56 protein-coding genes, 1 other RNA gene and 1 pseudogene (1 of these 58 running past the window's edge) are annotated in these 57,671 nt (G+C 41.3%); 23 read left to right on the top strand and 35 right to left on the bottom strand.

The genetic code is table 11. From position 1 onward, the window contains the following. The 3 genes from ACTRWE_RS08090 to queG all read left to right on the top strand — a co-directional run. Positions 1 to 314, top strand: the final stretch of a protein-coding gene (locus tag ACTRWE_RS08090) for a glycerophosphodiester phosphodiesterase (RefSeq protein ID WP_462879798.1). The gene continues 391 nt to the left of window position 1, outside the view; the window shows 314 of its 705 coding nt (coding positions 392–705); its start codon lies off the left edge, out of view; the stop codon is at positions 312 to 314. Between the two features lie 58 nt (positions 315 to 372). Then, positions 373 to 1,593, top strand: a complete 1,221-nt coding sequence (locus ACTRWE_RS08085) for a methyl-accepting chemotaxis protein (RefSeq protein WP_033104345.1) — start codon at positions 373 to 375, stop codon at positions 1,591 to 1,593. A gap of 70 nt (positions 1,594 to 1,663) precedes the next feature. After that, entirely contained in the window at positions 1,664 to 2,797 is a 1,134-nt protein-coding gene (gene queG / locus ACTRWE_RS08080; protein WP_462879797.1) for a tRNA epoxyqueuosine(34) reductase QueG, read from the top strand. 138 nt (positions 2,798 to 2,935) lie between these two features. Here the strand turns inward: queG and ACTRWE_RS08075 are convergent, their stop codons facing one another. The 3 genes from ACTRWE_RS08075 to ACTRWE_RS08065 all read right to left on the bottom strand — a co-directional run bounded on the left by ACTRWE_RS08075 (position 2,936) and on the right by ACTRWE_RS08065 (position 6,690). Continuing rightward, positions 2,936 to 4,063: a response regulator gene (locus ACTRWE_RS08075; protein WP_462879796.1), complete on the bottom strand. Its 1,128-nt coding sequence runs from the start codon at positions 4,061 to 4,063 to the stop codon at positions 2,936 to 2,938. 36 nt (positions 4,064 to 4,099) lie between these two features. After that, positions 4,100 to 6,091, bottom strand: a complete 1,992-nt coding sequence (locus tag ACTRWE_RS08070) for an ATP-binding protein (RefSeq protein WP_013464076.1) — start codon at positions 6,089 to 6,091, stop codon at positions 4,100 to 4,102. Positions 6,092 to 6,201: 110 nt separating this feature from the next. After that, on the bottom strand, positions 6,202 to 6,690 hold the full coding sequence (locus tag ACTRWE_RS08065; RefSeq protein WP_013464075.1) for a GNAT family N-acetyltransferase: 489 nt from the start codon (positions 6,688 to 6,690) through the stop codon (positions 6,202 to 6,204). A gap of 88 nt (positions 6,691 to 6,778) precedes the next feature. Between ACTRWE_RS08065 and ACTRWE_RS08060 the strand changes: the two genes are divergently transcribed. From ACTRWE_RS08060 to ACTRWE_RS08035, 6 genes are all read left to right on the top strand, one after another. Further along, positions 6,779 to 7,348 (top strand): glutathione peroxidase, encoded by a 570-nt coding sequence (locus tag ACTRWE_RS08060; RefSeq protein ID WP_462879795.1) that lies wholly within the window; start codon positions 6,779 to 6,781, stop codon positions 7,346 to 7,348. A gap of 76 nt (positions 7,349 to 7,424) precedes the next feature. Continuing rightward, a complete protein-coding gene (locus ACTRWE_RS08055; protein WP_462879794.1) occupies positions 7,425 to 7,706 on the top strand; it encodes a peptidylprolyl isomerase in 282 nt (93 codons plus the stop codon). A 69-nt stretch (positions 7,707 to 7,775) separates the two neighbouring features. Then, a complete protein-coding gene (locus ACTRWE_RS08050; RefSeq protein WP_462879793.1) occupies positions 7,776 to 8,054 on the top strand; it encodes a glutathione S-transferase family protein in 279 nt (92 codons plus the stop codon). Between the two features lie 629 nt (positions 8,055 to 8,683). After that, the gene (locus ACTRWE_RS08045; protein WP_462879792.1) at positions 8,684 to 9,034 is read left to right on the top strand and encodes a DUF2750 domain-containing protein; all 351 of its coding nucleotides are present in this window, start codon (positions 8,684 to 8,686) and stop codon (positions 9,032 to 9,034) included. An 89-nt stretch (positions 9,035 to 9,123) separates the two neighbouring features. Further along, complete coding sequence (locus ACTRWE_RS08040; protein WP_462879791.1) at positions 9,124 to 9,804, top strand: site-specific integrase; 681 nt, start codon at positions 9,124 to 9,126, stop codon at positions 9,802 to 9,804. A 114-nt stretch (positions 9,805 to 9,918) separates the two neighbouring features. Next, positions 9,919 to 12,492: a M1 family metallopeptidase gene (locus tag ACTRWE_RS08035; RefSeq protein WP_462879790.1), complete on the top strand. Its 2,574-nt coding sequence runs from the start codon at positions 9,919 to 9,921 to the stop codon at positions 12,490 to 12,492. 78 nt (positions 12,493 to 12,570) lie between these two features. Here the strand turns inward: ACTRWE_RS08035 and ACTRWE_RS08030 are convergent, their stop codons facing one another. After that, positions 12,571 to 12,936: a hypothetical protein gene (locus ACTRWE_RS08030; protein ID WP_013464067.1), complete on the bottom strand. Its 366-nt coding sequence runs from the start codon at positions 12,934 to 12,936 to the stop codon at positions 12,571 to 12,573. Positions 12,937 to 13,269: 333 nt separating this feature from the next. After that, entirely contained in the window at positions 13,270 to 14,139 is an 870-nt protein-coding gene (locus tag ACTRWE_RS08025; protein WP_013464066.1) for a TolB-like translocation protein, read from the bottom strand. A gap of 115 nt (positions 14,140 to 14,254) precedes the next feature. Between ACTRWE_RS08025 and ACTRWE_RS08020 the strand changes: the two genes are divergently transcribed. Genes ACTRWE_RS08020 through yjjG form a run of 3 tightly spaced genes read left to right on the top strand, consistent with a single transcriptional unit; the run spans position 14,255 to position 16,440 of the window. After that, positions 14,255 to 15,154: a phosphoribulokinase gene (locus tag ACTRWE_RS08020; protein WP_008114793.1), complete on the top strand. Its 900-nt coding sequence runs from the start codon at positions 14,255 to 14,257 to the stop codon at positions 15,152 to 15,154. 60 nt (positions 15,155 to 15,214) lie between these two features. Beyond that, a complete protein-coding gene (gene yjjX, locus ACTRWE_RS08015) occupies positions 15,215 to 15,754 on the top strand; it encodes an inosine/xanthosine triphosphatase (protein ID WP_036956005.1) in 540 nt (179 codons plus the stop codon). A gap of 11 nt (positions 15,755 to 15,765) precedes the next feature. Continuing rightward, positions 15,766 to 16,440: a pyrimidine 5'-nucleotidase gene (gene yjjG / locus ACTRWE_RS08010; RefSeq protein WP_013464063.1), complete on the top strand. Its 675-nt coding sequence runs from the start codon at positions 15,766 to 15,768 to the stop codon at positions 16,438 to 16,440. A gap of 103 nt (positions 16,441 to 16,543) precedes the next feature. On the opposite strand, the gene lpxC is transcribed toward yjjG, so the two are convergent. The 16 genes from lpxC to mraZ form a co-directional block, all read right to left on the bottom strand. Next, entirely contained in the window at positions 16,544 to 17,455 is a 912-nt protein-coding gene (gene lpxC / locus ACTRWE_RS08005; protein WP_013464062.1) for a UDP-3-O-acyl-N-acetylglucosamine deacetylase, read from the bottom strand. A 106-nt stretch (positions 17,456 to 17,561) separates the two neighbouring features. After that, positions 17,562 to 18,818 (bottom strand): cell division protein FtsZ, encoded by a 1,257-nt coding sequence (gene ftsZ / locus ACTRWE_RS08000; protein WP_138563351.1) that lies wholly within the window; start codon positions 18,816 to 18,818, stop codon positions 17,562 to 17,564. Positions 18,819 to 18,839: 21 nt separating this feature from the next. Continuing rightward, positions 18,840 to 20,072 (bottom strand): cell division protein FtsA, encoded by a 1,233-nt coding sequence (gene ftsA, locus ACTRWE_RS07995; RefSeq protein ID WP_013464060.1) that lies wholly within the window; start codon positions 20,070 to 20,072, stop codon positions 18,840 to 18,842. 13 nt (positions 20,073 to 20,085) lie between these two features. Continuing rightward, entirely contained in the window at positions 20,086 to 20,847 is a 762-nt protein-coding gene (locus ACTRWE_RS07990) for a cell division protein FtsQ/DivIB (protein ID WP_138563349.1), read from the bottom strand. A gap of 1 nt (position 20,848) precedes the next feature. Beyond that, positions 20,849 to 21,769, bottom strand: a complete 921-nt coding sequence (locus ACTRWE_RS07985) for a D-alanine--D-alanine ligase (protein WP_138687287.1) — start codon at positions 21,767 to 21,769, stop codon at positions 20,849 to 20,851. Continuing rightward, complete coding sequence (gene murC, locus ACTRWE_RS07980; RefSeq protein WP_216712925.1) at positions 21,766 to 23,175, bottom strand: UDP-N-acetylmuramate--L-alanine ligase; 1,410 nt, start codon at positions 23,173 to 23,175, stop codon at positions 21,766 to 21,768. Before murC ends, ACTRWE_RS07985 begins: the two co-directional genes overlap by 4 nt. Before the next feature lie 42 nt (positions 23,176 to 23,217). After that, positions 23,218 to 24,294, bottom strand: coding sequence for an undecaprenyldiphospho-muramoylpentapeptide beta-N-acetylglucosaminyltransferase (gene murG / locus ACTRWE_RS07975; protein ID WP_138563345.1), 1,077 nt, complete (start codon positions 24,292 to 24,294; stop codon positions 23,218 to 23,220). After that, positions 24,291 to 25,466 (bottom strand): cell division protein FtsW, encoded by a 1,176-nt coding sequence (ftsW, locus tag ACTRWE_RS07970; protein ID WP_008465286.1) that lies wholly within the window; start codon positions 25,464 to 25,466, stop codon positions 24,291 to 24,293. The genes murG and ftsW overlap by 4 nt, the downstream gene beginning before the upstream one ends. Further along, positions 25,463 to 26,797, bottom strand: a complete 1,335-nt coding sequence (gene murD, locus ACTRWE_RS07965; protein ID WP_462879787.1) for a UDP-N-acetylmuramoyl-L-alanine--D-glutamate ligase — start codon at positions 26,795 to 26,797, stop codon at positions 25,463 to 25,465. Before murD ends, ftsW begins: the two co-directional genes overlap by 4 nt. Then, positions 26,798 to 27,880 (bottom strand): phospho-N-acetylmuramoyl-pentapeptide-transferase, encoded by a 1,083-nt coding sequence (mraY, locus tag ACTRWE_RS07960; RefSeq protein WP_008110692.1) that lies wholly within the window; start codon positions 27,878 to 27,880, stop codon positions 26,798 to 26,800. Then, on the bottom strand, positions 27,874 to 29,262 hold the full coding sequence (locus tag ACTRWE_RS07955) for a UDP-N-acetylmuramoyl-tripeptide--D-alanyl-D-alanine ligase (protein ID WP_008110694.1): 1,389 nt from the start codon (positions 29,260 to 29,262) through the stop codon (positions 27,874 to 27,876). Before ACTRWE_RS07955 ends, mraY begins: the two co-directional genes overlap by 7 nt. Then, on the bottom strand, positions 29,259 to 30,737 hold the full coding sequence (gene murE, locus ACTRWE_RS07950) for a UDP-N-acetylmuramoyl-L-alanyl-D-glutamate--2,6-diaminopimelate ligase (RefSeq protein ID WP_462879803.1): 1,479 nt from the start codon (positions 30,735 to 30,737) through the stop codon (positions 29,259 to 29,261). The genes ACTRWE_RS07955 and murE overlap by 4 nt, the downstream gene beginning before the upstream one ends. After that, on the bottom strand, positions 30,730 to 32,547 hold the full coding sequence (locus ACTRWE_RS07945) for a peptidoglycan glycosyltransferase FtsI (protein ID WP_013464053.1): 1,818 nt from the start codon (positions 32,545 to 32,547) through the stop codon (positions 30,730 to 30,732). Before ACTRWE_RS07945 ends, murE begins: the two co-directional genes overlap by 8 nt. Further along, on the bottom strand, positions 32,544 to 32,870 hold the full coding sequence (gene ftsL / locus ACTRWE_RS07940) for a cell division protein FtsL (protein WP_008110697.1): 327 nt from the start codon (positions 32,868 to 32,870) through the stop codon (positions 32,544 to 32,546). The genes ACTRWE_RS07945 and ftsL overlap by 4 nt, the downstream gene beginning before the upstream one ends. Then, positions 32,867 to 33,805: a 16S rRNA (cytosine(1402)-N(4))-methyltransferase RsmH gene (gene rsmH, locus ACTRWE_RS07935; protein ID WP_008110698.1), complete on the bottom strand. Its 939-nt coding sequence runs from the start codon at positions 33,803 to 33,805 to the stop codon at positions 32,867 to 32,869. The genes ftsL and rsmH overlap by 4 nt, the downstream gene beginning before the upstream one ends. Positions 33,806 to 33,833: 28 nt before the next feature. Then, the gene (mraZ, locus tag ACTRWE_RS07930) at positions 33,834 to 34,292 is read right to left on the bottom strand and encodes a division/cell wall cluster transcriptional repressor MraZ (protein WP_462879786.1); all 459 of its coding nucleotides are present in this window, start codon (positions 34,290 to 34,292) and stop codon (positions 33,834 to 33,836) included. Between the two features lie 574 nt (positions 34,293 to 34,866). On the opposite strand from mraZ, the gene ACTRWE_RS07925 reads away from it, so the two are divergent. The 3 genes from ACTRWE_RS07925 to ACTRWE_RS07915 are packed head-to-tail and all read left to right on the top strand — an operon-like array spanning position 34,867 to position 35,886. Next, on the top strand, positions 34,867 to 35,184 hold the full coding sequence (locus tag ACTRWE_RS07925) for a DUF883 domain-containing protein (protein WP_462879785.1): 318 nt from the start codon (positions 34,867 to 34,869) through the stop codon (positions 35,182 to 35,184). A gap of 5 nt (positions 35,185 to 35,189) precedes the next feature. Then, positions 35,190 to 35,630 carry a hypothetical protein gene (locus tag ACTRWE_RS07920; RefSeq protein WP_462879784.1) on the top strand — a complete coding sequence of 147 codons (441 nt, stop codon included), beginning with the start codon at positions 35,190 to 35,192 and terminating at the stop codon, positions 35,628 to 35,630. Positions 35,631 to 35,643: 13 nt separating this feature from the next. Then, positions 35,644 to 35,886, top strand: a complete 243-nt coding sequence (locus tag ACTRWE_RS07915) for a hypothetical protein (protein WP_008110702.1) — start codon at positions 35,644 to 35,646, stop codon at positions 35,884 to 35,886. Between the two features lie 22 nt (positions 35,887 to 35,908). On the opposite strand, the gene ACTRWE_RS07910 is transcribed toward ACTRWE_RS07915, so the two are convergent. Next, positions 35,909 to 36,754, bottom strand: coding sequence for a pirin family protein (locus ACTRWE_RS07910; protein WP_013464050.1), 846 nt, complete (start codon positions 36,752 to 36,754; stop codon positions 35,909 to 35,911). A gap of 254 nt (positions 36,755 to 37,008) precedes the next feature. Here ACTRWE_RS07910 and ACTRWE_RS07905 point away from each other — a divergent pair, with 254 nt between their 5' ends. Further along, the gene (locus ACTRWE_RS07905) at positions 37,009 to 40,035 is read left to right on the top strand and encodes a bifunctional diguanylate cyclase/phosphodiesterase (protein ID WP_462879783.1); all 3,027 of its coding nucleotides are present in this window, start codon (positions 37,009 to 37,011) and stop codon (positions 40,033 to 40,035) included. Between the two features lie 23 nt (positions 40,036 to 40,058). On the opposite strand, the gene ACTRWE_RS07900 is transcribed toward ACTRWE_RS07905, so the two are convergent. Further along, on the bottom strand, positions 40,059 to 41,006 hold the full coding sequence (locus ACTRWE_RS07900) for a YihY/virulence factor BrkB family protein (protein ID WP_008465271.1): 948 nt from the start codon (positions 41,004 to 41,006) through the stop codon (positions 40,059 to 40,061). Between the two features lie 389 nt (positions 41,007 to 41,395). On the opposite strand from ACTRWE_RS07900, the gene ACTRWE_RS07895 reads away from it, so the two are divergent. Continuing rightward, entirely contained in the window at positions 41,396 to 42,499 is a 1,104-nt protein-coding gene (locus tag ACTRWE_RS07895; protein ID WP_058154144.1) for a mechanosensitive ion channel family protein, read from the top strand. A gap of 249 nt (positions 42,500 to 42,748) precedes the next feature. Here the strand turns inward: ACTRWE_RS07895 and rnpB are convergent. Then, an RNA gene (gene rnpB, locus ACTRWE_RS07890) (RNase P RNA component class A) lies at positions 42,749 to 43,114 on the bottom strand. A gap of 42 nt (positions 43,115 to 43,156) precedes the next feature. After that, positions 43,157 to 44,014 carry a 16S rRNA (cytidine(1402)-2'-O)-methyltransferase gene (rsmI, locus tag ACTRWE_RS07885; protein ID WP_008468384.1) on the bottom strand — a complete coding sequence of 286 codons (858 nt, stop codon included), beginning with the start codon at positions 44,012 to 44,014 and terminating at the stop codon, positions 43,157 to 43,159. 60 nt (positions 44,015 to 44,074) lie between these two features. Between rsmI and ACTRWE_RS07880 the strand changes: the two genes are divergently transcribed. The 4 genes from ACTRWE_RS07880 (at position 44,075) to dolP (ending at position 47,640) form a co-directional block, all read left to right on the top strand. Beyond that, positions 44,075 to 45,955, top strand: coding sequence for a penicillin-binding protein activator (locus ACTRWE_RS07880; RefSeq protein WP_013464046.1), 1,881 nt, complete (start codon positions 44,075 to 44,077; stop codon positions 45,953 to 45,955). 9 nt (positions 45,956 to 45,964) lie between these two features. Next, a complete protein-coding gene (locus tag ACTRWE_RS07875) occupies positions 45,965 to 46,336 on the top strand; it encodes a YraN family protein (protein ID WP_058154142.1) in 372 nt (123 codons plus the stop codon). Positions 46,337 to 46,487: 151 nt separating this feature from the next. After that, positions 46,488 to 47,081, top strand: a complete 594-nt coding sequence (locus tag ACTRWE_RS07870; protein ID WP_013464044.1) for an SIS domain-containing protein — start codon at positions 46,488 to 46,490, stop codon at positions 47,079 to 47,081. Next, the gene (dolP, locus tag ACTRWE_RS07865; protein ID WP_013464043.1) at positions 47,074 to 47,640 is read left to right on the top strand and encodes a division/outer membrane stress-associated lipid-binding lipoprotein; all 567 of its coding nucleotides are present in this window, start codon (positions 47,074 to 47,076) and stop codon (positions 47,638 to 47,640) included. Before ACTRWE_RS07870 ends, dolP begins: the two co-directional genes overlap by 8 nt. Before the next feature lie 448 nt (positions 47,641 to 48,088). Here dolP and ACTRWE_RS07860 read toward each other — a convergent pair whose 3' ends face one another. The 8 genes from ACTRWE_RS07860 to rplM all read right to left on the bottom strand — a co-directional run bounded on the left by ACTRWE_RS07860 (position 48,089) and on the right by rplM (position 53,908). Further along, complete coding sequence (locus ACTRWE_RS07860; protein WP_215521949.1) at positions 48,089 to 48,526, bottom strand: ClpXP protease specificity-enhancing factor; 438 nt, start codon at positions 48,524 to 48,526, stop codon at positions 48,089 to 48,091. After that, positions 48,526 to 49,152 carry a stringent starvation protein SspA gene (gene sspA, locus ACTRWE_RS07855; protein ID WP_013464041.1) on the bottom strand — a complete coding sequence of 209 codons (627 nt, stop codon included), beginning with the start codon at positions 49,150 to 49,152 and terminating at the stop codon, positions 48,526 to 48,528. Before sspA ends, ACTRWE_RS07860 begins: the two co-directional genes overlap by 1 nt. A 79-nt stretch (positions 49,153 to 49,231) precedes the next feature. Further along, entirely contained in the window at positions 49,232 to 49,975 is a 744-nt protein-coding gene (locus ACTRWE_RS07850; RefSeq protein WP_069440085.1) for a cytochrome c1, read from the bottom strand. Then, complete coding sequence (locus tag ACTRWE_RS07845; RefSeq protein ID WP_008110864.1) at positions 49,972 to 51,237, bottom strand: cytochrome b; 1,266 nt, start codon at positions 51,235 to 51,237, stop codon at positions 49,972 to 49,974. Before ACTRWE_RS07845 ends, ACTRWE_RS07850 begins: the two co-directional genes overlap by 4 nt. Then, the gene (gene petA / locus ACTRWE_RS07840; RefSeq protein ID WP_008110867.1) at positions 51,237 to 51,827 is read right to left on the bottom strand and encodes a ubiquinol-cytochrome c reductase iron-sulfur subunit; all 591 of its coding nucleotides are present in this window, start codon (positions 51,825 to 51,827) and stop codon (positions 51,237 to 51,239) included. The genes ACTRWE_RS07845 and petA overlap by 1 nt, the downstream gene beginning before the upstream one ends. A gap of 565 nt (positions 51,828 to 52,392) precedes the next feature. Then, positions 52,393 to 52,740 carry a four helix bundle protein gene (locus ACTRWE_RS07835; protein ID WP_462879781.1) on the bottom strand — a complete coding sequence of 116 codons (348 nt, stop codon included), beginning with the start codon at positions 52,738 to 52,740 and terminating at the stop codon, positions 52,393 to 52,395. Between the two features lie 338 nt (positions 52,741 to 53,078). Further along, complete coding sequence (gene rpsI / locus ACTRWE_RS07830; protein ID WP_024600778.1) at positions 53,079 to 53,471, bottom strand: 30S ribosomal protein S9; 393 nt, start codon at positions 53,469 to 53,471, stop codon at positions 53,079 to 53,081. Between the two features lie 8 nt (positions 53,472 to 53,479). Then, positions 53,480 to 53,908 (bottom strand): 50S ribosomal protein L13, encoded by a 429-nt coding sequence (rplM, locus tag ACTRWE_RS07825; protein ID WP_002957960.1) that lies wholly within the window; start codon positions 53,906 to 53,908, stop codon positions 53,480 to 53,482. 428 nt (positions 53,909 to 54,336) lie between these two features. Here rplM and ACTRWE_RS07820 point away from each other — a divergent pair. Then, a pseudogene (locus ACTRWE_RS07820) lies at positions 54,337 to 54,682 on the top strand (four helix bundle protein). Positions 54,683 to 54,726: 44 nt separating this feature from the next. Here ACTRWE_RS07820 and mutM read toward each other — a convergent pair. Beyond that, positions 54,727 to 55,536: a bifunctional DNA-formamidopyrimidine glycosylase/DNA-(apurinic or apyrimidinic site) lyase gene (gene mutM / locus ACTRWE_RS07815; protein ID WP_462879780.1), complete on the bottom strand. Its 810-nt coding sequence runs from the start codon at positions 55,534 to 55,536 to the stop codon at positions 54,727 to 54,729. Between the two features lie 13 nt (positions 55,537 to 55,549). Continuing rightward, a complete protein-coding gene (locus ACTRWE_RS07810) occupies positions 55,550 to 56,050 on the bottom strand; it encodes a hypothetical protein (protein WP_290173084.1) in 501 nt (166 codons plus the stop codon). Positions 56,051 to 56,167: 117 nt separating this feature from the next. Between ACTRWE_RS07810 and ACTRWE_RS07805 the strand changes: the two genes are divergently transcribed. Further along, positions 56,168 to 57,091: a manganese-dependent inorganic pyrophosphatase gene (locus ACTRWE_RS07805; RefSeq protein ID WP_033104356.1), complete on the top strand. Its 924-nt coding sequence runs from the start codon at positions 56,168 to 56,170 to the stop codon at positions 57,089 to 57,091. Positions 57,092 to 57,671: the final 580 nt, after the last annotated feature.

Genomic DNA, 57,671 nt, shown 5'->3' with positions numbered 1-57,671 from the left:
CATTTAATCATCATCAACTACACTGGCTAAAGAGCCGTTTACCGTGGCTTAAAATTGGCACACTTACTGCATCAATTCCATTGCAGTATGCAAAGTTTGCACAAGACTTACAGGCCTACAGCATTCATATTGACAAAAACTTTATGAACAAACCGTTTGTAGACGATGCCAAAATGCGCGGTTTACAAGTATTTGCTTACACCGTAGATGAAGTCGAAGATATTAAACTGATGCTTGCCTGTGGTGTTGATGGTATTTTTACTAACGACCCTGAACGAACTAAGCATTATTTAGCGCAATTAAATGAACTATAACTAATTATTTAATTGCCATTTATGCTATAAAAACAATAATTTAGTAGGTCACTATTTAATGAGTAGCTACATGCGTATTTATAATTTTTTAGAACAAACACTGTTTTATACTTTAACCCGAAAAATAGTTGGGAATTTAAGTTTTGTTTTTTTATTTCAAGCCATTACTTTGTTTTGGTTGCACAGTAGCTTAACCGAAAACCAGCAAAGCACTGGCTTATTTTGGGCACTTGCGCTACTTATTATTGCAGGCTTTATTTTTACTATTTTTTATATGCGCTTTTTAATTGTGCGCCCGGTAAAAGCAATGCGCGATACGCTCATTAATATTAATCAACAAGATGCGAATTTAGCAGCCAAATTACCCCATTTCACGTTTGATGAATTTAGAGACTTAAGTGAGCAATACAATCAATTTACTACCCATTTAAATAGTTTATTAAGCACTACCTATACCAGCGCCCAAGAGAGTGTGCAGAGTAACAGCCAAGTAACGCAATCAATGCAGCACACAGAGCAGCTAAGCGAACAGCAAATTAATTTAAGCCACACCATTATTAATGCCAGTAACCAAATTACCCAAAGCCTGCAGGCTATAGTAAGCAACACTGATAGCGTACATCAGGTCAATAATGAACACCTTAATTTTGTAAAGCTCTCTGCTGGTGAGCTATCAAAACTAGTTGAGCAGGTAAGGCTTATTAATGAAATGCTGGGTAGTTTTTCTAAAACGATTGCGGGCTTGAAAGAGAACAGCGAAAACATTCGCAGTATTTTAAAAATGGTTGAAGAGTTTTCGGATCAAACTAACTTATTAGCACTAAATGCAGCCATAGAAGCGGCACGCGCTGGTGAAGCGGGGCGAGGTTTTGCCGTGGTTGCCGATGAAGTTCGTACCCTATCGGTTAAAGTAAGTGATGCAACCCGCCAAATTAGTGATTTTATTACCCAAATGAATGAGCTCGTTAATGAAACGAATAAAGAGTCAGAGCAATTAATAAACCACTCAAATAATGCGCAAACATCAATTAACACCACCTCTGATGGGTTTGGTAAAATGCTCAATGAGTTTGAACTTAATCAACAACAATTGCAGCAAATAGCCAATGCCGTACACTTGCTCGAAGATACCCAAAACCAAACGCATGAATCGGTTGAGCAAATTGTGGCGCTAGGCGAACAAGCCAAGCAACAAATAGATACAGCACTGCATGATTCTGAACAATCACAAAAGCTAAGCCAACAAACCCAACAACAGTTAAAACGCTTTGTAGATTAGGCAATAACAATTTCACCCAAGCCGCGATTATGCTAAATTAAGCGGCTTGTCATTTAACTGTGTGAAGTATGTGAGCGACGTAAAACCAAACTATGAACAGCTAGCCCAGCAAATAAAATTATGGGGCCAACAACTTGGCTTTAGTGAAGTGGGCATTACTGACATTGATTTAACTAAGCATGAAGCACAGCTTCAGCGTTGGCTTGATGCAGGGTATCATGGTTCAATGGATTACATGGCTACACATGGAATGAAACGCGCCCGCCCTAGCGAGCTAGTCCCTGGCACGCAACGAGTTATTTCAGTAAAAATGAATTACCTGCCGCCAGATTCAGGCTTTGCCAAAAACCTTAAAAATAACGAGAAAGCCTATATCAGCCGCTATGCGCTTGGCCGCGACTATCACAAATTAATGCGTAATCGGCTCAAGCAATTAGGTAAAAAAATTGAACAACAGGTAGGTGACTATGGCTTTAGGCCTTTTGTTGATTCAGCGCCAGTGCTTGAGCGTCAATTAGCTGAAAAAGCAGGGCTTGGCTGGCGAGGTAAACATTCTTTATTAATCAATAAAGAGGCTGGTTCTTGGTTTTTTTTAGGCGAGTTATTTGTAGATTTACCACTGCCTATTGATGATGAAAACACGTTCGAAGGTTGTGGTAAATGTATTGCCTGTATAACCCTTTGCCCTACCGGCGCTATTGTAGAACCTTATGTGGTAGATGCACGTAAATGCATATCGTATTTAACCATAGAGCATCAAGGGGCTATTCCAGAGCAATACCGAACCTTAATGGGTAACCGCATTTATGGTTGCGATGATTGCCAGTTAGTGTGCCCATGGAATCGCTATGGACAAATTACCGACGAGCAAGACTTCCATTCCCGTACACAATTAAAAAATAAAGACTTACTCGCGTTATTTGCCTGGGATGAAACTACCTTTTTAACAAATACCGAGGGCAGCCCTATTCGGCGTATTGGCCATGAGCGTTGGTTACGAAATATAGCGGTTGGCTTAGGCAACGCAGATTTTAGCCCAGCGATTATTCATGCACTTGAAGATAAACGCAAAACGGTCAGTGACATGGTGAATGAGCACATAGAATGGGCACTTACCCAGCAACATGATAAACAAAGACAAAAGCTGCGCAAAACAGCACGGCTAATACGGATTGTTGAAAAAGGCCTACCCAGAGACGCGTAAGCCTATTGCCTAAAAAACGCGACATAAAGTCACTGCTACAAGTTAATATATCTAATCGTAGTAAGGAATTTACCCCGCGCCTCGCAGCCCGTAGCCCGCACCTTTAGCCTTTAACCTTTAACCTTTAACCTTTAACCTTTAACCTTTTAACAATAAAGCAAGATCTTGCTCTATTTCTGCAAAGGCTTTTTTAACTTGATCTACTGACTCCTGACGTGCAACCGAGTTTTGTATGGTTTCGTCTACTTTTTTATAAATAAAAATTTCTTGGTCTTCATCCAATCCCATAGTTGGGATCCGCTCTTCGAGTTCTTCTTGTAAATGCTTAAATACTTTTTCATTATTAATACGACTGTCGTTCAACATCCCAATTAAACGATGAAACTTACTATGCACAGTACTGGCAACTTTATTTAACCGCTCCTGCTGCGATACCAGCATCTGCTTAGTGGTAATGGCTCGTAATTGTTGCTCGGTTACACTTACAATAAAGCAAATATGATCACGTATGCGTCCGTGCTTTTGCTCGTCATGCTCTGGCATATTTAAAATCAGTAAACTCACAAGCTCGTAGTTAACCAAAATGCGATGAGAAAACTCATGCAGTCGTCCTTTGCTTTTAAGCATTTCAAATAACTCAATTACAATTGGCGAACACACCCCATTGAGCGCAAAGTGCGACTTAGTATCGTTACATCTAAATTCAATATTACTTTGTAGGCCAAATGCCTGTAAGCATTCTACTAATGCTTTGCCAAGCTCTTGTATATCGTTAATAAAACCAATATTTTCAATGTAATTTACTATCTGACCCATTTCGCTGCTATTTGCCATGGCATTAAAGGCGGTAGAGGTCGCTTCTTTTACTTGCTTTTCAAGCTGTTGTTTTTCTATTAAGACTTGATTTAGTTTATTCAGTTTTTGCTTTAATTCGTCGTGCCCAAACGGTTTTACAATATAGTCTTCCGCGCCTACTGAATAACCTTCCATGCGCTCCTCAACCGTACCTCTTGCAGATACAAACATCACGATAATGTCATGGGTAATGGGGTTAGCTTTAAGCTCTTTACATACTTCATAACCATTCATTTCTGGCATACTTACATCAAGTAATATAACTTGAGGCATATACTCTTCAACCATACTTAAGCATTCAGGGCCGCTGGAAGCTAGCTTAAGTTCAAAATCAAGATCCTCTAATATTTCTTCAATTATTTCGAGGTTAAATGGTTCATCGTCGACTGCAAGAATTTTAGTTAAAACCATAATTTTTCATCCATATAAATTAAAAAAATTCGATTGTTAGCCGCTATTTTTCACTAATTGCTCATCAGCTAGGTATTCATCTAAGTTTATTTCTAAAGGAACTTGTATCGAAATTGTTGTTCCACCAAGGCTGTTATTGCATGCTTTAATACTGCCTTGATGCAATGAAACAAACTCACGACACAAGGTAAGACCCAACCCAGTTCCACCTGCACCACTATTCGTTTTACTGCTTTGCTCAAATTTATTAAAAACCGTTTCAAGTTCCTCTTCAGGTATTCCTATACCGCTATCTATCACTGCAATGTTTGCATTGTCATCGTCTCTTTGCATGACAACTTCAACAGTACTGTGCTCTTCACTAAATTTGAGTGCATTACTCAATACATTTCTCAAAACCTGATTTATTTGCTCTTCATCGCACTGTGCAACAATCGGCGCGTTATCAGAGCTAAAAACAATATTTATATCTTTTTCAATAGCAATACCGGCAACATCATCAATACTGGTTTTAACAATAGTCGCTAAATCATAAGCCCGTGGGTTGAATGGAAATTTACCAACATCTAATTTAGAAAGGTCGAGTAAATTATTAAGTAACGATAGTAGTCTTTGCCCACTTGATTCAATACGAGTTAAATACTTCAAAAGTTTATCTTTGCTAAAATCACCCTCTTGTAACTTGCTAATACCAAAACGTGAAAAGCTCAATATAGAGTGCATAGGGGTTCTTAGCTCATGCGACATATTTGCCAAAAACTCTGATTTACTTAGATTAGCCGCTTCGGCAATATTTTTCGCATGCTCAAGCTGTGAAGTACGTGCCCTTACTTGCTCTTCTAAAAGATCTTTGGCTTCCAACAGTAGATCTTCTTTTTGTTTTAAATGGCTAACATTTTTAAAAATAACCGCTAACGCTATTTCGCCATGGTGGTCTATTTCATTAAATGATCCAACTAGCGGAATTTTACTTCCGTCTTTATTTACAATGTGTAAGTCACAACTAAACTGACGATTACTGTTTAATGTAGAGATTTTATCTTTTATTGCCTGCACCGAGTCATCATCTAAAAAATGAAATAACGAGTGAGCAATGAGCTTTTTAAACTTTAAATTAAATAATTTTAAGCAGGCATCATTGGCCTCGACTATCTTGCCTTTGCGTTCAAATAATAAAATAGGATCGGGGGTATTTTTAAAAATGACCTGCAGTAGGCTGTCTTTTTCAATCAGCACATCAACTGTTTCTTGTAATCTTTCTACTAGCTCAGCATTGTGACGTTTTAGCAGCTCGGTTTGCCATAATTTATGTACAGCCTGTAGTAACACATTGTCATTTAAAGGCTTGATTAAAACATCTTCAACACCTTGGCGAATGGCTTCTAACATAGATTGTTCAGGGCGTGAGGTTACTAACAAGCAACGACTATGCGGTTGTATTTTTTTTAAACTCGAAAATATCTCTAAACCAGAACCCGGTTGTAAGCTAAAGTCACTGATTAAAATATCAATACTCCTGAGCTTGGCAATATTAATTGCTTCATCATGATTTGTTGCGGTGTATACCTCAATATGAGCGCCATAAAGGCTACTTTTGAGTGACTCTAATCGCTCATTAACATGATCAACGAGTAAAATTGTCGGTAGTTTAAAAATGTGATCTGGACCTATCTCTAATAAGGCCTCAATTAAAGACGTTATTTCTTTATTGGAAAAGAAGGGGTAGATAATGGTGGCATTGGGTATCAAGTCATTTAATTTGGAGAATGCGCTAAGCAACTCCCCTGATTCTGCTTTTGGCGCTAATAACAAAAATGATTGATAAGTCGCTTTTTCAACAACTATCGATACAACATCGGTTGGCACGCCTTGAGAAAATACCAGTAAGTCATAAATGTCTATGTCTGTATTTTCATCAAACATAGCAAAGTGGACTAATTCAACTTGGCAGCCAATTAGTTCTAATAACACTTTTAAGCGCATAGCAATCATGCTACTGCTATCAATAATAAGTATTTTTCTCGCCATTTAGACACACTTTAAAGAGTTAATTAAACACCTTTTCAGCATAGTCTAGAATTTTTGGTTTAGCGTAATCACCTACGTAAAAGTGAATTTTGCTGCCTTTTGTTATGGTACTAGGTTAAATGCTTACCAAAAATAGTCAGGCTGTACAGCTGATTGTCCATTCTTGCTACGTTAGGCAGCTCTCCCCATACTGCAAAATCAAAATGCTTAAATAATTTAATGCTCGGTTCGTTGTGACTAAAAATAAACCCAAGTAATACTTCTATATTAAGCTGCTTGGCTTGTTGTTGTGCAAATTGCATCAGCTTTTTACCCAACCCTTTTCCTTGGGCTGCTGCCGTAATGTAAATGCTTAACTCAACGGTGCCATCGTAAGCTGGGCGACCATAAAACGATTTATAACTAAGCCACGCTAATACTTGGTTGTTCTCACAGTAAACAAAAATAGGGCGTTGAGCAGTATGGCTATCAAACCAAGGTTGTTTATCAGCGACGGTCACCTCTTCGGTATCGGCGGTGACCATTCGACTAGGGATAGTTTCATTGTAAATAGCAACAATGGCAGTTAAATCATCAGGTTTTGCTAAACGTATAGTCATAGAAAATAAAGTAAAATTGATCAATTTAGCCTATAGTAGCGTATGATAAGTTACATAAATACTCTAAAAACGCACTTAAGGTAATAGCATGATAAAAAAAATAATACTTGGTTTAACCCTCGCGTTAAGTTGTGTTTCGCTAAATACATATGCCGCAGACTCGCCCGCCCCTTCATTAGATGCAAACACCTGCAATGACTTCACGAATGTTTCACTTAGAAAGTTGCGCTCAACTGAAACCATTAACTTATGTGATTTTAAGAACCAGCCTCTTTTAATTGTTAACACTGCGAGTAACTGCGGTTTTACGCCGCAATTTGAAGGTTTAGAAGCGCTTTATAATAAATACAAAGACGAAGGCTTGGTGGTATTAGGCTTTCCATCAGATGATTTTTTTCAAGAAGAGAATGATGAAAAAGATACCGCAAAAGTGTGTTATGTAAATTATGGTGTTACCTTCCCTATGCTGGCCACCAGCGCAGTACGTGGTAGTGACGCAAACCCTATTTTCAAGCATTTAAACGCCCAAACCAGTTCACCAAACTGGAACTTCTATAAATACGTGGTATCGGCCGATCGCAAAACGATTACCCGTTTTAACAGCCGCGTAGCACCGGATTCAGCAAAACTAGAAAGCGCAATCAAAAGTGCATTTTAACTTTGTGTTTTCAGTTTAACCTTACTAAGATGTTGCTATCAAATTTAAAAAACTAAACTTACAGGTAGGAGAACTTATGGCAGTTGCAAGTGCAAGGCACATACTCGTAGACAGTGAAGCACAATGTTTAGACCTTAAAGATAAAATTGAGCAAGGTGAAGACTTTGCAGAACTCGCTAAACTGCACTCTAATTGTCCATCAGGTCATGATGGTGGTGCATTAGGTGAGTTTGGCCCTGGTATGATGGTGCCTGAATTTGACAAGGTGGTATTTTCAGCGCCGCTAAATCAAGTACAAGGCCCTGTACAAACACAGTTTGGTTACCATTTATTAGAAGTAACCAGCCGCTCAGAGTAAGTAAATCGATTTATTAATAAAGCCGCATCAGCGGCTTTTTATTTATGTGGAGTTGGCAAAAGCCCCATTATGCAACTATTTGGCTCTATTCCTTCCCCTTATGTTCGCCGTATTAGAATCTGGGCACAACAAAACAATTGTGCGCTTGAATTTATTAATCTCGATATTTTTTCTAAAGACGATCGGCCGTTGGTGGTCACAAAAAATCCAGCAGCCAAAATCCCTATATTGGTCGATGACACGCTTACCCTAAGTGATTCAAATACCATACTGCGTTATTTACTTGAAAAAACCCAGCAACTCCCACTTACATGGCCTCAAGAGCACTTTTTAATTAGGGCCTGTTGATCTTTCAAGGTTAAATTTACAGTAGTCTGTTTGGTATTTAGGCAAGGCAGAGCCTATGTGATGTGGTTATTCCCCATAAATAGGCGATAACGTAGCATTAATGCCAAACAGGCGCTGCCGAAGGGTTCTGCCTAGGGGCGATTAACTCTTTGTTGCCTACATGGATGTAGGTAAGGGGCGTGAGCAGGACGCGGAAGCTTTGCTCGGTTTTTACTTAGCCCACTAGGTTACAAACCTCGCGCCGCGATTAAATCGTCCCTAGTTTGAACAAATTTTAATCCGTAAAGGTCAACAGGCCCTAGCATCAATGCCTGTAACGATTCATTCGTTAAATTACTGTTATGCCAACGTTCTGGATTTGACACGCAAGCTGATAAACTATTTTTTAATCTGCAAAATGAGCGAATTGCGCAAACATTACACTATTTAAATGATCATTTATGCGATGATGAATTTAAAAGCTGTGAATGCCTCAACATCAGTTTATACTGCTTACTTGATTGGGTATGCTTTCGTGAACTCACTGATTTTAGCGCGCAGCCGCAATTAGTTAAGTTTTATGAAGCGTTTAGTCAGCGTCAAGCAGCTAAAAATACCAACCCTCGACTTAAATTTTAAAAGGTGGATACATGAGCGATATCGAAATTGAATCACAACTAGTTAGCTTTGTAGAAAAAGTACGTGTTAGTGAGCAGATCTGGGCACTGGGTGCCGATGATGGTGGCTTTGTTGTATGTGAGTCAAATCAGTTTGACAACACCGATGTACTTTTACTGTGGGAATCACAAGACGCAGCACAAGCACAATGTAAAGAAGAGTGGCAAGATTACAGTCCAGTAGAAATAAACCTTGATGAGTTTTTAGATGATTGGGTTGAAGACCTAAAATCTGATGATGCATTAGTGGGTTTAAATTGGAATGACGATCAGGTGTGTGTAGAAATTGAACCGGTTGGTTTAGCTCGCGCGCTAAGCGAATAAGTTTTAGGCGTTAGTTCGCTGACATTATCCCAACTAACAGCAACGGTTAGTTGGGGTATAAAAATAATAAAAACTGTCAAGGTAATACGTTGAAAACCCATCTTGGTCGTCGTCCATTTTCAGCTATGGAGCTGCATACGCTCTATAACGGATATATTTATAGTGATACACGGCTTGCCCGCGAACAAGCTAAACACTGGCATTTCTGGCTGCCCTTAATTGCTTATTACAGTGGCGCTTACAGTGATGAAATTGGCTGCTTAACCCTTGATGACCTAATACTTAAAAATAATATTCTCTGTTTTAGTTTTCATACCCACGGTAAAATTAAGCCACGTTTAGTGCCTGTTCATCACGCCCTTATTAGCGCTGGGTTTAATGACTATTTAGCTTATGTAAAAGCACAAAATCACTCCCGTTTAATGTTTGATCTTCCCGCTAAAACAGGGCGCTATAGCGAAAAAGTGCGCATATGGTTTTCAGGAGAGGGTGAACGCGCAGGATATTTGCAAAAATGTGCAATTCCTTCGGTGGATCAACTCGGTATGAAAACCGCCATTAGTAGCTTACGGCTTAACTTTGAACAACAGATTCGTATTTATGCCCTGCAAGCAGGCAACAAAGACTGCTTTAATTATTTAATGGGCTTTAATGATTACCCTCATGATAACTTTAACGATATAGCCTTGTTAAATAAGGTGCTACAACAGATCCGGGTTATCAATTCCTACATTCATTGGCAGCGGTTTTTAGCCCGAGATAGCCACTGACAAACTTTGTTACTCTTTTCCTTAGCGATCTGCGCTTACTCTAGTAAAAAAAGCTGTTAGGATGAAGTGCCGTCTATATGACTGTTTCTAACAACAAAAAATCTAGGGATAACTATGTTTTTAAAAAGCCTCTTAACCGTGAGCGTTGCGCTTGCGATGAATGCTGCTCATGCTAACGAATTCGTCATTGAAAAACTCGCAAAGCCAAGTTCACAAAAAGTCGCTTTAACGCTCGACCCAAGTCAGGATACCTTTACAGGAATGACCGAGATCAGCTTAGAAGTGCTCAAACCAACACACTACATTGAGCTCAATGGTGTTGATTATGCAACTAAAATGGTGCAACTACTAGGTGAGCAAAACTGTGATTTGAACAGCGAAATGCTTAAAACAGGTAAAGTTAAATTTAGCTGTGAAGAGCAAATTCAGCCAGGTAAATACACCTTAAAAATAGATTTTTCAGCGCCTTATAACCGCCAGAGTGTGGGGTTATATAAAACCCTAGATCAAGGCGTTCCGTACTTGTTCACGCAATTTGAAATGAGTGATGCGCGCCGTGCATTTCCGGTGTTTGACGAACCAAGCTATAAAATTCCGTTTCAGTTAACCATTACCGCCCCCACCTCACAAAAAGTGTATTCAAATACACCTGAGCTAAAAACGACGGTGAATGGCGATATGACCACCCATTACTTTGATAAAACGCCACCAATTCCATCTTACTTAGTGGCTATGGCTGTAGGTCCATTTGAAGAGCTAGAAATTAAAGGCATGCCTATTCCTGGGCGTGTGATCACCCCACAAGGTAAAATTCATTTAGCGCAATATGCAAAAGAGAACATGCCTAAAGTACTGGGCGCACTTGAAGAGTACTTTGGTATTCCTTATGTATATAAAAAGCTAGATTCAGTGGCTGTTCCAGAGTTTCCGTTTGGCGCTATGGAAAACTCAGGCTTAGTGACTTACCGCGAAGATATTCTTCTGGTTGATTTAGAAGCTGCAACGCGTAGTAAAAAACAACGTAATGTCTCTATTATTGCCCATGAATTAGCTCACCAATGGTACGGTAACTTAGTGACTATGAAGTGGTGGAACGACTTATGGTTAAACGAGGCGTTTGCAAGCTGGATGGCGGCAAAAATTACTAAGCAGCTTAATCCTGAGTTTGAATCACACCTAGATTTACCACAAAACAACGTAATGGCGTTAGATGCACGTTTAAGCACTAAGCCAATTCGTAAACCAATTAAAACCGAAGCCGATATTATGGATGGTTTAGGCCTTGCCTACAGCAAAGGCAGCTCAGTACTGGCGATGGTTGAAAACTGGATTGGCGAAGAGGCATTTCAAGCTGGTATTCAGAACTACTTAAAAGAATTCTCCTATAAAAATGCAGAAGCTGCCGATTTATGGGAAGCACTTGGTAAGGCTTCAAATAAAGATGTAGCGAGCGTTTTAAAATCGTTTATTGAACAGTCGTCATTCCCGCTAATTAACGTTAAGCAGCAAGGTAAGAGCATTACGATTTCGCAAAGTCGTTTTGCCAATGCCGGTGTTGAAGCTCCTGCTCAACTGTGGAATGTACCGGTTGCGATTAAATATGGTGCTGGCGATAAAGTACAAACAGCCAATGTATTATTAAATAAACAAAGCCAAACGCTAGCATTAGACTTTGAACCAGAGTGGATTTATCCAGATCAAGGCGCGCTAGGTTATTACCGTTGGGTAATGGATGATGCGCAATTTAATGCGTTAATAGATAATGCAGCGAGCGTATTAAACGACCGTGAACGCTTAGCCCTATTATCGGCAACAGATGCCCTACTTGATGCCGGTGTCATTTCAGCGGCTAAATTAATGCAAACGCTTGAAGTATTTGCCAGCGATAGTCATCCGCGTGTTGCTAATACTGCTTTAGGTTATTTAGCGTCACAGCAGCGTACTTTTAAAGACGATAGCAATAAAGATTTATGGCCTACGTTTATTCAAAATGCGGTGATGCCTGCCGCTAAAAAATATGGCCTAGAAGCAAAAATGGGCGAAGATGGCGCAGTAGCTCAACTTCGTGCCGCGGTGGTATCACGCTTAGGGTTTGATGGTGAAGATAAAAATGTGATCAATAAAGCCAAACAGCAAACACAAGCTTACTTAAACGATCCACAAAAGGTAGACCCTTATTTAGCAGGTACTTATTTACGTCTTGCGGCTTTTCATGGGGATAAGGCGTTGCTAGATCAGTTTATGACAACCTTTAAAACCACCAAAGATCCACAAGTGCGTACCAATATGCTGGCAGCAATGGGTTACTTTGGTAAACCTGAACTACAAAAAGCGGTACTGGCGTATAGCTTAACAGACGAAGTAACGGCTTCTGATATGCGTACTATTTTATCGGGTCAAAGTTACACCGATGAACGCCAAGCACTGTTTATTGATTGGATTTATAACAACTACGATAAAGTAACAGCAAGCTTGCCACCATTTTTTGTGCCAAACTTACCTTACTTTACTACCGCCAGCTGTGACGCTGACAGTTTAGCTACAACGCAAAGTTTCTTTGACGCTAAACTGGATGCTGTACCCGGTTATGCGCGTACGTTAAGTAAACTTGCAGAGAGCACCAATGACTGTATTGCACTTAAAAACCGTGAACTGAAATCAGTCAATAGCTTTTTAAATAGTAAATAAACTAAAGTTTAAGGGTTAAAGGGTTAAAGGCTAAAGGTTTTATCTTGCACCTTTTGCCTTTAGCCCTTAGCCCGTCTATTAACCGCCAATAATCATCGTTAGCTTAGCTATAAACTCTTTTGCCGCTTGTTCAGAGTTAATTTTAAAGGCTACCCCATAATGAATAGGCTGCGTACTTTTATAAATACGGGTAGGAAAACGGGTCATTTCACTGCTATGAAAATAGCCTTGAGTACGCACAACCCCATCAATATCAGTAAAGTCATCGCTAAACACTTCAAATGCAGGGCGGATCACAATTTTACCTTTACCTGCTTCCGCATGGGTATAAAACGCTTCTTTAGAGTTTACTAGCATATACTCAGCTATGTTTTTTATTTTAAAGTTACTTCTACACTCTAGTTTGATCAGCTGCTCGGTTAACTCGTCTGCACTAAATGCCACGTGACTTTCCTTTTTATTTAATAGGGGGTTAGGGTCTGTTGACCTTTCAAGGTTAAATTTGCAGCAGTCTGTTTGGTATTTAGGCAAGGTAAAGCCTATGTGGTGTGGTTATTCCCCATAAATAGGCGATAACGCAGCATCAATGCCAAACAGACACTGCCCTTCGGGTTCTGCCTAGGGGCGATTTACTCTTTGTTGCTCGGTTTTTACTTAGCCCACTAGGTTACAAACCTCGCGCCGCGATTAAACCGCCCCTAGTTTGAACAAATTGTAATCCGCAAAGGTCAACAGACCCTAGACTAACTCATGCATGAGTGAAAGTCCGAAATTTATTTATTCACTACACACAAAAGCTAATTGCTGATTTTTATAACTCAACCGGCTTATTTCAGTATCGCAATATTGGCTTAAATCAAGCCACTGCGATATAGCAGAGCCGCGCGTTAATTTACGCTGGTAAACACGGTTTTTAATTGCGTAAGCAATGGTATTTTCATCTTTTAAGATGAAATCTTGTACTTGGTTTGGCAGTCTAAGTATATCGGTAACTTGCTTTGTTTGTGGATCAAAACGCGCTAAGTGATGCTGCCCATGTTTACTATGGCTAAATAAAAACTCAGCCTGCGCTTTATTATAAATAAGCGTGCGACCAATATCGCTTGCTACCACCTCACCTTTTGCCGCAGCAACCGAGGTATATTGCAAAGTGTGTGGTTCGCCTAAAATAAACATCACTAAATCGTTGTTACTTCCCCAAGCGTGATAGCCTACAGGTTCAATCCAATCAAAAATACGACTTGCAGCCAACTCGGGTGCCAACGGATATTGCCATAGCTTTTGTTTACCATCGTCTTCAACGACAATCGCCGATAAGTGCTGCCCATCCGGTGTTAAAGTGGGCGAGTATTCACTTTGTGGCGTATTAGTGACCATAGAGGTTTGTTTTGATGATAAGCTGTAAAGCGCAATATCTGTTTGACTCTGGTCATTACTGATTATTTCTCGGGTATAGTATAGGCCGGTGTCGGTTAAATGGGGTTGATTGTTATAGCTCGTTTTATCACTAACAATGCTTACACGTATACCATGTGGAGTATTTAAATCGGCGAGCAAAATTTGGCTTTTAGGCATACTTGCCTGAGCAATATCTAGCGTTAAAGCATTTATAGCTATAAGCCCTAACAACGGTTTAATCAGTTTCATGCTTTCTCTCGTTTTAATTTTAAGCACCTCATGATAACGTTATTTACTGATGACGTCACTTGACCTAAGTCAGTCAACTCTTTATAACTAACGGGTCATAAAAAAGAGAACAAACATGTCAGCTAAACACCCTATTATTGCAATCACCGGTTCATCTGGAGCGGGCACAACGACCACCACTAACGCCGTGAAGCATATTTTCCGTAGCCTTGATATCAATGCGGCATTTATCGAAGGTGATAGCTTTCATCGTTATACACGTCCTGAAATGGACAAAAAAATTCGTGAAGCACAGCAAGAAAGTAAACACATTAGCTATTTTGGCCGAGAAGCTAACGACTTTGGCGCCTTAGAAGACTTATTTACTAAATACGGTGAAACCGGCGAAGGAAAACTTCGTCGTTATTTACACACCTTTGATGAAGCCGTGCCTTATAACCAGTTACCTGGGACATTTACCCCATGGCAAGAACTTGAGCAAAATACAGATCTGATGTTTTACGAGGGTCTACATGGCGGTGTAGTTGATGAAGATCATGATGTTGCTAAACATGTTGATTTACTCATAGGCATGGTGCCTATTATTAACCTTGAATGGATCCAAAAGCTCATTCGCGACACCTCAGAACGCGGCCACTCTCGTGAAAAAGTCATGGACTCTATTGTGCGCAGTATGGATGACTACATTAATCATATAACGCCGCAATTTTCTCGTACCCATATTAACTTTCAGCGAGTCCCCACCGTTGATACTTCCAACCCATTTAGCGCTAAAGATATCCCCTCCCTTGATGAAAGCTTTGTTGTGATTCGCTTTAGGGGGATTGATGATGTTGATTTTCCGTATTATTTGCGGATGATTGAAGGCAGTTTTATGTCGCGTATAAACACCTTAGTGGTGCCTGGTGGTAAAATGGGTCTCGCGATGGAACTGGTGCTCACGCCTCTAATAAAAGATATTATTTTGAAAAAACGCGCCTTAGCAAAGTTAGCCCCGCCTGAAATTCCTATTTAGACTCTTTTTTGTGAACCCTAACTCACGTACACTGCTGATTTTAAGTATGACGAGTTTAATATGTCGCAATCAATTAAAATTATTGTTGGGTCTAAAAACCCAGTAAAAATCAATGCCGCTAAACATATTTTTGCGATGTATTTTCCTGAGCGTGTAATCGAATGTAGTAGTGTTCACGCGCCCTCAGAGGTACCCGATCAACCCTTAGGTGAAGAGCAAACCTGCTTAGGGGCACAAAATCGCGTTAATTACTGTAAAAACCACTATCAGGCAGACTACTATGTGGCGATGGAAGGTGGTGCAGCGCAATTTAGCTATGGTGCGGCAACCTTTGCCTATGTAGTTATTGATAATGGCGCACAGCAAGTTACAGGCCGAAGCAGTAACTTACCCCTGCCCACTGTGTTTTATAAAGCATTGCTTCAAGGTGAAGAGCTTGGTGACGTGATGGATAAAGCCTTTAATACCACCAATATTAAACAGCAAGGGGGTGCTATTGGCTTGTTAACTGATCATCATGCAACACGAGAAAGTACCTATACTCAAGCGCTGACACTCGCCATGGCGCCTTTTCTTAATCCCACTCTATATAATCAATAACGGATGTTTTAATGAAGTATAACTACGTATTATTTGATGCCGACGAAACCTTATTTAGCTTTAATGCCTTTGCTGGCCTTAAAAACATGCTAGCAACCTATGACATGGATTTTACCGAGGCAGATTATGCCCATTATCAAAACACCAATAAGTCATTATGGATTGCTTATCAAAACAACGAGATCACCTCAAGTCACTTACAAGTAACTCGTTTTAGCGAACTGGCAAATAAACTAGATGTGCCAGCTCAACAGCTCAATGATGATTTTTTATCAGCAATGGCCGAAATTTGTATGCCTTTACCCGGCGCCGTTGAATTATTAAATGCCCTTAAACCCCATGCCAAGCTGGGCATTATTACCAATGGTTTTTCTCAGTTACAAGCACGTCGCCTAGCGCATACAGGGCTGCAAGATATGTTTGACTGGTTGGTTATTTCTGAGCAAGTCGGCATTGCTAAACCTGCAAAAGAGATATTTGAGCACACCTTTAACTTAATGGGTAATCCACCGAAAGAGCAAATTTTAATGGTCGGTGATACCGCCAGCAGTGATATTCTTGGCGGTCAAAATGTGGGAATTGACACTTGTTGGCTGCAACATCCTGGCGTGAACTTGCCTGAGGGAATTAAACCAACATATCAGGTAACCCAGCTTAAACAGTTGCAAACTATATTAGGACTTTGATAATAAAAGCCTGAGTGTAATTTAGCTGTTTAGCTAATTAACAAACAAAAAAATGACGCTAATAAGCGTCATTTTTTATAACTGTATATAAGTGATTAACTAATTAGGCGTTAGCTAGCTCAAGGCCGGGTGCAGGCATCGTCACAGGCGTTTCAAAGGTTGCCCACTCCCATGCTGACTCAGTTGCCATAATTTTGCGTAGTAACTTATTATTTAAATCATGACCTGATTTAAATGCGGTTACTTTGCCTAAAAGGTTGTGACCTGTCATAAACATGTCACCTACACAGTCTAGAATCTTATGCTTGACGAACTCGTCTGCGTAACGCAAACCGTTCGGATTTAAAACTTTAAATTCATCAAGTACCACTGCGCTATCCATGCTGCCACCTAGTGCTAGGTTGTTCGCATGCATGTATTCAATGTCTTTCATAAAGCCAAAAGTACGCGCACGGCTTATCTCTTCAGTAAAGCTTTGTGCCGTAATATCTAAACCAACGCGTTGGCGGCTTTCATTGATTGCAGGGTGATCGAAGGCAATTTCGAAATCGATGTGGAATCCGTCGTAAGGTTCTACTTCGGCCCATTTATCACCTTCTTCAATACGTACTTTTTCTTTAATACGAATAAAGCGTTTTGCAACATTTTGCTCTTCAATGCCGCCTTTTTGTAATAAATAAATGAATGGCAATGCACTACCATCCATTATTGGTACTTCTGAGCTATCAAGTTCAACAATTAAATTGTCGATTCCCATTGCCGCAACCGCCGCAATTAAGTGCTCAGTAGTCGATAAGCGAACGCCATCTTTGTTAATTAAACAGGTACACAATTGCGTATCACCAACGGCTTCAGGTGTTGTTTCAAAATCAACAACCGGATCAAGGTCGACACGACGAAATACAATCCCAGTATTTGCGCTCGCAGGTCGGAGAGTTATTGTGACCTTCTCACCTTTATGAAGTCCAATTCCTATGGCTTTGACTACTTGTGCAATCGTACGCTGTTTAATCATAGGTTCGCTCACTTTAGTATATATTACAGTTAGACGGCGGAGTGTAGCATAAATACGGTATAACTACAATATTCGTTCACATTTCGCACAAAAGTACTGTTTTTTATTAATCTGCTTGTTTACGTAAAAAAGCAGGGATGTCGAAATAATCGCCACCTTCAGATTTATCTGTTTTCTTAGCACTACTTGACGACGTATTCGCTGAAGAACTTGAAGAGCTCGTCGATGTGCTTTGCTCTTTTGATTCTGTTTGCAATGTCGTGTCAGGCTCTTCAGTCGTGCTTGCGCCTTGGCTTGCAAAGCTAGGAACATACATGCTGCTGCTTGTTTGCGTGCTTGAACTGGCTACATCAGAACCTGATGCTTTTTTAAAGCCATTATCTACAATACCAAACTGTGGACGACGATCGCCGCCTAAGCCAGTTGCAACAACCGTTACACGTAGCTCGTCTGTCATTTCAGGGTCGATTACCGCACCCACAACCACCGTTGCGTTTTCAGACGCTAGCGCCTTAACGTGATTACCTACGATTTCAAATTCTTCAATCGCGATATCCATGCCGGCAGTAATATTAACCAAGATACCTTTAGCACCGGTTAAATCAACGTCTTCTAGTAATGGGCTTGAAATAGCCGCTTCTGCTGCTTCTTGTGCACGATCAGGACCCGAGGCAGATGCAGTCCCCATCATGGCTGTACCCATTGCAGACATAACAGTACGTACGTCGGCGAAATCCACGTTAATTAGACCCGAGCGTGTGATTAGCTCAGCAATACCCTGTACCGCACCAAATAATACGTCATTTGCTTTAGCAAACGCATCCAGTAAAGTTGTCCCTTTACCTAATACTTTTAGTAATTTGTTATTTGGAATAGTAATTAACGAGTCCACGATTTCAGACAATTCGCTAATCCCCTGCTCTGCAGCAGCAGCACGTTTTTTACCTTCAAAATCAAATGGACGCGTTACAACTGCCACGGTTAGAATGCCCAGCTCTTTAGCAATTTTAGCCACGACTGGCGCTGCTCCGGTCCCTGTACCGCCGCCCATACCTGCCGCTATAAATACCATATCGGCGCCTTCAAGGCTGGCACGAATCGTTTCTGCGTCTTCTTCAGCCGACTGACGGCCTACTTCAGGGTTTGCACCCGCACCTAACCCAGAGGTTATTTGCGTACCTAATTGTACCGTTACATCAGCGGCTGAATTACGTAATGCTTGTGCATCCGTATTCGCTGCAATAAAACGAACACCTTCTATTTGTTGTTTTACCATGTGCTCAACTGCGTTACCGCCGCCGCCACCAACACCGATTACTTTTATTACAGCTTCTTCGCTGTGTTGTTCCATTATATCAAACATATTTACTCTCCGACTTGAGTACTAAAACTCGCCTTGAAACCATTTTGTGATGCGGTTCCACCAATTATTATTATCATCCGCTTTCGACTTTTGTGCATTCATCGACTGCATAGTACGCCCGTATTGTAACAAACCTACAGCGGTTGCGTACGATGGATCATCAACATAATCAGTTAAACCTACTACACCAATTGGTTTACCTATTCTTACTGGCATCTGAAAAATATCTTCAGCCACTTCCATTGCGCCAGTCATTTTAGCAGTTCCGCCAGTAATGACGAGACCTGCTGCAATTTGGTCTTCTAATCCTGAACGACGAATTTCTTCCATCGCCAGTTCAAATAATTCTCTAAAACGTGGCTCAACCACTTCTGATAACGTGTGCCTAGACATCAGTCTTGCTGGTCGCCCACCTACGCTTGGCACTTCAATCGTGTCTTCGCTGCTCGCCATTTGGCTACTTGCACAGGCATATTGTACTTTGAGTGACTCAGCATGTGATATAGGTGTACGAAATATTTTTGCAATATCACCGGTTACTTGGTTACCGGCCACCGGAATAACCGCCGAATGACGCAGCGCACCATTAATATAAATAGTGATATCCATAGTACCACCACCAATATCAAGCACCGCAACACCTAACTCTTTTTCGTCATCCGTCAGTACGGAATAACACGAAGCAAGCGCTGTGAATATAAGTTGGTCAACTTCAAGCCCGCAACGTTCAACACATTTTTCTATATTTTTAGCCATGTCGTTGGAACAGGTAATAATGTGCGCGCGTGCTTCCATGCGCACACCGCTCATGCCGAGTGGGTTTTTAATCCCCTCTTGCATGTCAATGCTGTACTCTTGCGGCAAAGCATGCAACATTTTGCGTTCAGCTGAAATTGGCACTGAACGAGCAATGTGTATTACATTTTCAATGTCTTCATCGGTTACTTCGGTGTTATTAATAGCCACAACACCGCTTTCGTTCTGACACTGAATATGCTTGCCAGAAATACCCAAATAAACCGAGCTAATACGACAATCAGCCATCAATTCGGCTTCATCTATAGCGCGGCGAATAGACTCAGACACTAAATTTAAATCGTTAACACCGCCTTTATCCATTCCATGAGATACTTGGCTCCCCACGCCAACAATGCTGAGCTTGTTATCTGTGGTGATTTCACCTACCGTGGCCACTACTTTAGAAGTGCCAACGTCTAATCCAATCACTAGGTTTCTTTCTGCTGACTTAGTCATGCCTTACTCTTTATTATAATTGCTGTTCTTGCAGTGGCTTATAGCTCACTGCAAGGCCGGTATCGTAGCGTAAATCAATTGCATCTATCTGTGCATCAGCACGTTTTTCTATACGTGAATAAACGTCTATAAAACGTTGTACACGTTTGGCTTTATCTTTGCGTCCTAAATTTAAACGCACACCGTTATCTAACCAAAGTTGCCACGAAAACCGCTCAGATAGCGCAAGGCTAGTGAGCGTTAATGCATTGACTTTGAGCATTTCATCAAACTGTTTAAACGCTACCCATGCTTCTTTTTCACTGCCCTCTGGCCCATATAGTTGGGGTAAAGTGACACTTAATTTATCACTTTTTGCTTCAAACGCGTCACCGCTTTGATTAATCAGCAAGTCACTATTCCAGTGAGCAACTGCTTGATGTTCTACCACGTAAACTTGAATGGTATCAGGCCATTGCTTTCTTACCGATACCGTTGCAACCCAAGGCAGCTCTTGTACTAAATGCTGAACTTGCTTTACGTTTAGCTCAAAAAAACTACTTAAATCTGCTTTTTTTATTGCCGCTGTTATTGCTTTTTCATCGGTGTACTTAGGGTTCCCCAGCACCGTTAAATGCTTAATTTGTGCATCTTTATTTTCAACTAACCAGTGCGAAACCCCACTGGTTATTTCAATTAACCCTATCACCACGGCTAGAAAAAAACTCACTCCAAAAATCAGCGACCAGTTAAGTTGCTGTTTTAGTTGCTGCGCTTTCTCTAAAAAGGGATGCATATTAAAGGGTTTGCTCCAAAATGCGAACAACTAATTGCTCAAAACTTGCCCCGTTGGCTTTTGCTGCCATTGGCACCAATGATTTTTCTGTCATGCCTGGTACGGTATTCACTTCTAGTAAGTAAAAATGTCCTTGTTCATCTTGCATCGCATCGACTCGTCCCCAGCCACTTGCACCCACTAAATCAAACGCATCAAGCGCCATCGCTTGTAATTTTTGAGTATCCGATGGTGATAAATCAGCAGGGCAATGATATTGCGTACTATTTGACTGATATTTAGCTTGGTAGTCATAAAATCCGTTTGGGGTGCTCATTTCAATCACAGGTTGTACTTCATCACCCAAGACCGTAATGGTAAATTCACGACCCGTGATCCACTGCTCTACCAATACTTGGCTGTCGAACTTAAATGCATTAGTTAGCGCATCTTCAAGTTCTTCTGCAGAGCTTGCTTGCGCCATACCGATACTGGAGCCCTCGTGCGATGGCTTAACCATTACCTTTTTAAATTGCGCCATAATAGCATTGGCATCAAAGCCTTTTTTAGCATCAACCACAGCGTACGGTGCAGTGCTTAAACCTGCCGATTTAAACAAATGCTTACAACGAATTTTATCCATTGCCAGTGCCGAACCCAGAACATTACTGCCGGTATACGGCAGGTTCATAAATTCTAAAGCACCTTGTACCGTGCCGTCTTCACCACCACGCCCATGTAAAGCAATAAAAACGCGATCAACGTTTAACGACTTTAATTCCCATAACGAACGATTTTGTGGATCAAACGCTATCGCATCAATGCCAACGTCTAACAGCGCATTTAATACCGCTTGACCAGATTTTAATGACACGTCACGCTCTGCTGAATTTCCACCTAGCAGCACCGCCACTTTACCAAACTGGGAATTTACCTGTGTCATACTTCACCTTGCTTTAATTTTTCTATCGACATATTCGTGGCTGCTAAATTTTTAACAAGCTGACCTATGTTACCCGCACCTTGTGTGAGCACTAGGTCGTTATTTTGTAGGCAGTTGGCAAGTACGCCCGCAAGCTCTGAGCTTGAGGCTACATGTAATGGCTCTTTGCCACGCTGGCGCAAACTACGGCATAAACTTTTACTATCGGCGCCAACAATCGGCTCTTCGCCAGCACTGTAAACATCGAGTAATAAAAGCTGATCAACCTCAGCCAATACCTTAACAAAATCTTCGTATAAATCGCGAGTACGCGTATAACGGTGCGGCTGATACACCATCACTAAACGCTTATCAGGCCAGCCTTCCCGTGCTGCGGTGATAGTAGCGGCCACTTCTGACGGGTGATGACCATAGTCATCAACAAGCATCACGCTGCCGCGTTCATTTTCAAATTCACCGTAGTGCTGAAAACGACGGCCAATACCTTCAAAAGTATCTAAAGCCGCTAAAATTGCATGATTCGCAATATTTTGATCTTTAGCCACGGCAATCGCTGCGGTTGCATTAAGGGCATTATGTTTACCCGGCATATTCAGCTTGGCGGTTAAACTCTCACCTTGTTTATTAGTCACCGTAAATTGGCATGTGTTCGCTGTTTGGCTAAAGTCACTCATTCGATAATCAGCCTCGTGTGACTCACCGTAAGTGATCACCGGACGACCAAAACGGGGGATCAATTCAGCAGCAACGTCTGAATCAATACACACCACCGCTAACCCGTAAAACGGCAGGTTATGAATGAATTCAACATAAGTATCTTTCATTTTTTCTAAACTACCGCCGTAGGTTTCCATGTGATCTTCTTCAATATTAGTGATCACCGACACCATAGGCTGTAAGTGCAAAAATGAGGCATCGCTTTCATCTGCTTCGGCGATTAAAAAGTCACTTTTACCTACCTTAGCATTGCTGCCAGCACTGTTAAGCAAACCACCAATAATAAAGGTTGGATCGAGCCCGGCTTGTGCATAAATGCTCGCAATTAAGCTGGTTGTGGTCGTTTTACCATGGGTGCCCGCAATGGCGATACCGTGGCGAAAGCGCATCAGTTCAGCTAACATTTCTGCACGACGAACCACCGGAATACGCGCAGCTTGCGCGGCTTGAATTTCAGGATTTGTTTTATCTATTGCACTTGAAACCACCACCACATTGGCGTCTTTTACGTTATTTTCATGATGGCCAATAAATACTTCAGCACCGGCTTTAATTAAACGCTCAGTCATTGCGCTGTGAGCTATATCTGAACCGGTAATACGGTAACCTTCAAAAGCAAGTACTTCTGCAATGCCACCCATGCCTGCACCGCCAATCCCTACAAAGTGAATAGTTTCAATGCGGCGCATCGCTGGGCGTGTATATTTTTCTTTTGCTAATGTTTGTTTCACTTATGTTCTCTTATTTGTTACTTGCTCACAGTGCATCGCTACGCTTGCTGTGGCATCTAAAATAGCTTGCTGTTTTGCTTTGCCTGCCATTTTAGTTATTAATAAAGGTTCGGCTAAATAGGGGCTTAAAAGTTCAACAATACTGCGCTGATTAAATTGCCCTTGTGGCATTAATAACGCCCCTTCTGCCATTACTAAATACTGTGCATTGGCTGTTTGATGGTCATCAACCGCGTGTGGAAACGGCACAAATACCGCCATTTTACCCGCTGCGGCAATTTCACTTACCGTAAGCGCACCCGCACGACAAATCACAATATCTGCCCAGCTATAAGCGGTATCCATATCATCAATAAATTCAGCAACGGTCACTTGCTCATTGCCCATTTGTTGCTGCTGGTAACTTTCACTTACACTAGCAAGGTGCCCTTTACCGGTTTGATGCCAAATATTAATGGCACAAGTATCATTTAAGCGCTTAAATGCTTCAGGTAGTGTTTGGTTAAGTACTTGCGCACCTAACGAACCACCCACCACTAAAATATTTATAGGGCTGTTTACTTCGCGCTTAGGTATATCAACCACGCTCTGGCGTACAGGATTACCTACCAGCTCTGCTTTGCCATTGGCAAAAGCACTGGGGAAAGCCGCTAACACGCGATTAGCACATTTAGCCAACCACCTATTACTCATGCCTGCTACGGCATTTTGTTCGTGAATCACCAAAGGAATACCCAGGCTTTTTGCCGCAATACCTGTTGGGCCAGTTACATACCCCCCCATTGCTAAAACGACATCAGGGCGTTGTTGTTTTAATACCTTACGCGCCTGCAATATTGCATTAATAACCATGAATGGCGCTTTAATAAGGCGTTTTAAACCATTCCCTCGCACGCCTTTTACGTCAATAAAATCAATTTCTATGTTGTGCTTGGGCACGACACTGGCTTCCATTCTATCTGGGGTACCTATCCAGCTAACTTGCCAACCTTGCTGTTTGAGATAATCAGCAACGGCAATCCCTGGAAAAATATGTCCACCTGTGCCCCCTGCTACAACGACTATTTTTTTACTCATCGCTTAGCTCCACCTGACGTGGCTTGTTTCGTTGCCATCTTGGTCTCAAAATCTACACGCAATAAAATACCGGTTGCTATGGTCATCATTAATAAACTTGAGCCACCATAAGAAATAAACGGCAAGGTTAATCCTTTGGTTGGTAAAATACCGGCACTGGCGCCCACATTCACCATAGTTTGAAACGCAAACCAAATACCAATTGCTAAGGCTAAGTAGCCTTCATATTCTTTGCCGTTTTTAAGCGCGTTTTGGCCAATGAGTAAAGCTCTAAATACTAAAGTACCCAGTACCATTAAAATGCTCAGCACCCCCATAAAACCTAACTCTTCAGCAATAACAGCAAAAATAAAGTCGGTGTGCGCTTCTGGTAAATATTGTAATTTTTGTACGCTGTTTCCTAGGCCTTGGCCAAACCAATCACCTTGGCTGTAAGCCATTAGTGATTGCACTAATTGATAGCCTTTGCCAAAAGGGTCATCCCAAGGTTCTAAAAAGCCAACCACACGGGCCATACGATATGGCTCTAACACAATAAGCCCAACCACTAGCGCAATACCGGTTAAAATAAGTGCAAAAAACTGCCAAAGCTTGGCACCGGCTAAAAACAACAAACCAACCGTAGTAACAAACATCACCACCACAGTCCCTAAATCGGGCTGCATTAAAATAAGTGCTGCATAAACTGCAAATACCGCTATGGGTTTAGCAAAGCCTTTTATGTTTTCTTGAACTTCATTGCGCTTACGTACTAAGTAGCCTGCGATATAACTAAAGAAGAACAACTTAGCGAGCTCCGAGGCTTGAATATTAAACGGTCCTACGGGTATCCAGCGGGTCGAACCATTGACTTCACGTCCTACAATAAGTACCACTAATAACAGTACTAAACCGATTAGTAATAAATAGGGGTTAGCTTTTTTCCACCACGACATAGGTACTTGAGTACTAATGCAAAATAAACAAAACGATAGCCCTAAAAAAATGCCATGGCGGATAGTAAAATGATAAATATTACCAAACAGTCTATCGGCTGTCGGCATTGAGGCACTGGTTACCATCACAAAGCCCACACCAATCAGCATTAGCATGCAATAAAGCAGTGGCACATCATAAAGCTGCGCTGAAGGTTTAGGGGTGAGAGCCTCTTTAATATCCGCAAAAGCAATCATGACTGCCCCTGCAATACACATTGCACAAAATCATCGCCGCGTTGCATATAATTGTTATACATATCAATGCTGGCACAGGCAGGTGCGAGTAAAACGGTATCGCCCGATTTACTTAATTGCTTTGCAAGCGCCACAGCCTCAGACATATTATTGGTTAAATGACCTTTAGCAGTTAGTGCCACTAACTCTTTTGCATCTTTACCAAAGCAAATGAGGGCTTTAACGTGTTGCTCAACATAAGGTTTAAGTGCCTCTAAATCCGCGCCTTTGGCATCACCACCAGCAATAACCACTAAGTTTTGTTGTTCACCCGCTAAACTATCAATAGCGGCAATTGTTGCGCCTACATTGGTGGCTTTAGAATCATTAAAATACTTAACGCTATTAAACTCACCCACAAACTGGCAACGATGTGCCAAGCCATTAAATTGAGCTAACGCAGTTTTATAATGCGCTTTAGTTATTTCAAACGGACTGAGTAACGCCATTACTGCCAGTGTATTTAAATAATTATGCTTACCCACAACGGCTAAGGTACTTACTGGCAAATAAGCTTCGCCCTTTACCATAAAGTGCGCTTCGTTATTATGCTGTGCTAAGTGGTAATCACCTTGTGTTTCTCCAAAACTAACTTGTGGTGCTAACGTGCGACTCACTGGGTGGGTTTGTCTATCGTCAGCATTAATAACTAAAAGTTCAGCGCCGTTATAAATACTTAACTTTGAATCTATATAAGCTTGATAGCTATCATAGCGATCGAGATGATCTTCTGAAATATTAAGCACAGTTGCACTGCTGGCTTTTAAGCTGTCAGTGGTATCAAGCTGAAAACTCGACAGCTCCAGTACAAACACATCAAAATCACCGTCAAGTAAATCCAGTACAGCTGTGCCAATGTTGCCACCGAGTGCCACCTTATAACCTGCGGTTTTTAATACTTCGTAGGCAAGTGTTACTACGGTTGATTTACCATTAGAGCCGGTTACAGCAACGACTGGTTTGCTATTAATGCGCGCAAATAACTCAACATCACCAATCACTTCAACGCCTGCGTTAATTGCCTTAACAATTGCTGGTGTTTTTAAGCTCAGCCCAGGACTAATAATAATCATATCGCAAGCACTGAGCGCTGCATTTTCTAGGTCACCAAAGTGAGTTTTTAATTGAGGTGCGTGCTGATTGAGCCAATCAACACCTGGCGGATTCTCTCTGCTATCGACCACATAAGGCTGTATTGATTGAGATAATAAAAAACGCACAATGCCCAGACCGGTTACACCGAGTCCGAGCACTGTTATGTGTTTATTTTTTATCTCGTTTAAATACTGCATTTATCGGATCTTTAATGTCGCAAGGCCAGCGAGTACCAGCACAATAGAAATTATCCAAAAGCGCACAATAACGCGTGGCTCCGGCCAACCTTTAAGTTCGTAATGGTGATGAATAGGCGCCATTCTAAAAATGCGTTGCCCACGTAATTTGTAAGAGCCAACTTGTAAAATTACCGATAGCGCTTCCATTACAAACACGCCCCCCATAATAATCAGTAACAGCTCTTGGCGAACAAGTACGGCAATAATCCCCAATGCACCACCCAGTGCTAATGAGCCTACATCGCCCATAAATACTTGCGCCGGATACGTGTTAAACCATAAAAAACCTAACCCAGCCCCTACAATAGCGGTACATACCACAACCAACTCACTCGCCAGTGGTAAATGCGGAATATGCAAATAAGCCGAAAAATTAATATTACCCGTTAAGTAAGCAATAATGGCCAGTGCTGCAGCTACTAAAATAGTAGGTACAATGGCTAAACCGTCTAGACCGTCGGTTAAATTAACCGCGTTTGACGTGCCCACCAACGCAAAGTAGGTGATCACGATATAAAACAGCCCCAGCTGTGGCAGTACATCTTTAAAAAATGGCACAACAAGAGATGTTTCTGTCGCTTGTGTGCTGCTCATGTAAAGCGCAGTGGCTACAACCAGTGCAATTACCGATTGCCAAAAGTATTTCCACTTTGCAATAAGTCCTTTTGGATCTTTGCGGATCACCTTACGGTAATCATCAATAAAGCCCACAATACCTAATGAGCCAATTACAAATAAAGTGGCCCATACGTATTTATTAGACAAGTCTGCCCATAATAATGTGCTGGTAAAAATAGCCCCTAAAATAAGTAAGCCACCCATGGTCGGGGTACCCGATTTAGATAGGTGCGATTGCGGACCATCATCACGTACTGTTTGTCCTATTTGCATGCGTTGCAGCGCACGAATTAACTTAGGACCAAAATACAACGACATCATCAATGCGGTTAAAATACCTAAAATGGCACGCAGGGTTAAATACGAAAAAACATTAAAGCCACTATAATATTGAGTTAAATACTCAGCCAGCCAAACTAACATGATGATACTCCATTGATGGCTTGTTGCTGGCCATTAACTAAATCGGTTACTAAAAGCTCCATGCGAGAACTGCGTGATCCTTTCACGACAAGGGTAATTTTTTTATCTACTTTGCTAATGCTGTTTTGAATTTGCTGCAGCATTTGCTCACGATTAGAGAAATGGCGATTTGGCAGCCCAAATACATCACTGGCACATTTACTTAATACTCCGAGTGTAAATAACTCATCAATGCCTTGCGCTAATGCGTATTCACCGACTTCTTGATGATATTTACGGGCATCTTCGCCAAGTTCACCCATATCACCGAGTGCCAAAATACGATGACCTTGAATATCACTAAGTAAATCAATCGCAGCTTTTACCGATTTAACGTTGGCATTGTATGTATCATCAATAATGGTGAGTGAATCACTGGCTTCAATTAGGTTAACCCGTCCTTTAACTTCACCCATGGTCGCTAACGCGCTGGCAATGTCCTCAAGTGACACGTCAAACTCACTTGTTAACGCCGCAGCAATAAGCGCGTTACTAATATTGTGTTTACCTGGCAGTGCTAACTTAACCGGCACACTGTGTTGCTTGGTGCACAAAGTAAAGCTTGCGCGAGCTTGTGCATCTAGGCTGATGTCTTCAGCCCAAATATCGAGCTTTTCACTACTCGAAAAACATTTAATATTGCGCGTTGCTAACTTATCAAGCCAATATTGACTAAAGTCACTATCACAATTGACGATGGCGATGCCATCCTCTTTTAATCCGTCGTAAATTTCACCTTTTGCTTGTGCCACACCTTGCAGGCTACCAAAGCCTTCCAAGTGGGCAGCAGCAACATTACATACCACAGCTACATCCGGTTTGGTCATCGCGGTGGTGTACGCAATTTCACCTATGTGGTTAGCGCCTAATTCAATAACCGCAAAGCGATGTTGTGGCTCTAATCTGAGTAAAGTTAACGGTACGCCAATGTCGTTGTTAAAATTACCTTTAGTGGCTAATACATCCCCTTTACTTGATAAAATAGCGGCACACATTTCTTTAACTGTTGTTTTACCTACACTGCCAGTAATAGCGATAGTTTTAGGTGCAACTTGCGCCATCACTGCTGTACCAATTGTGCCTAATGCAATACGGGTATCGGCAACTACAAATTGAGCAATATCGGTATCAACAGCGTGATCGACAATCACGCCTATAGCGCCTTTTTGTTTTGCTTGTTCAATAAATTTATGGCCATCAAAATTTGGGCCCTTAAGCGCCAAAAACACTTCACCATCACACAAAGTACGGGTATCGGTGTTTATATTTATCACCTTGCGATTATCACCTTGATAATCGGTTGCTAGCACATTAGCTAGCCAATCAAAATCCATTGGGATCATGCTTGAGACCCTCTTACTGCTTTTTTTAATTGTTGTTGTACAAATTGGCGGTCGCAAAAATCGATGCGTTTATCGCCTATAATTTGATAGTCTTCATGCCCTTTACCGGCAATTAAAATAACCTCACCGGCTTTTGCGTTATCTATAGCAAATTGTATCGCGGCACCGCGATCGGCCTCTAAATGAGCGTTTTCTGGATGCTCTAATCCCGCAGCTACATCATTAATAATGTCATTAGGGTCTTCAGAGCGTGGGTTATCACTGGTAATGATCACTTTGTCTGCAAACTGCTCTGCAGCTTGTGCCATTAGTACACGCTTTCCTTTATCTCTGTCGCCGCCACAACCAAACACACAACTCACTCCACCTGGTACATGTTGCTGCAGCGCTTGTAACGCTAAAGCCAACGCATCTGGCGTATGCGCATAATCAACAACGCAAGTAGGCATACTTGGCGCTGTAAATGCTTGCATCCTGCCGGCTACCGGCTGTAAATACTCACATCCTGCTACTAACTGTGTTAATGGATAGCCTAGCGCTAATAGCGTTGCTAACGCAGCCGTTAAATTATAAAGATTAAATTCACCAAACAGCGGTGATTTTATGGCAACATCACCCCAGCTAGTAGTTAATTGCGCCGAAATACCGGTTGCCGAATAGCTAACATCTGAAAAATACACAAACTGTGCATTTTTAGGGGCTAAGTTTTTACGGCCATAACAAATAAGACTATTAAAGCTGTATTTTTCAATCCATTGCTCTGCTTGTCCGTCATCTTGATTAAGAATGACATGGTCAGCATCAAAATCACGAAACAGCATTAATTTAGCATCACCATAGCTTTGCATATCGCCATGGTAATCTAAGTGATCGCGCGACAAGTTAGTAAAAACCGCCGCTTTAAAATAGCATTGATCAACACGGTGCTGTACCAAACCATGCGATGACACTTCCATAGCAACCAATTGGTGTTGCTCATTTTTTAAGTCGCTTAAAATACGCTGTAAATCGACTGCTGAAGGCGTAGTATTTTGCAGTGGTGTTAAGTTATCTGGATGGCCGTAACCTAAGGTACCAATAATAGCGGCTTGGGTATGACAAAATTGCGCTAAATGAGCAATCATTGCTGTGGTAGTCGATTTACCATTGGTGCCCGTTACGCCAACTAAATCTAAGTGCTTGCTCGGTTGTTGATAAAATTGGCTCGCCAATACAGGCAGTTTCTTATTCAATTCTGAGACTAAATAAAGCGGCTCAAAATCACTTTCAAATTCACACAGTCTGTCGGCAATAATTGCACTGGCACCATTTTCAATTGCTTTACTAATAAAGTGCCCACCATCTAACTGGTGCCCTTTTATCGCCACAAACACATCACCTGGTTTTACATCGCGGCTATCTAAACGCAGCTCGTTTACCATTAAACGTGCTGCATCTATTTCTAAATGTTTTAAAATTGTGTGTAAATCACGCACCATCATCTTTGCCCTTCACGTATGCCACCGAGTCTTTGTCTGGGGCAACGTTTAAAATTCTTAATGAATTAGAGATTATTTCGGCAAACGCTGGACCTGCTGTTGCGCCGCCATAATAAACATCTCCACCGGGCTCGTTGATTAATACCACAACGGCTAATCGCGGGTTACTCGCAGGGGCAATGCCCGCAAAATAACCTACATATTCGTCACCATAGCCCCCTGCGGCGGCTTTTTTAGAGGTGCCTGTTTTACCAGCAGCGCGGTAACCATCCACTTTAACGCGGCGTGCGGTACCGCCTTCTTCAAATACGCTTTCCATCATATGGACAACGGCTTCAACATCTTCTTGTTGAAAGACACGCTCACCTTCAGGTATAGAATCTTGCTTTAGTACAGTAAGCGGACGATTAACCCCGCCTGCCCCTAACATGGCGTAAAAACGTGCCATTTGCGCGGTACTCACGGCAATATTGTAACCAAACGAGAGCGCTGCAATTTCATGATCTGACCAACGGCGATTAGGGTAAAATAAGCCACTACTTTCGCCTACCATGCCAGTACCACTATCACTGCCAAACCCCACTTTTTGATACAAGCCCACAAAGTACTCTTTGGGTACTGTTTGGCTTATTTTGGTTACTCCCATATTACTGGAGTATTTTAAAATTTCGCGCAGCGTCATTTCGCCATGATTACGGGTATCTTGTACTAAGCTGCCCCCTAAACGCATCCAGCCTGGGTAGGTATCAACTTTGTCATCCGGTTGGATTGTGCCGTAGTCTAATCCAGCTAAAATGGCTAGAGGCTTAACAGTTGAGCCGGGTTCAAACAAATCGGTAATAGCGCGGTTACGACGTTTATGAGGAGCCGCCCCGCTTAAGTTGTTAGGATTAAATGATGGGCTATTGACCATGGCCAAGACTTCACCGGTTTTAACATCTACTACCATGGCAGAACCTGAAGTCGCTTTATAAGTTAATACCGCTGATTTAACTGCTTTATAGGCAATGGCTTGAATTCGCTGATCAATACTTAGCTGAATGCTTTCAGGCTCTACTCGCTCGCGTTCATCAAGCACTTCAACTTCACGCCCTTGCGCATCTTTTCGAATGGTACGGCGACCTTCTTCACCGGTTAACGCATTTTCATAAAGCTTTTCTATGCCCTCAATGCCTTTACCATCAATATTGGTAAACCCAATAACATGTGCGCTTACTTCACCAGCAGGGTAATAACGTTTTGATTCATCCAATAAATGAATACCAGGTAGGCGTAAATCACCGATGTAATTAGCCACAGCGGGAGTCACTTGGCGTTTTAAATACACAAAGCGACGAGTAGGATCATCAAGTAATCGCGTGTTAATTTTACTAGGCTCAATGCGCAACACATCAGCCAATTCACGCCAGCGTAAATCATTTTTATAATACAGGGCGGTACGCTTATTTAACTCAGCAACATTTTCACGAAGCGTTTGCTGATCTTCACCGTTTTTGCGTGCTTGCCTAAGTACTTTACTCACCAGTGATTTATGCAGGGCTTTAGGATCCGCATACACGCTTACCACAGGCACACTAACGGCAAGCTCTTTACCGTTACGATCGAAAATCATCCCGCGTTGCACATGCAGTTTTTCAATCCGTACCGTACGTTTATCGCTTTCAGAGCGCGCTTTATCAGGTTCAATTACTTGCAAGTACGCAGCACGCGATACCAAGGTCACAAACACTAAAAAAATCACCGCGCACACTAAAATAAAGCGCCATGCTATTAGGTTATTGACTGGTTTTTTGCCTCGCATTCTCATTGTAATATAATTACCTGCTCATCTTGGCTGGTTGGCCGCTTCATTTCGAGTTGTGACGTTGCCACTTCTTCAATGCGCGCATGTTGTGAATAAAACTCTTCTTCCACTAAAAAATAACGCCATTCTAAATCCAATTCGTCACGCTCTTGGAGCAACGAATCTTGCTCAATTAATTGCGCTCGAGAGAGATGAGTTACTTGCACCACACTCAAGCTTGATGCGAATATCACAACCAACAAGGCCAAGGTGATCTTGTTCGCACCTAGGCCTTTAATTATTTCAAGAAATAAATTGGGTTGGCGATAGCTCGCTTTTTTACTCATCCCAACCTCTGTGCGATCCTTAGCACTGAGCTGCGAGAGCGTGGATTACGCGCCACTTCATCAGCACTTGGTTTAATAGCTTTACCCACTGCTTTTAACGTCAGATTTTTATTTATTTGTGCGTCGGTTAAAGGCAGACCTCTGGGTATCGCTTCTCCCTTACTCTGTTTTTTAATAAATTGTTTAACAATGCGATCTTCTAAAGAATGAAACGAAATAACCACTAAGCGACCACCCGGCTTAAGAACTTTAATCGCCGCTTGTAATGCCGTTTGAATTTCCTCTAATTCGCTATTGATATAAATACGAATAGCCTGAAAAGTCCGCGTTGCAGGGTGTTTAAACTTATCTTTCACCGGTACGGCTTCATCGACTAAATCAGCGAGCTGCTTAGTGGTAGTGATTGGCGTGTGTTCACGCACTTCTAAAATTTTGTGCGCAATGCGCTTACCAAATTTTTCTTCACCTAGCTTTTTGATCACATGAGTAATGTCATCTAATTCAGCCTCAGCTAACCACTGCGCTGCGCTGCGACCTGTACTTGGATCCATTCTCATATCGAGCGGACCATCTTTCATAAAGCTAAAGCCACGTGCTGCGTCATCTAGCTGCGGCGACGACACACCAATATCAAGTAAAATGCCATCAACCTGACCAATAAGATCGTTTTGCTCAGCTACCTCGTATAACTTTGAAAAACGAGAATGAGCAATTGAAAAACGTGGATCATCAGCAAATTTTTCAGCAGACTTTATCGCTTGTGGATCTTGGTCAATGGCCTGCAAACGACCGCTTTCACCTAAGCGCGCTAATATTTGCCCTGAATGTCCGCCACGTCCAAAGGTACCATCCATGTATATGCCGTCTGGCTTAATTGCAAGTGCATCTATGGTTTCGTCCATTAATACGGATACGTGTTCAAATTGCGCTGTCATTAGCTGTTATTTGCCTTTTATTTTGCTGCTAGAGGGTGAAGTTATTTAAATCGTCATTCGGTTCAAAATCACCGAGCCTTTCAAGCTCAGTGTCTTGGCGCATCTGCTCGTGCCAACGTGCTTCATCCCAAATTTCAAATTTATTCATTAAACCCACCAGCATAATTTTTTTGCCAAGTTCTGCATGTGAGCGCAATGAAGGCGCCAACAAAATTCGACCGTTTTTATCAAGCTGATATTCTGTCGCATTACCTAACAACATACGTTGCATCCGTCGTGCTCTAGGATTCATATTAGATATTTTTGCTAAACGGCTTTCTATTTCTAGCCATTCAGCAAGAGGGTATAACCAAAGGCAAGGCTCATTGAGTGCAACTGTGCAAATTACCGTTCCCTGATCTTCAGACAATAGCGTATCTCGGTACTTAGTCGGTACCGCAAAACGTCCTTTATCATCCAAACTCAGTGAACTTGCGCCACGAAACATAAAAAGCCTATTGTAAATTTATTTTAATCAACTTTTTGATTAACCCGATCCAGTTTGATCCACTAAACACCACTTTTTACCACAGTGCTCCAGTTTAGGGCTTGACAAGCCTTTTTGTCAAGTAAGTCACCCAGCTTTAGCACCCCGCGAAGCCTGAAAAAATAAGGCTCCGATTAAAGCGGTTGAATTGTTTAATAAAAAATCTGATCAGCCAGTAAAAAATTTTTTATCGTTCTTTTTATTAGCTCGTTGGCATTATTTGCTTAATGAATAAACAGTGAATAATTACAATTTATTTGAGCCCTGCTGACCTTTGTGAATTAGAGTTTGGTCAAACTAGATGCGGTTTAATCGCGTCGCGAGGTTTGTAACTGAGTGGACAAAGAAAAAATCAATCTCGAATGATCAACACGTCCTAGTTTGTAAAAATTACAAACTGTTGTCGCAATAGTTACAGCTATAAACCCACTCAAAATTCGTAAATAAAATACAATTCATATAAAACAACAGGTTAAAGACTGGTTTAATCATTGCATCTAAATAATTACTTTTAAAAAACTATTAAGGATTGATTATGGCTACGGCAACAAAGAGCAAAACTTCTATTGATGCAAAACAAGAGATTGAAGCACCGCTAACAGATAAAGCGACATCAGCAGCGCATGACGCAGTTGATGCATTATCAAGTAAAGCGGCGGTAGCTGAAAATGGTGTACGTAAAGGCGCAAGCAGCTCAGCTGAAACGCTTAATGAAAAGCAGTTAGCCGCTCGTGAGAAACTAGCAGAGTGTTCGTCTAAAACGCGTCAACTCGCATCAGAAAACCCATTAGCAACGGCGGGTCTGGCGTTTGCTGCTGGTATGTTAGTTACAGCACTGTTTCGTCGTAAGTAATACTAATGCAAAACCAACACTCAACACCAAGTGAATCACAAGGGACAGATTCGCCGTCATCGGCAAAACACGCCGATGACTGGCAAGATCATATTGCTAAGCTTGCTGATTATGCAGCGCAGCTCAAGGATGATTATCACCAACAAGGAAAGTTGACACATCAGCTGGCAATAGCAGAGTGGAAGCTATCGCTAAGATCCTTAGCACTGATCACCATTCTACTAGGATGTTTTGCCAGTGGCTTGGTGTTACTGTGGGTGGGATTTTTAGGTATTGTAGGCTTTGCCACCTTTGATCTGTTTAGCTCTATTTGGCTGAGCATTGCAGTGGTGATCAGCCTACAAATTTTATGCTTAGTTTGGCTGTGGCGAAACGCCGTTTATCTAAGCAAAAAAATTGGCTTTACTAAAACGCTAAATAGCCTAAAGCAGCTGCTTAAATTATAAGGCACACACAATTATGTTAATCAATTATTTGATCAACTCACCGAACGCTCGCGTGCAACAGCTAGATAAAGAAGTTGTTATGCGATCAGAGCTAAAACGTCAGCATCTTGCAGCTATAAAATACAGAGCCAAGCGCTTTGCAGCAACAAAAGTGGGGCTCGCCAGTGCGTTTGCAGCTGGCGCTGTAGTTGAGTCTGCTAAAGGTGATGCTAACACGATAAAAAAATACACTTGGTTATTAAAGCTACTTGCTTAAAAGTCATTCCCGCATCGATTCATCACGACAATGAGCCAAAAAAACCATTTTGATAATCGCTAACAGCCTGGCGAATTTCAGCCTCGGTGGTCATTACAAAAGGTCCCATGTGCGCAATTGGCTGGTTAAGTGGATCGCCTGCTAAAATAAGAACCCCCGCCGTTTTCTTTGCCTGTAATGCAATGTCACTCAATGGTTCTAATATAAGCAAATTACCCGCATTAAACACGTCACCGGTCTGAGATATTAATGAGCCTGTATGAATATAAATCATCACTTTTTGCTGTTTTAAAGCCGGTAAATTAAGCCCTTCACCCGCAGGCAAAGCTACATCGGCTATAGCACCATTAGCAGCTAAATTTTGTAAGCTTGCAGCCAATTGGTGTGATTCAAATTGCCATGTCCCTGCTAAGGCTTTAAGTGAAACACCTTGTTGATTAGTAAAACTCGGTGCTGGATGCTCTGTGGTATCTTGGTATTGAGGCTCACGCATTTTTTGAGCACTTGGCATATTGAGCCAAATTTGAAAACCATGTAAGCCTTGTTCAGCATCGGCAAGGGGCATTTCACTGTGCATAACACCGCTACCGGTACTCATCCATTGTACGTCACCCGCACGAATCGCCTTTTTGTTACCCATTTGGTCTTGATGTTCAAACCCGCCTTTTAAAATATAGGTAAAGGTTTCGATCCCCCTATGAGGATGAGGAGGAAAGCCACCAATATAATCACTTTCATCGTCAGATTTAAGTTCATCTATCATTAAAAATGGATCTAAATATTTACCATCAAATCCTGGAATACGACGAATATTAACACCATCCCCATCTTGGGTAGCATAAGCAGTTAGTACTTTGGTTATTTTCATTTTTGTTGCCTAAAATAGGTTAAGTAAAAGTATAAAATATTAATTTATTATTATGACTCTACCCGAAAATTAATTAATAAATTTCAGTTATATACAATAAAAGTAAATTTAATATTTGCGATATAACCTTAGTACATTAAAGGTTATTTATAGTAGAATTATTGGTCAGAGTTTTACCCTATATTTATTTGGATACGATTATTTTTACTGCATCATTAAAACATCAGCTTTATCGACTACTTATGCTAATTTGCATGCCTGGGATCGCTGTGATCTTAATTACCTTATGGTTTAGTCGCGATGCAGCACTTAAAGAAAGTGAAAAAAAAGTAATGCATATTGCTGATCATTTAGTTTTGCAGCAAAAAAATATTATTGATGATGTAAAACGCTTAAATTTATTCTTAGCAAACAAGAATTTAAGCATTACCAAAATGTCGGCCAATTGCCCGTCTTACTTTTTAGACTTGCAAACATTGTATAGCAACATTGCTAATGTAAGTATTTACAATCGCCAAGGCGATATTCTGTGTGCAACAAAGGGTAAAAACCAAAATATAAATATTAGAGATCGTCAATACTTTCAACATGCCCTCACAACTAAAACATTTTCAATAGGCAGTTACCAAATTGGTAGAAGCATACATGCACCCAATCTCGCTTTTGCTTCGCCAATATTAGATGAAAACGGCCAAATTACAGGTATGTTAGTAGCCTCTATTGCTTTGCAATGGTGGAATTCAGCGCTTAATAATTTAAATCTGCCCAATAATTCACGCGCAGTGATTACTGATTCTAACGGCTTAGTTTTAGCTAAGTTTCCTTTTTCAGCCGATCGATTAGGTAAAAAAATAACCAATGAAGACCTTGATCATAGCCAACAAGCCGGAATAATTTACAGAGGGAATGATGGGGCGAGCCGAATTTACAATCACACAACGCTTTATAAAGATAATAGCGGTAATCAACTGTCAATTTATATTACTCAGCCAGTTGATAAAATGATTGAGCAGATAGATATTAACTTTGTAAAAATGGTTTTAGGGTTTTTAATTACTATTCTTCTTTTAGCTGTATTGGCCAGACGACTGGTCAATAAAAGCATTTTAAATCCGATTAAAAGTTTAACGCAGGCGGTAAACCGCTTAGCGGCCGGTAATATGCCTCATGACGATGAGCAGCCCAATAGTCCTGAGCTAAATAGACTTTACCATCGTTTTAAATACATGGCCGAAACTCGCTTAACGGCTGAAGCATGCCTTAAACATAAGCATGACGAGCTCAATAGCTTGCTTAATGCATTACCCGATGCTTTTTTACGCGTAGATGCCAATGGCAATATTCTTGATACCGGTGGACGTATTAAATCGTTAAATTATAGCCATTCAACACCCCCTAAAAAATTATCGTGTTTATTCTCTGATGCTAATTTAAAACAAGTGCAAGGGTACTTAATACCCCTGAACGCCCCTGTCACTGTTGAGCTTGAACATAAACAAGATAATCATTTTTATGAAGCTAAAATTAGCCCAATGAAAAAAGCCGATGAGTTTATTATCGTTATTAGTAACATCACGCAACGAAAGCAAAATCAAGAATCGTTGCATTTAGCGTCATTAGTTTACAACAACAGCAGTGAAGGCATGGCAATCACGGATGAAAATGGGGTTATTTATGATGTGAACCCTGCGTTTTGTGAAACAACTTTGTATTCTCGAAGAGAAGCTCTCAATCAAACTATTGGTATTTTATCATCGGGTAAACACGATAAGCAGTTTTATAATTACATGTGGCAATCGCTCAATAAAACAGGGCGTTGGCAAGGTGAAATAACCAATCGTCGTAAAAATGGCGAGCTGTATGTTGAATGGTTAACCATCGATACTATTTACGATAAAAATAAAGCCCCGACTAGTCGTATTGCTATTTTTACCGACCTAACCGAGAAAAAACAAGCAGATGAATTAATTTGGCGACAAGCGCACTTTGATCATTTAACCGACTTGCCTAATCGATTAGAACTAAAAGAGCGCTTAAACCTACGATTCGCAAACCTGACCAATGCAGATCAAAAACTGGTCATTATGCTATTAGATATTGATCATTTTAAAGATATTAACGACACATTGGGCCACCATTACGGCGATAGATTACTTAAGTTAGTATCTGAGCGAATTGTGCAAACGGCCAAAGAGGCTGACTTTGTAGCACGAATTGGCGGAGACGAGTTTGTTGTTGTATTTAGTGATTTACATGGCAGCGATAATATAAAGCAAATGGCAAAATCACTTTTGCTTAGCCTTGCCTCCACTATTTTTATTGAAGATGAAAAAGTGTATATCAGTGCCAGTATTGGTATTGCCTGCGCGCCAGATGATGGCCAAAATCCAGAGCAATTACTTAAAGCCGCTGACCAAGCTATGTATAAAGCAAAAAATAGCGGTCGCAATGGCTTTGAATTTTTCTCACATGATATGCGTGAAGATGCAAACGCAAGAATGCAACTACTCAAAGAGCTTCGCTCAGCTATAGAGCTAGAACAATTTGAATTGTATTACCAACCTATCGTATCGCTTAATGATTTACACGTTCATAAAGCTGAGGGACTTATTCGTTGGCAACACCCAGAAAAAGGCCTGATCAGCCCTGCTGACTTTATTCCTCTTGCTGAAGAAACCAGACAAATAAATGCGCTGGGTCAATTTGTATTTGCTGAGGCACTACAAACACTTAATGATATTAAAAAACACATTCAAGATGAATTTCAAATAAGCATTAACGTTTCACCAGTGCAATTGGCAACCGTCGATAGCGGCATAGACGAATGGTACGATATGCTAGCAACGGCAAATATACCAGCCTCAGCGATTGTGGCCGAAATTACTGAAGGCTTAATGGTTAACCCGGAAGAACTTACCCAAAGTCGTTTGAAAGCCTTGGTTAAGTCAGGTATGCAATTGGCCCTTGATGACTTTGGCACCGGTTATTCATCGCTTGCTTACTTGCAAGAAATGGATACCGACTACCTAAAAATAGATAAACGCTTTGTTGATAATATTCAAAAAGGCAGTCAAGAGCTGGCTTTGTGTGAAGCAATTATCATGATGGCTCATCAGCTTGGTTTAAAAGTGATTGCCGAAGGCATAGAAACAAAATTACAAATGGATTTATTACTTGAGGCCGGTTGTGATTATGGCCAGGGCTATTTGTTTTCAAAGCCGCTGCACAAAGCCTCGTTTATGCAGCTGATAACAACAAATCAAGTAATTAGTTTAAAATAAAAGTCATTTAGCCCTAATACTGGTTATTTTGTGTCGAGGTGGTCTGCTACATACGCACCTCGCTGCCCTCTTTTTTTATCTGGTCCAATGGTGCTGTCTTGAGCAGTTTGCTGCTCTAACGCAGCATTGATTGTGGCTCCCAAAATAATGATATAAGCGCTAATAAATAGCCACATAAGCATAATAACCACTCCACCTAAAGAGCCATATGTTTCGTTGTAACTAGCAAAATGAGATACATAAAATGAAAAGCCAAAAGATGCCACAATCCATAATACGGTGGCGGTGAATGAGCCCACGGTAACCCAGCGCCATTTAGCTGCTTTTCTGTGAGGCGCATAACGGTATAAAATTAATAATGCAAAGTTAAAGGTCAATGCCAGCAACGGCCATGATATAAGCATGATTAAAAAATCAATACTCTCTTTAATTCCGAGTAAATTAAGCGCTAGCGGTAATATACCTATAATTACCAGTGCTATTACAGCCACCACAATTGCACCCACTGAAAATAACAAACGCACAAGTTGCGCCTTTAAGAATGAGCGTTTTTCGTATTCGTGATAACTAATATTACATGCTGTGATCAACGCTTGGCTGCCCTTAGAGCTACTCCAGATAGTTAACAGTAAAGTACCCAGCGCACTAAGGCTTAAACTAGTTTGTGACTTTTGCGCAAGACTTGAAACTTGAGATAAAATAATTTCTTGAGTGCTTTGTGGTAATAACGCCATAAACTGACTTAAATACACACTAATATCATTCGGTGATGCAAAATAAGCATACACAGACACCAATGCCGCAATGGCGGGAAAAATAGCCAGTAACGCATAAAATGCCACGCCAGCCGCCACTAAAGATAAATTATCACGGCTCATTTGTTTTACTATTCGCCTTGTAATATCCCACCAGCCACGCAGAGGGATATGGTTAGGCTGCTTGGCTCTTTGGCCACGCTTAAAGTCACTCATAGTTAACTCCCTTTTTCTAATTAAGTAGCAAAATGTTTGCCAAACAAATACTGCTTGGTATTAGGGTCTGTTGAACTTTCAAGGTTAAATTTGCAGCAGTCTGTTTGGTGTTTAGGCAAGGCAGAGCCTAAGTGGTGTGGTTACTCCCCATAAATAGGCGATAACGTAGCATTAATGCCAAACAGGCGCTGCCCGAAGGGTTCTGCCTAGGGGCAATTAACTCTTTGTTGCTCGGCTTTTACTTAGCCCACTAGGTTACAAACCTCGCGCCGCGATTAAATTGCCCCTAGTTTGAACAAATATTAATACGCAAAGGTCAACAGACCCTAGACTTGCTGCTATTGTTTAACACAGACCCTAATTACTTCGACCTAACACGGATGACCTCTATGCTCAGTGCTTTAATTGCAACACTCGCTAATAACACATCAATTCCAGCAATCGACACCGTTAAGCCAAACTCTATTTCCTGGAGCTTTTTAAAAGATCAAAGCGTGCAATTACTACACACATTCATGCAATTACTGCCCACTTTATTATTAGGGATTGTTATTTTGGTGATTAGTTATTTAATTGCCACACCATTATCACGCTTGTTAATAAAGCCTGTTACCTACATGACCAAGAGTAAATTAGTACATCTAGTTGCTAGGCGAGGTATTAGCACCTTAATTATTTTACTCGGGTTTTATCTATTTTTACGCTTGGCAGGACTTACCGAATTCGCGGTCGCAATTATGAGTGGTACCGGATTAATTGGGCTTATTTTAGGCTTTGCCTTTCGGGATATTGCTGAGAACTTTATTGCCAGTTTACTTTTAAGTGTACAGCGTCCATTTAAAATAGATGATGTAATAGAAGTTGATGGCAGAATTGGTATTGTTAAAAAAGTAACTGCACGGGCAACCACTTTAGTTGACTACGATGGCAATCATATTCAAATACCCAATGCGACTGTGTATAAAAATACCATTAAAAACTTAACCGCTAATCCAAAAATGCGCGGTCATTTTTCAATCGGTATTGGCTACGATAATGACATTCGCGACGCACAAAGTCTGGCAATTAGTATAATATCGCAGCAAACCTCTGTGCTTAGCGATCCACCTCCCCAAGTATTGATTGATAACTTAGGCTCCGCCACTATTAACTTTACCGTTTACTTTTGGGTCAACGGCGAACAATACAGCACGGTAAAAGTAGCCTCACAGCTTATGCGAGAGTTAATCAATAGTTTTACGCAACATAATATAAGTATGCCTGACAATGCCAGAGAGCGTATATTGCTCAATAGCCAAGGTGAAGATATTTATCCCATAGCAAGCGAAGCTAAAACAGAGACAACAGAAGAAATTAACGAGCAATCACATATTCAAAAACATAAAACCACAGAGCATGAACACAGTATTGATGATGTAAGTAGTGATACGGATGATATTCGCGAGCAAGCCGATGAATCACGCGACCCAGAGCAGGGTAAAAATATTATATAGATAGGTTCGAGGTTCGAGGTTCGAGGTTCGAGGTTCGAGGTTCGAGGTTCGAGGTTCGAGGTTCGAGGTTCGAGAAATTTAAAAGCCTTGCGGTTAACATTACAAGGTTTTTTATGCCTGAAGGCGATAGTTAGTCTCGCGTCGAGTTTAGGTTTTAAGCCCGCAACCCGAAGCTCGCCGCCCGCAACCTGACAGCTTATTCCAAACACAAAAAAGCCCGCAGCGTTAACTGCGGGCTTTTTTATTGAATGAGTGAGTTAGCCGGTAAGCCGGGTTCTGTCCTTTCCGAAGAAAGTGATAATCATTCGTCTAGGCCATAAATCGCTCTATGGCTCAAGCAACCTACCCGGTTCCAACGTGGGCCACGCCATAAGGAACCCTATTTGGTCTTGCTCCGAGTGGAGTTTACCTTGCAACCGACTATTACTAGCGGCCCGGTGCGCTCTTACCGCACCCTTTCACCCTTACCAATCCGAAGATTGGCGGTCTTCTCTCTGCTGCACTTGTCGTGGGCTCACGCCCCCCAGCCGTTAACTGGCACTCTGCCCTGTGGAGCCCGGACTTTCCTCCCCCTGCGCATTTTCGTTGCAGGCAGCGATTATCTTGGCTAACTCGGCGCGCAGTATACATGAGAGCACCACACTACGCAGTAAACATTTACTGTTTTTCTTCAATAATTGTTTTATACAGCGCGTTTTTCTTCATACCAAAGTAATCGGCCACCACGCCACAGGCTTTTTTCATTGGCATTTCGTTTTCAAGTAGCGCTAACATTTTGCGTGCCTCTGGCGGAATATCGTCAACTACCTTAGGTTTACCCGGCAGCATGAGTACTATTTCACCGCGCTGTTTAGTAGGATCGTCAGTTAAAAACTGCTTTAACTCAGTCACTGTGCCATTAAAAAAGGTTTCAAATGTTTTAGTGAGCTCTTTGGCAAATACCACTTGCTGCTCACCACCTAGCGCTGCTTCTAAATCGTCTAAGCTTGCCATAATACGGTGGGTACTTTCATACATAATACTGGTAATACTTGAGTTAACCGCATCAATAAAAAAATCTTGGCGTGCTTTACTTTTAGCGGGCGTAAAGCCAACAAACTGAAAACGGTCGGTTGGCAGCCCTGAACAACATACCGCCGTAATAGCAGCGCATGCACCAGGTACAGGTGTTACAAGTGCGCCCTGCTCACGGCATAAATTAACAACGGCATAACCAGGGTCGCTTATAAGCGGCGTGCCGGCATCGGATACTAATGCAATATTTAACCCTTGATTAAGTTGGTCGATAATTTGCTGCGCTTTTTGCTTTTCATTATGGTCATGTAACGCAAAGGTTTTAGCCTTAATACCAAAGTGGCTGAGTAGCTTGCCAGTATGGCGAGTGTCTTCAGCAGCGATTAAGTCAACCTGCGATAATGTCGCGATTGCACGCTGACTTAAGTCGTCATAATTGCCGATTGGGGTGGCAACAACGTAAAGAGTGCCAATTTTCTGTGAATTCTCCTCATTTAACATTGAGGTCTCCTGCGTCAGTCAGTAATATAAGCAAATCGCGTTAACGTATGGGAAATCATTGTGCGACTTAAACTAGTTAGTCTATTAATTATATTGTCAGGGTTATCGGCGTGTAGCACAACCGAAAAACCAACTAAAACCAGCGATAACTTAAATAGCAGTGCCAATACGCTGAAAAATGAAGCACTGAACGCGCAATCGATTTATCAATTAGCGCAAAACCGTTTTGGTGCAGATAAAATTCAACTGCTTTATAGTGCCCGTGATAGCGCGATTACTGAAGAAAACTGGCCGCTACTCGAAACAATATGTAGCGAACTTGCACTTACTGCCAGTGTTGATCAAATTCAAAACCGTTTATATATTGCCTTTGCACAAAAAGAGCAGAATAAAAACCAGCAAGCACTTGAAGTATTAAACTCACTTGAGGGACAACTCAAGCAACCCGAACATTTTGCCTGGCACCAATTTTTAACTGCCAGCATTTTTGCTTCTCAAAACTTGCCAAAACGTGCTGCACCCTATTTTTTTGCGGCGTCAGAATCTGCAACTAAAAACACTATTTCAATTCCTCAGCTTAGTGATGCACTTTGGAAAAATTTAAAGCAACTCTCATCTTACGCATTAGAACGATTTAACCGTGGTTCTGTGATCCAACAAGGTTGGGTTAACTTAGCTTTGTATCATCAAGTTTACGCCAACAGCTCGGTTGATTTAGACCAAGCCATTAATAATTGGCGCCGCCGTTACCTTGGGCATCCTGGTAACAATGTACTGCCAAAACAAGAAACGTATGCTAATGAATTAGCGCCAATTAATATTGAGCGTTTGGTTGTTTTACTGCCTCAGTCAGGTGCTAATAAGCGCCTTGGGGATGCCTTAAAAGCCGGTATATTGGCAGCGCTTGATAAAAAAGAGATCAACGAAACACTGTTTATAGATGAAAACACTGAAACAGAAGCGTTGAGCGCACAAATTTCTCAGTTACAGCCTGACTTTGTTATTGGTCCACTATTAAAAGCCAATATAGATAAGCTCGCTAATACCAATACATTACTCGATATACCCACCTTACATTTAAATACCTTTGATGGCGAAAGAACCTCGCTGCAACATTACTTTTTTGCGCTTAATCCTGAACATGAAGTACAGCAAACGCTAGAGCACTTTTTAGCACAGGGTTATCAAAAGCCGATGTTGCTAGCGCCAAATAATACCAATGGCCAGCGCTTAGTTGACTACTTTAATCTGCAGTGGCAACGCTATAGTGAAACAACCACGCAAGTTGGTTTTTACAACGATAACAAAGATATGCCCAATACGATTACTAGCTTGTTAGAAGTTGATAAGTCAAAAGAACGTATTAAATCTGTTAAAGCACTTTTTAATAAAGAAGTTGAAAGCGAAACACGCTCACGTGGAGATATTGATGCCATCTACATACTCGGCGACGCCATTGAAACCCGATTAATTAAGCCTTACCTTGATGTTAATGTGAGTACCTTTGCCGATAGAATTCCCATTTACGCCAGCTCTAAAAGCCACAGTAAGCAAATAGATACCACTGACAAAGGTGATTTAGACGGACTCTACTTTACTGAACTGCCTTGGATGTTAGACTCACAAATTAAGCAACATAATCTGCGTCAGCAATACAATGATTTATGGCCTGAACAAGCCGATATAAGCCAACGTTTATTTGCGATGGCTTATGATTCCGTCACCATGCTTAACGATATTAGGCAATTGAGTGTTACACCCGATAAATACTTTTCAGGGTTGAGCGGTAAATTGTCGATTAATAGTGCCGGTGATATTGAACGTTCACTGCAATGGGCTCAGTACAGCAACCGCCGAATAAAACCGGTGGAGTTAAAAACACAACGCCCTGTACCGCTATTTATGCAATCAGCTAACGATGGCATAACCATAATTAACTAAGGGGTCGACATGTCGTGGTTTAAACAGCTGTGGCAAAATAGTCGTGAAAAAGGCCAGTATTATGAGCGCCAAGCGCAAAAGTATTTAGAAGCACAAGGCTTAAAAGCGATTGAGCGTAATTACTACTGCCCCTATGGCGAACTTGATGTCATTATGAAAGACGGTGACACCTTAGTGTTTGTTGAGGTTAAGTTTCGTAAAAATAATATAAAAGGCGGCGCTAATTATGCTTTAAGCCCGCAAAAGCAAGAAAAATTAAGACGAACTATTTATCATTACCTCGCGGCTAAAAACTTAAAGAATCAGCCATTACGTATTGATTATGTTGCTATAACAGGCGAGCCATCACTACACATAAACTGGCTAAAAAACGTATTTTAATACCGAGCACATACAAATGAGTGAGCAATTATTACAACAGCTAAATGCATTAATGCGTAGTTAAAAATTAACAAGCTGCTTCTAAAAATCATCATCCTTAATAAAGCGGGTGTGAGCTCACACAGAATTAGATATTAATTGTTGGTAATCCATGCAAGACACAATAAAAGAAATTTTTAAAGAAAGTATTCAAGTTCAAATTGCAGCAGGTGAAGTACTTCCTAGCGCATTGGAGTCAGCGGCATTCACCATTGCACAAAGCCTGATCAATGGTAATAAACTGATATGTTGCGGCACAGCAAACTGCCACATGTTGGCACAACACATGGCTGGCGTATTAGTAAACTTTTACGAAACAGAGCGCCCTTGCTTACCTGCAATTGCCCTTTCGCAAGAAAATATTAACCTAGGTCAAGGCCATCAAATAGATGACCACGATACCTTTGCACGCCAAGTACGTGCCTTTGCTCAGCAAGGTGATTTGCTCCTTGCATTAGCAATTAATGGCAATGAAAAACATATAATTTCTGCAGTAGAAGCGGCACTAACCAAAGATATGAAGGTCATAGTAATGGTAGGTGATGATGGTGGCGAACTCGTTGGCTTACTTGGGCACAACGATGTAGAAATACGTACACCGTCTAAACGCCCTAGTCGCATTATTGAATCGCATTTAGTTAACCTTCACTGTTTAAGTGAATTGGTAGATTTAACTCTTTTCCCGCAGGATGAAAATTATGTTTAAACGCTCCCTGATTATTTTAGGCACCGTTGTGTTATTACAAGGTTGTGCTGCTGCTGTAGTGGCCGGCACAGCCAGTGCTGTTACTGCAGCAAACGATAGACGAACCATTGGCTCGCAAATAGACGACAACAACATTGAAATAAAAGCCAGCATTGCTATTAGTGAAGATGAACGTCTTAATAAGTTTGCTCATATCAGCGTTATAAGCGTTAATGGCGTGGTTTTAATGGTAGGGCAAGTTCCTAACCAAGAAATGAAAAACCAAGCGTTTAAAACCATTGAGAACCTATCTGGCATTCGTAAAATTCACAACCAACTACGCATTGGCTCAAATATTGGTATTACCACGCAAACTCACGACTCATGGTTAACCTCAAAAGTAAAAGCGCAGCTTTTAGCGGCTGAAAACATCAGCAGTAATAATATAAAGGTAGTGACTGAAAATGCCGAAGTATACTTAATGGGGCTAGTATCTGACGCTGAAGCAAACCAAGCCGTTAATATTGCCCGTAATATCTCTGGCGTAGAGCGCGTTATTAAAGTGTTTGAGTATTTGTAAAGAATAAGGTTCGAGATTCGAGGTTCGAGGTTCGAGGTTCGAGGTTCGAGGTTCGAGGTTCGAGGTTCGAGGTTCGAGAAATTTAAAAACCTTGCGGTTAACATCGCAAGGTTTTTTTATACCTGTAGACAATGAACCCGCTTAAAAAACCATATACACAAAGAGAAGTGAATGAGCAGTAAATGAGAAAACAATAACCATGAGCCCGAGTGATTAATTGTTTTTTCACTAGCTCTAAAAGCACAGCGTCTCTTAACCTCTTTGTGAATAAATTTATTACCTAAAACCACATGCGCGGAATAAACCCGCAGCTACACCAATCAATCTCAACCCGTTTCTCGCAGCTCGTCGCCCGTGAACTTTCACCTTTTCCCTTTCACCTTTCGCCTACTTTTAATCAGGCATAAAAAAACCGCTTATTAAGCGGTTTTTATCTAACATTTAAGGGTTATTTTATAACGCGTAAATGTGAGCCTTTTTTCTTTTCAGGCTTAGGATCAGGTGTTTCATCAACTATTTCAGGTGATGAATCAACACTTTCAAGCTCTGGAGCAAAATCGTCTTCGTCCTCTAAAAACTCATCTGCAGTAAAGACTGTGCCTTCGCCATTTTCGCGTGCATATATTGCAAGTACAGCCCCTAAAGGCACGTACACTTGCATTGGCTGACCGCCAAAGCGTGCGTTAAAGCTAAGCTGAGAATTATCTAACGAAAACTGCGTAACCGCTGAAGGGCTTATGTTCAGTACAATTTGGCCGTCTTGGACAAACTGTGTTGGCACTTGCACTGCAGGAAAATCAGCATTAACCACTAAGTGTGGTGTGCATTCGTTATCAACAATCCAATCAAAAAAAGCGCGTAGTAAATAAGGACGATTAGAGGTCATTATAAACGGATCTCACGCTCTGCTTCAGTTAAAGAAGCTTGGAATGATTCACGTTCAAATAAACGGATCATATACTCTTTAAGTTCTTTAGAGCCTGCACCATTTAGCTCAATACCAAACTCAGGTAAACGCCATAATAGTGGAGCTAAGTAACAATCAACTAAGCTAAACTCTTCACTCATAAAGTAAGGCGCTTCACTAAAGATGGGTGCTATTGCAAGTAATGCTTCTGTCAGCTCTTTACGCGCTTGCGCTGCTTCAGACGTGTTGTTAATGATTTTTTCAGCTAGGCTGTACCAATCAGTATCAATACGGTGCATCATTAAACGACTACGACCACGCATGACCGGGTATACAGGCATTAGTGGAGGATGAGGAAAACGTTCATCAAGGTATTCCATGATGATGTTTGCCTGATATAAACCAAGCTCACGGTCAATCAGTGTTGGCACTGTGCCGTAAGGGTTAATTTCGTGAAGTGCTTCTGGCAGATTATCCTTTTCAGCCATATGAATATCTACACTTACACCTTTTTCAGCAAGTACAATGCGTACTTGGTGGCTATACATACAGTTAGCACCAGAAAAAAGGGTCATTACAGGGCGCTTATTGGCAGCTACGGCCATGCCTACCTCCATTAAATAACTAAAACAGCAATAGGGGCTTAAGCCCCTATTGCAAAATTACCTTTAAATATGTTCAAACTTAATGAACATCTCTCCAGTATTCTTTCTTCAGCATAAATGCCAAGATAAATAGAATCACTAAGAATCCAAGTACCTTAATACCTAGCGCTTCCGATTCGAGACGTGTAGGTTCACCTACATACTCTAGGAAATTCGTTAAATCACGAACTGCTTGGTCATATTCATCTACACTTAATTCGCCCGTACCATCTGTTTCTGTACCAGTAATATGAGTGGTTGTTTTACCATCTACTGTTACTTCTTCAGTAATTGCAGTAGGAACACCTTGCAACTCTTGAAGAACATGTGGCATACCCACCGATGGGAATAACGTATTATTTACGCCAAACGGACGAGATTCATCTTTGTAAAACGATTTTAAATAGGTATAAATCCAATCACTGCCACGCACACGCGCAACATTTGTTAGATCCGGCGGAGCCGCACCAAACCATTTTGCAGCATCTTCTTTCTTCATTGCATTATTGATATGACTACCTACTTTTGAACCATCAAAAATAAGTTGCTCTTGACCAATCTCTGTTGGAATACCAATATCGCGGAAAGTACGTTCATAACGTTGATACTGCATTTGGTGACAACCAAGACAGTAGTTCATGAACAACTTTGCGCCACGTTGCAAAGAAGGTTGATCAGATATATCGTTACCCGCTTCCATTAGAGGAACTGACGGGCCTGCCGCCATTGCTGGTAATACGTTTACTGATAAAGCGAATAAACCAATAAGTAGCTTTTTCATCATTTCGTTAACCTCTCAGGCAATGGCTTAGTTTTTTCATTCTTACTGTAAACAAATAACAGTACGAAGAACATAAAGTAAGTCACAGTACAGATTTGCGAAACAAGCGTTTTAAAGTCAGTTTGAGGTGTAGCACCAACCCAACCTAAAAGAACGAAAGTAACTACAAAGCCTGCAATGTTCCATTTGTGGAAACCACAACGGTAACGAACTGAACGAACCGAACCACGGTCAATCCAAGGCAATAATGCTAGCACGACAATAGATGCACCCATTGCTGCAACACCCATTAGCTTGTCTGGAATCGCACGTAAGATTGCATAAAACGGCGTAAAGTACCAAACAGGGAAAATATGCGCTGGTGTTTTAAGTGGGTTTGCCGGTTCAAAGTTTGGCGCTTCTAGGAAGAAACCACCCATTGCAGGCATAAAGAACACCACCCAACAGAACAAGATTAAGAAGCCAACCACACCCACAATATCTTTTACTGTGTAATAAGGGTGGAACGGTATCGCATCAATAATGTCTTTTTTATCTGTGTAGTATTCATGGAACTTAAATTTAGGCTTGTCTTCTTCAGCCACGGTTCCTTTTTTACGTTTGTTATCAATACCGTCAGGGTTGTTAGAACCCACTTCGTGCAATGCAACAATGTGTAAAAATACTAAGATAACAATAACCAGTGGTAATGCTATTACGTGCAATGCAAAGAAGCGGTTAAGCGTTGCACCCGAAATAACGTAGTCACCACGAATCCACAGTGTTAAATCATCACCAATTACCGGAATAGCGCCGAACAGTGAAATGATTACCTGTGCACCCCAAAACGACATTTGACCCCATGGTAATAAGTAACCCATGAACGCTTCAGCCATTAGGGCTAGGAAAATAAACATACCGAATAACCACAGTAATTCACGTGGTTTTTGGTAAGAACCGTAGATCATGCCACGGAACATATGCATGTAAACAACGATGAAGAACGCAGATGCACCCGTTGAATGCAAATAACGTAATAACCAACCGTACTCTACATCACGCATGATGTATTCTACTGATGCAAACGCACCTTCAGCAGATGGTACATAGTTCATCGTTAACCAAATACCGGTAAGGATTTGGTTAACTAGTACTAACATAGCGAGTGAGCCAAAGAAGTACCAGAAGTTAAAGTTTTTTGGTGCTGGATACTGTGCAATGTGCATGTTCCAAACACGTGTCATTGGGATACGGTCGTCTATCCACTCAACAATTTTTCCAAACATTAGGCCACCCCTTGTTCTTCGCCCACTAAAATAGTGGTCTCATCAAGAAAAGTATATGGTGGAACTTCTAAATTTAATGGTGCAGGTACCGATTGAAATACACGGCCGGCCATATCAAACTTAGAACCGTGACATGGACAGTAAAAACCGTCATCAGTCCCTTCCACTTTCTCACCAAAGCCACCTTGTAAAAAGCTAGGTGAACAACCCAAATGCGTACAAATACCTACAGCGACAAAAATCTCTGGGCGTAATGAACGGAAATCATTGGTTGATGATTCTAATTGTTGTGGCTCTTGCGATTGCGGATCACGAAGTTGACCTTCATGTTCTTTCATCTGCTCAAGCATTTTTGGGGTCCGTGATACAACCCATACAGGTTTACCACGCCACTCGACACGTATTAATTGTCCTGGCTCAAGTTTGCTGATATCTACTTCTACAGGCGCACCCGCAGATTTAGCTCGCTCACTTGGATTCCAAGACGCAATAAAAGGAACAGCAGCCCCAGCCGCACCAACACCACCAACAACAGAGGTAGCTATGGTTAAAAAGCGACGTCGGCCATTGTCTACAGGCGCATTGCTCATCCACTTATCTCCACTATGATTCTCAACACTTGCTATATTGAGAACATCAGTTACAGCAGGTTAATTTTTCGAATTTTAAAAGAGAAACGATCATAATTAAAACCCTTGTTTAAAACAAGGTTATTCACAGCCTCCTGCTCGAATAATCCTGACTTGCTCAAATAGTTGATTAAGTTAGCTCGAGTATGAAACCAAATGACTATAGTATCGCTTCCGTAAAAACAATTTGTAAACAAGTACAATCTCACCAACTAAGTACAGTAACCACTGAATTTGGCGACATTAAACTCATTCACTTTATTTGCCCGCCAATTGTAGCAAAAAAATTCACCAATTAACTGATGGATTTAAACTAATTGCGATAATTATTTAACTTTTTTTGCGTTAGTCGGTCATTTTTAAGCTTTCGTTCAATAAATACGCATACTTGGCCTATTTTGATCAAGCTAATGTCGACATTAGTCTTAAAGGGAAAATTGAAGCTGAAAGGTGAAAGGCGAAAGGCGAAAGGCGAAAGGCGAAACATACTCATATATTTTTGAATGAATATTAAATTTTGAACCTCTTATTTCCAAGCATCGATTGATTTCATCAATGCTGAAATCATACGGGAAAGCTCACGAGTTTCCTCAATCCATTCAGTGGCCTTTGTCGTATCAACCTCTCCTATTTTTGATGCAATGTAAATTTGAGAGCGTAATTCTCCACAACTCCCCTTAGAATATGATAAAAATCGAGTATAATCTTTAGGTGTTACCCGTTCATAACCCTCTGCTATATTTGAAGAAATTGAAAGCGCAGATCGTGTTATTTGATCTTTTAAACCAAACTCTTTACTCTGCTTAAAATGTAAATAAATCTCGCAAGCTAAATCGGCTGAACGTTGCCATACCCTTAAATCTTCAAACCTCATAACATAACCAGTCAGCTAAAACATGCTTAACTTATAACTGTAAAATAAGAAAGACACAAAGCTTAGATGAAACTTATAGCTTGAACCTTGAGTCTTGAACCTTGAGCTTTGAACCTTGAGCTTTGAACCTTGAGCTTTGAACCTTGCTCCTTGAGTCTTGAACCTTGAACCTTGAACCTTGAACCTTGAACCTTGAACCTTGAACCTTGAACCTTGAACCTTGAACCTTGAACCTTGAACCTTGAACCTTGAGCCTTGAACCTTGAGCCAAAATCTTATAGCTACAAAACAAAAAACCCAGCATAAGCTGGGTTTTTGAATTCTTGATAACGTAAAAATTAACGTTTTGAGAACTGTGGACGCTTACGCGCTTTCTTAAGACCCACTTTCTTACGTTCAACTTTACGTGCATCACGAGTAACGAAACCTGCTTTACGAAGTTGTGGACGTAATGACTCGTCAAACTCCATAAGTGCACGAGTGATACCGTGACGGATAGCACCAGCTTGACCAGTAGTACCACCACCAGCAACGGTGATGTGTAAGTCAAACTTTTCAGTCATGTCAACAAGCTCAAGAGCTTGACGAACAACCATGCGTGCTGTTTCGCGACCAAAGTACTCTTCTAAAGAGCGCTTGTTGATTACGATGTTACCAGTGCCTGGGCGTAAGAATACGCGAGCACTTGAACTTTTACGACGACCTGTACCGTAGTATTGATTTGCCATGATAGTGCTCCTTAAATGTCTAGAACCTGAGGCTGTTGTGCAGCATGATTGTGCTCAGTACCCGCGTAAACTTTAAGTTTACGGTACATGGCGCGGCCTAAAGGACCACGTGGCAACATGCCTTTAACAGCTTTTTCGATGATCATTTCAGGCTTTGCAGCTTGAAGTTTATCAAAAGTAGTAGACTTAAGACCACCTGGGAAACCAGAGTGAGCATAGTACACTTTGTCTTTGAATTTATTACCAGTAACAGTAACTTTCTCAGCGTTAATAACGATGATGTAATCACCAGTATCTACGTGCGGTGTGTACTCAGCTTTATGCTTACCGCGTAGGCGATGAGCGATTTCAGTAGCGATGCGACCTAAAGTTTTACCTTCAGCGTCAACTACGTACCAGTCACGTTTTACTGTTTCTGGTTTAGCAACAAACGTTTTCATTTATAAAAATCCAATGTTTTTCAATTAAAACCACAGGTAGTTATGTTTAACTACCGCTCTAAGTTTGCTACAACCCCTTCGAGTTTTAGACTTTTGCGCCGCTCACAAGTGGCTAAACTATATGAGGACATAGAACGCAACGTGGCAGACGCGGGAGTATACCAGCACTTAAATCACATTGCTACCGGCCGGTTGTTTTTTCCTCAAGAAAAGTTATTACTCAGCGGTCAGCGGTCAGCGGTCAGCGGTCAGCGGTCAGCGGTCAGCGGTCAGCGGTCAGCGGTCAGCGGTCAGCGGTCAGCGGTCAGCGGTCAGAAAAGCTAATTATAACTTTAGAGTCAACAGAAAATACTTCCTTGCTGAAAATAGATATTTGTAGTTAATAAAATATCAACTAGGATAAAAACTGAGCATAAGGATTTTGTATTATGAACTTTGAAAACTTAGATGTATGGAAGCGCTCAGCTCGCCTTAGCGCTGATATTTACAGAAATACACAACTAATTAAAGACTTTAGCTTTAGAGATCAATTAACACGCTCTGGTTTATCTGTTCCTAGTAATATAGCTGAGGGCATGACAAGAGAGTGATAAAGAAAAAACACGCTTTTTAGATATCGCTCGCTCTTCGCTTGCTGAGGCAAGAACCCAAATATATATTGGCATCGATATTAACTATATTGATACCGACATAGGTAAGTCTTGGCTAAATGAAACAGTCCAGCTGTCAAAAATGCTAACAAGTTTGATAGCAAAAATAAAAACAAGTGAGTAACCATTCTTACTGACAGCTGAAAACTTACAGCTGACAGCTATTCTCTACTTCTGACACACCTCACAAAAAACAGTGCTGCGTTGCCCTAGGCGGATTTCTGTTAGTGCTGTATCGCAATTTACACAAGGCTGGCCTTTTCGGCCATACACTAATAGCTGTTGCGCAAAGTAGCCAGGCTTACCGTCACTTTGGGCAAAGTCTTTTAACGTTGTGCCGCCTTGAGTAATTGCAGCGGCTAAAGTGTCTTTTATAATTGGGATTAACGCTTGGTAGCTTTTAAGGCTTACCTTTCCGGCTTCTTTACGAGGGTCAATACCCGCTTTAAATAATGACTCGTTAGCATAAATATTACCGACCCCCACCACCACGGCGTTATTCATAATAAACTGCTTAACGGGCACTTTTTTATTACGTGATTGCTCATAAACACGTTTAGCAAAAAAGTCATCAGTGAGTGGTTCAGGGCCTAATTTAGCTAGTAGCTTATGCTCTTCATTGGGTGCTTGCCATAAACAACAACCAAAGCGGCGTGGATCATTTAAACGCAGCGCCTTATTGTTCGCTAAAATAAACTCAACATGGTCATGCTTTTTAAGTGGCTCATTGGCGTTCACAACCCTCAAGTTCCCCGACATACCCAAATGCAATATAGCCGAGCCTAACTCGCACTCTAACAATAAGTATTTTGCACGTCGTTCAATACTGCTAACCACCAACCCCTCAAGTTGGTATACCTCATCTGGCACAGGCCAGCGCATACTTGCATTATGAATGTTTACCTTAGTAACGACTTGGTTTAGCACATGGGGGGTAATGCCCATGCGGCTAACTTCTACTTCTGGTAATTCAGGCATTTATAAAACTCACTTATGAAAAGGTAAAACTAGGAAATAATTGCTTGGCAGTGCTTAAATCAAGCAACATTAGCCGCTGACTGGTTTTCTCGAGAAGATAATACTGACCATTTGCTTCATATAATAAGTACACCCAAGGTAGGGGCTCACCCGCGAGTTCAAACGTCGCTGCCGATAACGGCTTATTGATATCAAGCGCATCAGGTGTGGCTGTCGTCATTAACGCTGTATTTTGCCATAAATAAACAAGCTCACTAAGTTGCTGCTCTGAACCTTGCCAACTAAGCGGTACCTCCTTGATTAAAGCAGTAGTACGCCAGCTTGTGCCAATACGCTCAATTTTTTGGTCGCTAAATTCAAGTGTTAACACAAAGCTTTGCACAGGAAGTAGTGGCTGCAGTTGCGCCTGCGTTTCATCGGATCCAATCTTTTTATGAAGACCATTTAAAAAGAAGATCATAATCAACATAGAAAAAATAATAACATTGTTCCAACCTTTGCGGCTTAATCGCATATGCAGTTCCTAATTTGTATAAGGTTTTCAAGTTTAGCTAAAACTTAATTGCACTGTCTATATGTTAAAAGCTGGATACTTTGCTAGAATATCGGCAAATTTTAAGGAGTTTAGTCAATGTCAATGTATGTAGTGGGCCATAAAATCCCAGATTCAGATTCAATATGTGGTGCAATTGCACTGGCTTATTTAAAAAACCAAATTGATGAGCCGGCAATTCCAACCCGCCTTGGTGAAGTATCACCAGAAACACAGTTTATTTTAGATAAATTTGGCTTCGAAGCACCTGAGCTTAAACTTAGCTACGCTGGCGAAGACGTTTATATTGTAGACCACACAGAAAAAACCCAAGCACCTGATGATATCGACCAAGCTCGCGTTGTTGGCGTGGTAGATCACCATAAGTTAGGTGACCTAACCTCATCAACACCACTTGAGTGCTGGATCCGCCCTGTTGGTTGTTCTAACACCATTATTAAGATGATGTACGATTTTTATAACGTAGAGATTCCAAAAGATATTGCTGGCATTATGCTTTGCGCCATATTAAGCGACACGGTTATTTTTAAATCGCCAACCTGTACCACTGCCGATATTAAATGTGTTGAAGCCCTTGCTGAAATTGCAGGCATTGAAGACTTTAAAGAACTAGGCATGGACATGTTCCGCGTTAAATCAGCCGTTGAAGATACGCCTGTACGTGATTTAGTAATGCGTGACTTTAAAGACTTTAACATGAACGGTAACCTTGTTGGCATTGGTCAGTTAGAAGTTATTGACCTTGCAGTATTTGACGAGATTAAAGCCGACCTTGAAGCCGACATTGCCAAGCTTAAAGAAGAAGGCGGTCGTCATTCAGTATTTTTACTACTAACCGACATTATGAAAGAAGGCTCACAAATGCTGATTGCATCAGACGATGCCAGCCTTGTTGAGCAAGCCTATGGTGAAAAGCCAGAAGACGGTAAAGTATGGCTAGATGGCGTATTGAGCCGTAAAAAGCAAGTAGTACCACCACTACAAGACGCTTTTAATAGCTAGATTCGAGGTTCGAGATTCGAGATTCGAGGTTCGAGGTTCGAGGTTCGAGGTTCGAGGTTCGAGGTTCGAGGTTCGAGAAATTTAAAAACCTTGCGGTTAACATCGCAAGGTTTTTTTATGCCTGTAGGCGGGAGTTTACCTCGCGCACTTTCACAACATTTCAAACAACCTGCGCGGCATAAAGCCCCGCCTACCAATAAAACTCTATATTAATCCTACCCGTAGGCGGGAGTTTACCTCGCGCACTTTCACAACATTTCAAACACCCTGCGCGGCATAAAGCCCCGCCTATCAATAAAACACCCATGCTAACCTACCCGTAGGCGGGAGTTTACCTCGCGCAATTTCACAACATTTCAAACAACCTGCGCGGCATAAAGCCCCGCCTACCAATAAAACACCCATGCTAACCTACCCGTAGGCGGGAGTTTACCTCGCTCACTTTCACAACATTTCAAACACCCTGCGCGGCATAAAGCCCCGCCTACAATAAAGCTCTATATTAATCCTACCCGTAGGCGGGAGTTTACCTCGCGCAGAATTTAGGTATTAAGCAACCCAATTAATTGCCTGCTATATT

The organism is Pseudoalteromonas sp. G5_S1_54_S4, from assembly GCF_054968565.1.
Note: the sequence above shows the minus strand (reverse complement) of the source record. Positions and strands in the feature narration are given on the sequence as shown.

Coding starts and splice junctions, on each gene's coding strand:
- ACTRWE_RS07845 (WP_008110864.1), bottom strand. CDS start 51,237: ATGTTTGGAAAAATTGTTGAGTGGATAGACGACCGTATCCCAATGACA.
- ftsW (WP_008465286.1), bottom strand. CDS start 25,466: ATGATTGCTTTTGCGGATATTAAAGAGGCTCTCACCCCTAAACCTTCA.
- ACTRWE_RS07860 (WP_215521949.1), bottom strand. CDS start 48,526: ATGACCTCTAATCGTCCTTATTTACTACGCGCTTTTTTTGATTGGATT.
- ACTRWE_RS08060 (WP_462879795.1), top strand. CDS start 6,779: ATGATAAAAAAAATAATACTTGGTTTAACCCTCGCGTTAAGTTGTGTT.
- ACTRWE_RS07805 (WP_033104356.1), top strand. CDS start 56,168: ATGTCAATGTATGTAGTGGGCCATAAAATCCCAGATTCAGATTCAATA.
- ACTRWE_RS07920 (WP_462879784.1), top strand. CDS start 35,190: ATGCAAAACCAACACTCAACACCAAGTGAATCACAAGGGACAGATTCG.
- ACTRWE_RS08055 (WP_462879794.1), top strand. CDS start 7,425: ATGGCAGTTGCAAGTGCAAGGCACATACTCGTAGACAGTGAAGCACAA.
- rplM (WP_002957960.1), bottom strand. CDS start 53,908: ATGAAAACGTTTGTTGCTAAACCAGAAACAGTAAAACGTGACTGGTAC.
- mraZ (WP_462879786.1), bottom strand. CDS start 34,292: ATGTTTCGTGGCGCAAGTTCACTGAGTTTGGATGATAAAGGACGTTTT.
- ftsL (WP_008110697.1), bottom strand. CDS start 32,870: ATGAGTAAAAAAGCGAGCTATCGCCAACCCAATTTATTTCTTGAAATA.
- ACTRWE_RS08050 (WP_462879793.1), top strand. CDS start 7,776: ATGCAACTATTTGGCTCTATTCCTTCCCCTTATGTTCGCCGTATTAGA.
- mutM (WP_462879780.1), bottom strand. CDS start 55,536: ATGCCTGAATTACCAGAAGTAGAAGTTAGCCGCATGGGCATTACCCCC.
- ACTRWE_RS07870 (WP_013464044.1), top strand. CDS start 46,488: ATGCAAGACACAATAAAAGAAATTTTTAAAGAAAGTATTCAAGTTCAA.
- ACTRWE_RS07810 (WP_290173084.1), bottom strand. CDS start 56,050: ATGCGATTAAGCCGCAAAGGTTGGAACAATGTTATTATTTTTTCTATG.
- yjjG (WP_013464063.1), top strand. CDS start 15,766: ATGAAGTATAACTACGTATTATTTGATGCCGACGAAACCTTATTTAGC.
- ACTRWE_RS08035 (WP_462879790.1), top strand. CDS start 9,919: ATGTTTTTAAAAAGCCTCTTAACCGTGAGCGTTGCGCTTGCGATGAAT.
- ACTRWE_RS07900 (WP_008465271.1), bottom strand. CDS start 41,006: ATGAGTGACTTTAAGCGTGGCCAAAGAGCCAAGCAGCCTAACCATATC.
- ACTRWE_RS07915 (WP_008110702.1), top strand. CDS start 35,644: ATGTTAATCAATTATTTGATCAACTCACCGAACGCTCGCGTGCAACAG.
- ACTRWE_RS07910 (WP_013464050.1), bottom strand. CDS start 36,754: ATGAAAATAACCAAAGTACTAACTGCTTATGCTACCCAAGATGGGGAT.
- ACTRWE_RS08025 (WP_013464066.1), bottom strand. CDS start 14,139: ATGAAACTGATTAAACCGTTGTTAGGGCTTATAGCTATAAATGCTTTA.
- ACTRWE_RS07985 (WP_138687287.1), bottom strand. CDS start 21,769: ATGACACAGGTAAATTCCCAGTTTGGTAAAGTGGCGGTGCTGCTAGGT.
- ACTRWE_RS08045 (WP_462879792.1), top strand. CDS start 8,684: ATGAGCGATATCGAAATTGAATCACAACTAGTTAGCTTTGTAGAAAAA.
- rsmI (WP_008468384.1), bottom strand. CDS start 44,014: ATGTTAAATGAGGAGAATTCACAGAAAATTGGCACTCTTTACGTTGTT.
- murG (WP_138563345.1), bottom strand. CDS start 24,294: ATGAGTAAAAAAATAGTCGTTGTAGCAGGGGGCACAGGTGGACATATT.
- ACTRWE_RS07850 (WP_069440085.1), bottom strand. CDS start 49,975: ATGATGAAAAAGCTACTTATTGGTTTATTCGCTTTATCAGTAAACGTA.
- mraY (WP_008110692.1), bottom strand. CDS start 27,880: ATGTTAGTTTGGCTGGCTGAGTATTTAACTCAATATTATAGTGGCTTT.
- murD (WP_462879787.1), bottom strand. CDS start 26,797: ATGCAGTATTTAAACGAGATAAAAAATAAACACATAACAGTGCTCGGA.
- ACTRWE_RS07955 (WP_008110694.1), bottom strand. CDS start 29,262: ATGATCCCAATGGATTTTGATTGGCTAGCTAATGTGCTAGCAACCGAT.
- rsmH (WP_008110698.1), bottom strand. CDS start 33,805: ATGACAGCGCAATTTGAACACGTATCCGTATTAATGGACGAAACCATA.
- ACTRWE_RS08070 (WP_013464076.1), bottom strand. CDS start 6,091: ATGGCGAGAAAAATACTTATTATTGATAGCAGTAGCATGATTGCTATG.
- ACTRWE_RS08020 (WP_008114793.1), top strand. CDS start 14,255: ATGTCAGCTAAACACCCTATTATTGCAATCACCGGTTCATCTGGAGCG.
- yjjX (WP_036956005.1), top strand. CDS start 15,215: ATGTCGCAATCAATTAAAATTATTGTTGGGTCTAAAAACCCAGTAAAA.
- ACTRWE_RS07835 (WP_462879781.1), bottom strand. CDS start 52,740: ATGAGGTTTGAAGATTTAAGGGTATGGCAACGTTCAGCCGATTTAGCT.
- ACTRWE_RS07905 (WP_462879783.1), top strand. CDS start 37,009: ATGCCTGGGATCGCTGTGATCTTAATTACCTTATGGTTTAGTCGCGAT.
- ftsZ (WP_138563351.1), bottom strand. CDS start 18,818: ATGTTTGATATAATGGAACAACACAGCGAAGAAGCTGTAATAAAAGTA.
- dolP (WP_013464043.1), top strand. CDS start 47,074: ATGTTTAAACGCTCCCTGATTATTTTAGGCACCGTTGTGTTATTACAA.
- ACTRWE_RS08085 (WP_033104345.1), top strand. CDS start 373: ATGAGTAGCTACATGCGTATTTATAATTTTTTAGAACAAACACTGTTT.
- ACTRWE_RS07875 (WP_058154142.1), top strand. CDS start 45,965: ATGTCGTGGTTTAAACAGCTGTGGCAAAATAGTCGTGAAAAAGGCCAG.
- ACTRWE_RS07925 (WP_462879785.1), top strand. CDS start 34,867: ATGGCTACGGCAACAAAGAGCAAAACTTCTATTGATGCAAAACAAGAG.
- ACTRWE_RS07895 (WP_058154144.1), top strand. CDS start 41,396: ATGCTCAGTGCTTTAATTGCAACACTCGCTAATAACACATCAATTCCA.
- ACTRWE_RS08065 (WP_013464075.1), bottom strand. CDS start 6,690: ATGACTATACGTTTAGCAAAACCTGATGATTTAACTGCCATTGTTGCT.
- petA (WP_008110867.1), bottom strand. CDS start 51,827: ATGAGCAATGCGCCTGTAGACAATGGCCGACGTCGCTTTTTAACCATA.
- ACTRWE_RS07990 (WP_138563349.1), bottom strand. CDS start 20,847: ATGCATCCCTTTTTAGAGAAAGCGCAGCAACTAAAACAGCAACTTAAC.
- ACTRWE_RS07945 (WP_013464053.1), bottom strand. CDS start 32,547: ATGAGAATGCGAGGCAAAAAACCAGTCAATAACCTAATAGCATGGCGC.
- murC (WP_216712925.1), bottom strand. CDS start 23,175: ATGCGCCGCATTGAAACTATTCACTTTGTAGGGATTGGCGGTGCAGGC.
- ftsA (WP_013464060.1), bottom strand. CDS start 20,072: ATGACTAAGTCAGCAGAAAGAAACCTAGTGATTGGATTAGACGTTGGC.
- ACTRWE_RS08075 (WP_462879796.1), bottom strand. CDS start 4,063: ATGGTTTTAACTAAAATTCTTGCAGTCGACGATGAACCATTTAACCTC.
- sspA (WP_013464041.1), bottom strand. CDS start 49,152: ATGGCCGTAGCTGCCAATAAGCGCCCTGTAATGACCCTTTTTTCTGGT.
- lpxC (WP_013464062.1), bottom strand. CDS start 17,455: ATGATTAAACAGCGTACGATTGCACAAGTAGTCAAAGCCATAGGAATT.